Below are 55,994 nucleotides of genomic sequence, written 5' to 3'. Positions count from 1 at the left end.
AAGCAGGCCGGGGCCGAAGCCATCCTGGCGGTGAACGCGGTGGGTGGCATCCACGCGGCCATGGGGAGCGGCCATCTCTGTGTGCCGCACCAGATCGTGGATTACACCTGGGGCCGCGAGCACACCTATTTCGCCGGTGACATCGAGCAGGTCACTCACATCGACTTCAGCCATCCCTATGACGAGGCGCTGCGGGTCAAGCTGATCGCCGCCCTGCAGGGGCTGGGCTATGCGTACAGCAGTCATGGCGTCTATGCCGCGACCCAGGGGCCGCGTCTGGAAACCGTGGCGGAAGTCGCCAAGCTGGAACGCGACGGTTGCGACATCATCGGCATGACCGGTATGCCCGAGGCCGCGCTGGCCCGCGAGCTGGATCTGCCTTACGCCTGTCTGTCGCTGGTGGTGAACCCGGCGGCAGGCAAGTCCAGCGGCATCATCACCATGGCTGAGATCGAGCAGGCGCTCCACGAAGGTATCGGCAAGGTGCGCGAGGTGCTGGGGCGCGTGTTGGTGAGCTGAATACGCTTCGAGTGGTCAGCCTCCCGCACCTGAGGAACGATTCCCGTAGGCGCAACTGCCTTTGACTGAAGCTCAGTACCGGCGATTTCCCTCTCCCTAACCCGTCCCTGCAGGGAGAGGGGCAGGCTTAAACCGCAGTTTGAGCCGGCTCGGATGGCTCTCTCTCCCTTCGGAGCGGGGGGGACGCGGTCAGGGCAGGGCAGAGCGCACGCCCGGAGCGATATTCGGGACGCTGTCCGCGCCTTTCAATCCAGCGGCGTGCCGTACGGATCGCGGATGTCCGTTCCTAAAAGATCAAGAGCTCGTTATCCCGCCTCTACGGTTTCGGCAGCGGCGCGAAGAGTGCGTCGATATCACTTTCCTGCAGTTGCAGGCCGCTGTCCTTGCCTTCTTCCAGTACACCGGCGGCCAGCGCGGCCTTGCGTGCCTGCAGTTGCTGAATTTTCTCTTCCAGGGTGCCGTGGGCGATCAGCTTGTAGACGAACACAGGCTTGTCCTGGCCGATGCGGTACGCGCGGTCGGTGGCCTGCTGTTCGACGGCTGGATTCCACCAGGGATCGTAGTGGATAACCGTGTCCGCGGCGGTGAGGTTCAGGCCGGTGCCGCCAGCCTTCAGGCTGATCAGGAACAGCGGTACGCGCCCTTGCTGGAAGTCTTCCACAGGCTGGCGTCGGTTGCGGGTTTCGCCAGTGAGCAGGGCATAGGGAATGTTGCGCGCCTGCAGCTCGGCCTGGATCAGATCCAGCATCGAGGTGAATTGAGAGAACAGGAGCACGCGTCGGCCTTCTGCCAGCAGTTCATCGAGCATCTCGAGCAAGGCGTTCAGCTTGCCTGATCCGGTTGGCAGGCTTTCCTGCAGGAGGCGCGGATCGCAACAGACCTGGCGCAGTTTGAGCAGCGCTTCGAGTACGACGATGTGGGCGCTGGCCAGTCCCTTGCGGTGGATTTCCTCGCGGACCTTGGTGTCCATCGCCAGGCGCACCGTCTCGTAGAGGTCGCGCTGGGTGTCGCTGAGCTCCACCCAGTGGGTGATTTCGCTCTTGGGTGGCAGCTCGCTGGCGACCTGGTCTTTGCGGCGGCGCAGGAGGAAGGGTTTGATCCGTGCGTTCAGGTGGGCCAGGCGGCGCTCGTTTCCGGCCTTTTCGATCGGGTGGCGGTACAGGCGGGCAAAGCTGCGCTCATCACCCAGCCAGCCGGGCAGAACGAGGTTGAACAAGGACCACAGCTCGCCCAGGTGATTTTCCAGCGGTGTGCCCGTCAGGCACAGGCGTTGCCGGGCGTCGAGGCGGCTGGCGGCCCTGGCAGCCTTGCTGCGGGCGTTCTTGAGGTATTGCGCTTCGTCGAACACCACCAGGTGCAGCGGCTGCCGGGCCAGTGTCTCGATATCCCGCGCCAGCAGGGTGTAGGTGGTCAGAAGCAGGTCGTACTGTTCGAGATTGGCGAGCGCCTTGTGCCGACCGCTGCCGTGGAGGGTGAGCAGCCGCAGTTGCGGGGCGAAGCGCGCCGCCTCGTCCTGCCAATTGGCTACCAGGCTGGTGGGCATCACGGCCAGGGCTGGGGCATCCAGGCGCCCGGCGTGCTTTTCCGTGAGGATGTGGGCCAGTACCTGCAGCGTCTTGCCCAGCCCCATGTCATCGCCGAGGATGCCGCCAAGCTCCAGTTCGCGCAGTGACTGCATCCAGCCGAGGCCTTGCGCTTGATAGGGGCGCAACTGCGCCTGCAGCCCCTTGGGCGCGGCGCAAGGCAATTGGTGATGGTCGCGCAGGCGCCGGGCGAAGTTCAGCAGGCGTTCGCCGCCTTGCCAGTGCAGTGGCTGTTCGTCGAGCTGGGCCAACAGGCTGGCGTCGGCGAAGGAAATCCGCAGCCGGGCCTGGTCATGCTGCAGGTTGCTCAGCAGCAAGCCCTCCAGCAATTGGAGCACGGTGCGCACCCTCGCCAGCGGCAGGCTTACGGTCAATGGCTTGCCATCTGCCTGGCGCTTAGCCTCGAGGCGGACGGGCAGCTCCCCGTCGCCACTTGTCTGGTACAGAGCGGGCGGCGGTGTCCGGATCAGCTCCAGAAGCGGTTGCAGCAGGCTGACCTGTTGCCCATCGACCACTATCCCCAGTTCCAGGTCGAACCACGAGTGGCCGGGCTGCTCATCGATCTGGGCATACCAGTCTTCGACGTCGCTGAAGTCGAAGGGGAAGTCTTCGTCGATCTCGACCAGCCAACCCTGGGCGCGAAGCTGCGGTATCTGCCGGACAATGGCGGCCCATTGCGCGTCGTCGGCTGGCCGATAGCATTCGCAGCGGTCTGCCAGCGTGCCGGGCGTGGCGAGTTTGTCGAGTTTCTTCAGGCCCAGCTTCTGCAGCGTCTTGCGCAGCACCTGCTCCGCCTTGGGTTGCCGCTCGATGGCGACGAAGGTGCCGTCTTCCAGATAGCGAATTGGCTGGCCGCTGCGCACAGGGCCATGGGCCTGCTGCTTGCCATAAGTGAAGACCAGGCAGGCCTGGTGCTGGTCTTTGTCGCCGTAGATCCTGTTGCGCACGGTGTTCAGGCGCAGGTGCGGCACGGGCTGGATCTCCAGTTGGCGCTCCTGACCGGCGACGGGTAGCGGTGCCTGGGGCGCCAGGGCTTTCAGTTGCAGGCTGAAGAGCGTGGCCTCCTGCGGAGGGATCGCCGGGGCGCTCGCCAGGTAACAGGCCAGGGCCTCGGGCAGTCCGTGGTTCAGGGGACCGGCGCGCAAGCGTTGTCGATCAACGTACCAGGGCGGGGTCAGCTGGGTCAGCAGCTGCGGCTTGGGGTCTGCATCGGTCTGCCAGCCAACGACGAAGTGCCCGTCGTCACGGGTGTGCCAGGCGAGCCGGGCGGGCAGTTCCGCACCAGGTTGCAGCTGGCTGGAAGGGTTTTCGAGCTCCAGGAACAACTGCCCGCTGCGCAGGATCAACTCCAGCAGGTCGCTGCCATCCTGGCCCAGCAGCGTCACCTCATTGTGTTGCGGCTGTACGCCGGCCACGCCGAGCGCGCGAAGCAGGATGCGCTGGTCCGGCTCGGCGACACCTCGGCCCAGCGCGAGGGCAATGGAGGCGATGCGCGGATACCCCAGCAGATGGCCGCCTTCATCGCGCTGCGCGGTATGAATGAATATCCGGCCACCCTTGGTCAGCCGGTAATACAGCGGGCCACTGTAGGGTCGCCGGGTTTCCGGCGGTGCCTTGAGCGCTGCGGGCGCCTGTTTCAGCCAGGTCTGCAGCGCCGGCGACAAGCTGCTTGCGGGTGATCGGACGGGCAACGCGTCGGGCTTGGTTGGGATGTCCGCCGTGGCCGCCTGTCGGTCCAGCAGGTGCAGTAATACGGCGACGCAATGCTTGCAGTCGAAGCCGACCGGGCAATCGCACTGGCAGTCGAGGGTGTCGCCACTTCTGGAAAAGCTGATCCGCTGGCGATAGCGTTTGCTGTCAGACCCACGGCACAGCCCTTCGAGCGAACGTTCGGTCAGGCGTAGAACGCTTGCCCGGTCTTCCCGGGCATAGGTCTCGCCGCGTACCAGGGTGATTGCCGGGAACAGGCGACGCCAGGGAATACGCTGCAGATGCTCGGCGAACGGGACCATGGCGAGCGTTTATCAGAGAGCGTTCTACTGTGCGGGCTGCGCCGGCGGCGGGGCGTCGAAACCACCGTCTGCCGGGGCGGCCGGGGCTGGCTGCTGCGACGCATCCGGGCCGGTGGGCGCTTCGTCTTCCATGCCGGGCGGCGGCGCGGAAGCAGGCTTGGCGTTGAGCGGAGTCACCTTGATCAGCATGCCCAGGCTCGGATGGTCGAGGTAGGTGAGCACGCTGTTCTTCAGGCTGGCCTCCTGGACCATGTGCTGGCTGGCGGCAAGCAGGCCATCCTGGCCGAACTGGTTGATCCAGAAGTCGGTCTGGGTGTTCACGAAGCGTTGCTGGCTGAGGGTGACGGTGCCTTCCACCGGGAAGTGGCCGTCACGCTTGTCGCCTTCACTCAGGGAAACCCGCACCGGGTTGGCATCGATTTCCTGACGCCAGGCCTTGTGCATCAGGACCTGGAAGCCTTCGTTCTGCTTGAGCTTGGCCACCTGGGCGTCCATGGCAGTGGGGCGCGAACTGTCGGGCCCGGGCGGTTGTGCGCCCTTGGCCCAGTCGTCCGGGGCGGGGCGGCTGGCGAACACGGGGTCGCCGGACTGCTGGAAGAGAATCAGCTCCACCTGGTAGGGCTCGGCGAAGGCGGCGGGCGACAGAAGCGCCAGCGACAGCAGCAAGGGTTGGAACAGGCGCATGCACAGGGTCCTTAGTGAGTCTGTGGCGTGAGGCGCTCAAGGAGAGCCTCCAGCGTGTTGAACCGTTCTTCCGGGCGCTCCATGGGCACCTGGAACTTGAAGAGGGTGGCCCCTTCGAATTTGTACCGATTGGGTTGGCTCTGGATCATCTTGATCAGCACCAGCGGGTCGACGCAGGTATCGGCGGCGAATTCTACCCGGCCTCCCTGCGGGCCGGCATCTACCTTCACGATCCCGAGCTTTTCTGCCTGCAGTTTCAGCAAAGTCAGACGAATCAGGTTCTTCGCCGGGTCAGGCAGCAGGCCGAAGCGGTCGATCATTTCCACCTGCAGCTCGCGCAGGCCGTCTTCGTCGGCGGCATTGGCGATGCGCTTGTAGAGAATCAGGCGGGCGTGGACGTCCGGCAGGTAATCCTCGGGGATCAGTGCCGGCACGCGCAGATTGATGTCCGGACCCCCGCCCAGCGGCTGTTCCAGATTCGGCTGCTCGCCCTTGCGGATGGCCTTCACCGCGCGTTCGAGCATTTCCATGTAGAGGGTGAAGCCCACCGCCTGGATCTGCCCGCTCTGGCCGTCGCCGAGCAGTTCGCCGGCACCGCGGATTTCCAGGTCATGGGTCGCCAGCACGAAGCCGGCGCCCAGGTCCTGGGCGTTGGCGATGGCTTCCAAACGCTTCTCGGCGTCCGGGGTCATCTGCTTGCGCGGCGGAGTGAGCAGGTAGGCGTAGGCCTGGTGGTGGCTGCGGCCGACGCGGCCGCGCAGCTGGTGCAGCTGGGCCAGGCCGAACTTGTCGGCGCGCTCGATGAGGATGGTGTTGGCGCTGGGCACGTCGATGCCGGTCTCGATGATGGTCGAGGCCACCAGCACGTTGAAGCGCTTGTGGTAGAAGTCGCTCATCACCCGTTCCAGGTCGCGCTCGTTCATCTGCCCGTGGCCAATGCCGATGCGCGCCTCGGGAACCAGTTCCGCCAGGTCGCGGGCGCACTTCTCGATGGTCTTCACTTCGTTGTGCAGGAAGTACACCTGGCCGCCGCGCAGCAGTTCGCGCAGCAGGGCTTCCTTGATCACCGACTTCTGCTCTTCCATGACGAAGGTGCGCACGGAGAGACGACGCGCCGGCGGCGTGGCGATGATCGACAGGTCGCGCATGCCGGCCACCGCCATGTTGAGCGTGCGCGGGATAGGCGTGGCGGTGAGGGTGAGGATGTCCACCTCGCTGCGCAGCGCCTTGAGCTGCTCCTTCTGGCGCACGCCGAAGCGGTGTTCCTCGTCGATGATGACCAGGCCCAGGTTCTTGAACCTGACGTCGTCCTGCAGCAGCTTGTGGGTGCCGATGACGATGTCGACCTTGCCTTCGGCCAGCTGCGCCACGGCGCCTTCGACTTCCTTGGCGGACTTGAAACGGCTCATCACCTCGACGCTCACCGGCCAGTCGGCGAAGCGGTCGCGGAAGCTGTTGTAGTGCTGCTGGGCGAGAAGGGTGGTCGGCACCAGCACGGCGACCTGCTTGCCGCTGTGCACCGCGACGAAGGCGGCGCGCATGGCGACTTCGGTCTTGCCGAAGCCCACGTCGCCGCAGACCAGGCGGTCCATCGGCTTTTCCGAGAGCATGTCGGCTACCACCGCTTCGATGGCAGTCTGCTGGTCCGGGGTTTCCTCGAAAGGGAAGCCGGCGGAGAAGGTGGCGTAGTCGACCTGCGGGTCTTTGAACGCGTAGCCCTTGCGCGCGGCGCGGCGGGCGTAGATATCGAGCAGCTCGGCGGCGACGTCGCGGACCTGTTCGGCGGCCTTGCGCTTGGCTTTCTGCCAGGTCTCCGAACCCAACTTGTGCAGCGGTGCGAGGGCGTCGTCGCTGCCGGTATAGCGGGCGATCAGGTGCAGGTTGGCCACCGGCACGTAGAGCTTGGCTTCGTCGGCGTATTCCAGGGCGAGGAATTCGGCGTTCTGGCCGTCGATTTCCAGGGTGATCAGGCCCATGTAGCGGCCGACACCGTGGTCGATGTGGACTACCGGCGCGCCTTCGCGCAGCTCGGTGAGGTTCTTGATGACGTTCTCGCCGCCATCGCGGGTCTTCTCGCGGCGCCGGCGCTGCATGACACGCTGGCCGAACAGCGGGCTTTCGGCCACCAGGGCGATGCCCGGCTGGCCCTTGTCGCCGTTCAGCAGCAGGCCTTCGTCCATCGGTGCGATGGTGATCGCCAGGCGGTCCCTGTGGTCCAGGAAACCCGGCCAGCCCTCGACTTCCACCGGGCGCAGCTTCAGCCGCGCCAGCAGCTCAAGCAGTACCTCGCGGCGGCCGGCGGACTCGGCGGTGAAGAGGATGCGGCCGTCGAACTGCTCGATGAACTGGCGCAGGCGCGCCAGCGGTTCGCTGGCCTTGGCCTCGATGGCCAGTTCCGGCAGCGCTTCGGCGGGGAAGCGTTCGCGGCCGACACCGGACTCGATCGGCTCGGGACTGACCACCACGCGCGGCCAGTTCTTCAGGCGGGCGAAGCAGTCTTCCACCGGCAGGAAGACTTCGGCCGGCGGCAGCAGCGGGCGTTCCGGGTCGTAGCGGCGATCTTCGTAGCGGTTGCGCACGTCCGTCCAGAACTGCTCGGCGGCGGTCTCGATGCCCGGCAGGGAGAACACCTGGGTGTCCTGCGGCAGGTAGTCGAACAGCGTCGAAGTCTCGCCCTCTTCGAAGAACAGGGGGATGTAGTACTCGATACCGGCGGGTGTCAGGCCACTGGCGAGGTCCTGATAGATCGGGCAACGGCGGTAGTCGACATCGAAACGCTCGCGGAAGCGACCACGGAAACCCGTCACCGCTTCCTTGCGCAGCGGGAACTCGCGCGCCGGCAGCAGGCGGATGCTCTCCACCTTGTCGATGGAACGCTGGGTTTCCGGATCAAACGTACGAAGGGTCTCGATTTCGTCGTCGAACAGGTCGATGCGGTAGGGCAGTTCGCTGCCCATAGGGAACAGGTCGATCAGCGCGCCGCGCACGGCGAATTCGCCGTGTTCGTAGACGGTGTCCACGCAGCGGTAGCCGGCGGCCTCGAAGCGGCTGCGCATCTGCTCGACGTCGAGTTTCTGGCCGACGTCCAGTACCAGGCTGCTGCCGAGCAGGAACTTGGCCGGCGCCAGCCGGTGCAGGGCGGTGGTGATCGGCACCACCAGCACGCCGCGGCGCAGTTCGGGCAGTTGATACAGGGTGGCGACGCGCTGGGAGATGATGTCCTGGTGCGGCGAGAACACGTCGTAGGGCAGGGTTTCCCAGTCGGGCAGCTGCAGCACCGGCAGGTCCGGCGCGAAGAAGCGCAGCTCCTGTTCCAGGCGCTCGGCGCTCTGGCTGTCGGCGGTCAGCAACAGCGTGAAACGCTTCGCCGGCCCAGCCGCTTCGGCGATGGCCAGGCTCAGGGCGGCTCCAGGGAGGTTGCCCCAGGATTGCTTGCCGGCCGCGGTCGGCAAGGTAGGAATACGTAATACGGACACGGGCAGTCGTGGCTCCGGTCGAGGAATTTGACCCATCGGATTGTAACTATCCCGATTGACGGATGTCAGTCATACGACCGCTGCGGATTGCCGGCGATTGTTCGCGCCGTCATAATGTAGCCCCTTTTTTCTTCTCCTACATGTGGAAGGTATTGCCCGTGACCCAGAAGCCCGACCAGTGTCTCGGTGAGTGGATCGATCGTGAAGCCCTCGCGGAAGCCATGATTCCGCTGATCGGTCAGCTGTACCGTAACAACAACGTGGTGACCTCGATCTACGGCCGTGGCCTGATCAACCGTTCGGTGATCGCGATCCTCAAAGCGCACCGCTTCGCCCGTCACCGCCTGGCCGAAGAAGGCGGGCTGTCGGTTCACGACACTTTCCCGATCCTCAAGGCGATGAGCGAACTCAAGCTGGGCGCTGCCTCGGTAGACCTGGGCAAGATGGTTGCCAAGTTCAAGACCGAAGGTAATGGCCGCAGCATCGAGCAGTTCACCAAGGACGAGCTGGCCGACGTGGTCGGCAAGCAGAACGGCGGCGCCCGCGAAGGCACCGACGTCGTCCTGTACGGCTTCGGTCGCATCGGCCGCCTGCTGGCGCGCATCCTCATCGAGAAGACCGGTGGTGGCGACGGCCTGCGCCTGCGCGCCATCGTCGTCCGCAAGGGCGCCGACAACGATCTGGTCAAGCGCGCCAGCCTGCTGCGCCGCGACTCCGTGCACGGTCCGTTCGATGGCACCATCACCATCGATGAAGAGCACAACACCATCACTGCCAACGGCAACCTGATCCAGGTGATCTACTCCAACGACCCGGCGTCGATCGACTACACCCAGTACGGCATCAAGAAAGCCCTGCTGGTCGACAACACTGGCAAGTGGCGTGACGCCGAAGGCCTGGGCCAGCACCTGAAGTGCCCGGGTATCGATCGCGTGATCCTGACCGCTCCGGGCAAGGGTGCGCTGAAGAACGTCGTGCATGGCATCAACCATGGCGACATCACCGCTGACGACAAGATCGTTTCCGCCGCTTCCTGCACCACCAACGCCATCGTGCCGGTGCTGAAGGCGGTCAACGACCAGTACGGCATCGTCAACGGCCACGTCGAAACCGTTCACTCGTTCACCAACGACCAGAACCTGATCGACAACTTCCACAAGGGCAGCCGTCGTGGCCGCGCCGCGCCGCTGAACATGGTGATCACCGAGACTGGCGCCGCTACCGCTGCCGCCAAGGCTCTGCCGGTTCTGAAAGGCAAGCTGACCGGCAACGCCATCCGCGTTCCGACGCCGAACGTCTCCATGGCCATCCTGAACCTGAACCTGGAAAAGGCCACCAACCGCGAAGAGATCAACGAGTACCTGCGCCAGATGGCCATGCACTCGGACCTGCAGAAGCAGATCGACTTCGTGTCGTCCCAGGAAGTGGTTTCCACCGACTTCGTCGGCTCCCGCCATGCGGGCGTCGTCGATGCCGAGGCGACCATCGCCAACGATAACCGCGTCGTCCTGTACGTGTGGTACGACAACGAGTTCGGCTACAGCTGCCAGGTCGTCCGCGTGATGGAAGACATGGCTGGCGTGAACCCGCCGGCTTTCCCGCGCTGATTCAGGCGGATCAGGAAAACGGGAGCTCTCGGGCTCCCGTTTTTCGTTAGTGGCACCCCCATAAAACATCAATAAAATCTGCCAATTCCCGAACCTGGAAAGACTTCAAATGGATGGACAACATCTGCATGAAGGCGAGCTGAAGCGCGGCCTGAAGAACCGCCATATCCAGCTGATCGCCCTCGGCGGCGCCATCGGTACCGGCCTGTTCCTGGGCTCTGCCGGCGTCCTGCAATCCGCCGGCCCGTCGATGATCCTCGGCTATGCCATCGGCGGCTTCATCGCCTTCCTGATCATGCGCCAGCTGGGCGAGATGATCGTCGAGGAGCCCGTCGCCGGCTCCTTCAGCCATTTCGCGCACAAGTACTGGGGCGGTTTCGCCGGCTTCATGTCCGGCTGGAACTACTGGGTGCTGTACATCCTGGTGGGCATGTCGGAGCTGACCGCGGTCGGCAAGTACATCCAGTTCTGGTGGCCGGATTTCCCGACCTGGGCGACGGCAGCGGTGTTCTTCGTCCTGATCAACGCCATCAACCTGTTCAACGTGAAGGCTTTCGGCGAGACCGAGTTCTGGTTCGCGATCATCAAGGTCGTTGCCATCATCGGCATGATCCTGCTTGGCGTCTGGCTGCTGGTCAGCGGTGCCGGCGGTCCGCAGGCCTCGGTGAGCAACCTGTGGACCCATGGCGGCTTCTTCCCCAATGGCTGGAAGGGGCTGATCATGGTCCTGGCGATCATCATGTTCTCCTTCGGCGGCCTGGAACTGGTCGGTATCACCGCCGCCGAAGCCGCCGAGCCGAAGAAGGTGATCCCCAAGGCGATCAACCAGGTCATCTACCGGATCCTGATCTTCTACATCGGCGCCCTGGCCGTTCTGCTCTCGCTGTACCCCTGGGATGCCCTGCTGCAGAGCATCAACAGCGCCGGCGATCCCTACAGCGGCAGCCCGTTCGTGAAGGTCTTCTCGTTGCTGGGCAGCGAGTATGCGGCGCACATCCTGAACTTCGTGGTGCTCACCGCCGCGCTGTCGGTCTACAACAGCTGCGTGTACTGCAACAGCCGCATGCTCTTCGGTCTGGCCGAACAGGGCGATGCGCCGCGTGCCTTCGCCAAGGTCGATGACCGTGGCGTGCCGCTGCTGGCCATCGGTGTCTCGGCCTTCATTACCCTGGCCTGCGTGGTGGTCAACTACGTGATCCCGCACCAGGCGCTGGAGCTGCTGATGTCGCTGGTGGTCGCCGCGCTGGTGATCAACTGGGCGATGATCAGCCTGGCCCATATGAAGTTCCGCAAGGCCATGTCGGCCAAAGGTGTGCAGCCGTTCTTCCGCGCGCTGTGGTACCCCTACGGCAATTGGCTGTGCCTGGCCTTCGTGGTCTTCATCCTCGGCATCATGCTGCAGATTCCGGGCATCGACGTGTCGGTGTATGCAATCCCGGTGTGGATCGTGCTGATGGGCGTGTGCTACCTGTTCAAGCGCAAGTCCCCGGCCAAGACCAACGCCTGAGCCGGTTGAAAAACGGGAGCCTCGGCTCCCGTTTTCTTTTGGTAATGCACCTTTGCCAGAGCGGAAACAGTGGCGCCGGGTGCTTGCGGTAGAATGCCCGGCGCCGCGTACAGGGCGGCTGATGGAGAGACCCGTGACCCGTGCAAGCCTGTTGATCGTGCTGGTTCTGGCAGCCCTGAGCGGCTGCGGGCAATCCGTCGAGCGCTTCGGCGGGCCGACCATGGGCAGCAGCTATACGGTGCAGTTCGTGCCGGCCGGCAAGTCGCCGGACGCTGCGAAGCTCAAGGCCGAGGTCGACACGATTCTGGCAAGCCTGGACGAGCAGTTCTCCACCTATCGCGCCGACTCCGTGGTGTCCCGCTTCAACGCCTTGCCAGCCGGCGCCTGCTTGGGCTTGCCGGCGGACATGCTGACGCTCTGGCGCTACGGCGAACAGCTCTCGCAACAGAGCGGCGGCGCCTTCGACCTTACCGTCGAGCCGCTGATGAACCTCTGGGGCTTTGGTCCGCAATCACGCAGTGAGAGGGTGCCCGAGGCCGCCGCGCTGGAGCGCGAGCGCGCCCGCGTCGGTCATCAGCATCTGCGTCTGAACGGTGATCAGTTGTGCAAGGAGGTCGACGCGCAGCTGGATTTCGACAGCGTCGTCGCCGGCTACGCAGTGGACCGGGTCAGTGCGCGGCTGGCCGAGCTGGGCCTGACCGATTACCTGGTGGAGATCACCGGGGAGCTGAAAGCCGTGGGCCACAAACCTGACGGCAAGCCGTGGCGCATCGCGCTGGAGGTGCCCAGCAGCGAGCGCGAGCGGCAGGTGGAGCGTTCGGTGGCGCTGGACGGCATCGGCCTGTCCACCTCCGGCGACTACCGTAACTATTTCGAGGAAGGTGGGCAGCGCTATTCGCACACCTTCGACCCGCGCACCGGAACGCCCGTCCGGCATGCGCTGGCTTCAGTGACCGTGGCCGATGCGCAGGCCCTGCATGCAGATGGTCTGTCGACCCTGCTGATGGTGCTGGGGCCGGAGGAGGGCTATACCTTTGCCGAGCGCAATGGGCTGGCGGCGTTCTTTATCGTGCGCCAAGGCGAGGGTTTCGTGACCCGCGCGACGACGCGCTTCGAAGCGCTGTTTCCGTCGCCTGAATGAAAGCTTCGGCGGGCATGATGGCACTCGCAACGGTGGCAACGGCATGTAGTGGCGGCAAAATTCGCCTACCTGCCGACCAAGCGCTAATGTGCAGCCTTTTGCCGCAGGGCTAAGCTGCGCCAATGATTTCGATCCGCCTCGGTGCATGTGGTGCCGGGGTTCTGCCGGGAGCGCCAAGCGAGCGCCCCGGCCTGTTCTGAAGGAGTACGCATGGCTGTCTACAACTACGACGTGGTGATTCTCGGCACGGGCCCGGCAGGCGAGGGGGCAGCGATGAACGCCTCCAAGTACGGGCGCAAGCTGGCGGTGGTGGACAGCCGTCGCGTGGTCGGCGGCAACTGCACGCACCTGGGTACCATCCCGTCCAAGGCGCTGCGTCACTCGGTGAAGCAGATCATCGAGTTCAACACCAACCCGATGTTCCGCCAGATCGGCGAGCCGCGTTGGTTCTCCTTCCCGGACGTGCTGAAAAGCGCCGAGCGGGTGATCTCCAAGCAGGTCTCCTCGCGCACCGGCTACTACGCGCGCAACCGCATCGACATGTTCAACGGCACCGCCAGTTTCGTCGATGAGCGCACCGTTGAAGTCGTCACCCCCAGCGGCGCCGTGGAGCGCCTGGTGGCCGACCAGTTCGTCATCGCCACCGGCTCGCGCCCCTATCGCCCCTCGGACATCAACTTCAACCACCCGCGAGTCTACGACAGCGACACCATCCTCTCCCTGAGCCACACCCCGCGCCGCCTGATCATCTACGGAGCCGGCGTGATCGGCTGCGAGTACGCCTCGATCTTCAGTGGCCTGGGCGTGCTGGTGGACCTGATCGACACCCGCGACCAGCTGCTGAGCTTCCTCGACGACGAAATCTCCGATGCGTTGAGCTACCACCTGCGCAACAACAACGTGCTGATCCGTCACAACGAGGAGTACGAGCGCGTGGAAGGCCTGGACAACGGGGTGATCCTGCACCTGAAATCGGGCAAGAAGATCAAGGCCGACGCCCTGCTGTGGTGCAATGGCCGCACCGGCAACACCGACCGCCTGGGCCTGGAGAACATCGGCATCAAGGTCAACAGCCGTGGCCAGATCGAGACGGATGAGAACTACCGGACCTCGGTGTCGAACATCTACGCCGCGGGTGACGTGATCGGCTGGCCGAGCCTGGCCAGCGCCGCCTACGACCAGGGCCGTTCGGCCGCCGGCAACATTGTCGAGCATGATGGCTGGCGCTTCGTGAACGACGTGCCGACCGGCATCTACACCATTCCGGAGATCAGCTCCATCGGCAAGAACGAGCAGGAACTGACCGTGGCGAAGATTCCCTACGAAGTGGGCAAGGCCTTCTTCAAGGGCATGGCCCGCGCGCAGATCTCCAACGAGCCGGTGGGCATGCTGAAGATCCTGTTCCACCGCGATACCCTGGAAATCCTCGGGGTGCACTGCTTCGGCGACCAGGCCTCGGAGATCGTCCACATCGGTCAGGCGATCATGAACCAGCCGGGCGAGCTGAACACCCTGAAGTACTTCGTCAACACCACCTTCAACTATCCGACCATGGCCGAAGCCTACCGCGTAGCGGCGTTCGACGGCCTGAACCGGATTTTTTGAAATACCCCGACCGGCGGCCTGAGCCGGTCGGGGGGAACCTGCTCAGCGATTCCCGATCGTGGCAGTGGCCAAACCGGGAAAGTCTGTGATCAGGCTATCCACGCCAAAATCGGCGAGCCGGCGCATCAGCGCCGGCTCGTTGACCGTCCACACAGACACATGCAGCCCCTGCTTCTGCGCTTTCAGCAAGCGTTCCGGGGTGCACAACATCCAGTTCAGCGCCAGCAGGTCACAGCCGTAATGCGCGGCGACCTTCAATGGGTCGAGCCAGGCGTATTCCGCCACCAGCCCGCGCGACAGTTCCGGCGCCAGCTCCTCCAGTGCGCGCAGCACGGTGCGCGAACTCGAGGTCACGGTGATCCGGTCGCGCAGGCCGAAACGGCCCACCAATTGGTGGATCGCTTGCACCGTGCGGCTGGCACGGTCCTTCGATGCGCTTTTCACCTCCAACTGCCAGTGCTCGAACTCGCAGCGCTCGAACAGCTCCGCCAGGCGCGGGATGGGGCAGGGGCGCACCCAGCCCGGACCGCCGTCGCGGGCGTCCATGCTCACCAGGTCGTCCGCCAGTTGCTCGGAGACCTTGCCGCGCCGGCCGGTGGTGCGCTTGAGCGTCGGGTCGTGAATCACCATCAGCTCGCCATCGCGGGACAGGTGCAGGTCCAGTTCACAGCGTTTCACGCCATGTTCCAGGCAGCGCAGGAAGCTGTTCAGGGTGTTTTCCGGTGCTTCGCCTTTGGCGCCGCGATGGCCATAGATCAGAGTCACTGGGGCTCCTTGGGAGTCGGTGAGAGGTCTTTGAGGTATTGCGAGCGGTGCTGGCGGACGGCATCGACCAGCACCCCGCTTTCGAAATAGACGCTGAATTCGCGGTAGTCCCAGCGCGAGATAGGCGGTTTGCCCACCGCCGGGTGCTCTTCGTCCGGCAGGCCAAAGCGCTCCAGCACGGCCTTCTGGCTCTCGCCTCGGGCCGGCAGCACGATGTGCGGGTCGCCCTGGGCGCCCACGGGTATCTCGATGGTATCCGCCAGCAGTGGCAGCGGGGTGACAAGGCTCAACAGGAGCAGCAGATGGCGCATGGATTTCCCTGGGGTCATTCTTCGCGGGCCTTGGCCTGCCGGCGTTCCAATGCCTGGCGCTGGAGGATGTGGCGGGCCAGCAACTGGCGGGGGGCATCGCCGAGCATCTCGAATTCGGTGCCGATCTCGTAGTCGCCCTCGGTCTGCTGCTGGCAGTGGGTGACCTTGGCACGCAGCAGCAGGCCCAGGCCGTGGGGCAGCAGGACGATCTTCAGCGCCAGGTCCTGGCCGACAGGCAGTGGCTGCGCATCGCGGAAATCGATGCCGCCTTCGGACAGCGTCACCTTGCGCGCCGGGCCGATCTCGCTGAGCAGGCTCTGGGTCAGGGCCTGGGCGATCAGGTCGATGCGCTTGTTCATTACCTTCAGGTAGCTGGCCAGCGGGCGGTCGCGCTCATTGATATGGCGCAGCAGGTGTTGCGACTCGAAGTCGGTCAGGTGCAGGTCGCTGAGCAGATTGAACAGCGCGGAATCATCCTGAAGCACTTCTTGCGACTGGATTTCGTCCTCGCGCAGCGGGCGAAATTCCAATGCGAGCGTGTCTTCAATACGATAGTATTCGCGGCGGTCATCCGCGTCTGGAGTGGACATGGCGAACCCACGGCGGCAGTGATGGTCTGAGTGTAAAGCCGCCTGCCGAGCCTCGCCACACGGAAGTCGCACGCCAGATGGAACTGACGCCCGACGCACTCTTCACCTTCTCATTCGGCCCCACATGTTCAGACCCCTTTCCGTCTACATCGGAACGCGCTACACACGCGCCAAACGCCGCAGCCACTTCGTTTCCTTCATCTCGCTCACCTCCATGATCGGCCTCGCGCTGGGCGTGGTGGTGATGATCGTGGTGCTCTCGGTGATGAACGGCTTCGACCACGAGATGCGCACCCGCGTGCTGGGCATGGTGCCCCACGCCACGGTCGAGTCCTACCAGCCCATCTCCGACTGGCAGGGCATCGCCGGGCAGATCAAGACCCAGCACCCCAACGTGCTGGAGGTCGCACCCTTCATCCAGATGCAGGGCCTTCTCAGCGCCGGCGGCACGGTGCAGAAGGTGCTGATCAACGCCGTGGACCCGAACGAGGAGAGCAAGGTCTCGATCATCGACCAGTTCTTCCAGGAGGGCTCGCTCTCGAGCCTCAAGCCTGGCGAGTTCGGCATCCTGATCGGCGACAAGGCGGCGAAGAACCTCGGCGTGAAGCTGGGCGACAAGGTCACCTTCATCGCCCCGGAAGTCTCGGTCACCCCGGCCGGCATGTTCCCGCGCATGAAACGCTTTACCGTGGTCGGTACCTTCCACGTCGGCGCCGGTGAGCTGGACGGCTACGTCGCCATGGTCCACATCGACGACGCCGCGCGCATGCGCCGTCTCAAGGAAGGCCAGGTCGAAGGGCTGCGCCTGAAGCTCGACGATCTGTTCCAGGCGCCGCGTACCGCCTGGGAAATCGCCCGCACCCTGAAGGGCAACGACTATTTTGCCCGCGACTGGACCCGCAGCCACGGCAACCTGTACCAGGCGATCCGCATGGAAAAATCCATGATCGGCCTGTTGCTGCTGCTGATTGTTGCGGTCGCCGCGTTCAACATCATTTCCACCCTGGTCATGGTCGTCACCGACAAGAAGGCCGACATCGCCATCCTGCGCACCCTGGGCGCCACACCGGGGCAGATCATGGCGACTTTCATGGTGCAGGGCACGGTGATCGGCGTGATCGGCACCTTCATCGGCGGCGTGCTGGGCATCCTCGCGGCGCTCAATGTCAGCTCCGCCATCGCCCTGCTGGAGCGCCTGCTGGGCCACAAATTCCTCAACGCGGACGTCTATTTCATCGATTACCTGCCTTCGCAGCTGATGAGCGAGGACGTGATCCTGGTGTGCAGCGCCGCGCTGATCCTGAGTTTCTTCGCCACCCTGTATCCGGCCTGGCGTGCGGCCCGCACCCAGCCCGCGGAGGCCCTGCGTTATGAGTAAGCCGACACCCAACGACCAGGCCGTCCTGAGCTGCCGCGACCTCGGCAAGCGCTACGAGGAAGGCCCGCAATCGGTCGAGGTGCTCTCCGGCGTGCAGCTGGAGCTGCTGCCCGGCGAGCGCGTCGCCATCGTCGGTAGCTCCGGCTCGGGCAAGAGCACCCTGCTGAACATGCTCGGCGGCCTCGACACCCCCAGCACCGGCAGCGTCTGGCTGGCCGGTGAGCAGCTGTCGGCGCTGAACGAGAAGCAGCGCGGCCTGCTGCGCAACCGCGCGCTGGGCTTCGTCTACCAGTTCCACCACCTGCTGCCCGAGTTCACCGCCCTGGAGAACGTCTGCATGCCGCTGCTGATCGGCAAGACGCCGATCCCCGAGGCGCGTCAGCGCGCCACTGCGCTGCTGGAGCGCGTGGGGCTGGGCCATCGCCTGAGCCACAAGCCGTCCGAGCTGTCCGGTGGTGAGCGCCAGCGCGTGGCCATTGCCCGCGCCCTGGTCAACACGCCGAAGCTGGTACTGCTCGACGAGCCCACCGGCAACCTCGACCAGCACACTGCCCACGGTATCCAGGAGCTGATGCTGGAACTGTCGCAGTCCCTGCGTACCGCCTTCCTGGTGGTGACCCACGACACCCACCTGGCCCAGCAGATGGACCGTGTGCTGCGCCTGGAGGAGGGCCGGCTGGTCGCCGCCTGAGGGATAACGGAATGTTCAGACCCCTGTCCGTCTTCATCGGCACCCGCTACACCCGTGCCAAGCGACGCAACCATTACATCTCGTTCATCTCCCTGACCTCGATGATCGGCCTTGCCCTGGGCGTGCTGGCGATGATCGTGGTGCTCTCGGTAATGAATGGCTTCCAGAAGGAAATGCGCTCGCGCATCCTCGGCATGGTCCCCCATGCCGTGCTGCAGAAAACCAGCGGCCCGCTGGACGACTGGCAGCGCGTCGCCGGGGTAGCGAAGCAGAACCCGAAGATCGTCGGCGCGGTGCCCTACACCGAAGTCGATGGCATGCTCTCCTACAAGGGCATGATGCAGCCCATCGAGGTCGATGGCGTCGATCCGGCGCTGGAAACCCAGGTGTCGATCATCGGCCAGCACATGGTTCGCGGCAGCCTCGATGACCTCAAGGCCACCGAGTTCGGCGTGGTCATCGGTGAGATCACCGCGCGGCGTTTCCACGTCAACGTCGGTGACAGCCTGCTGCTGATCGTTCCCGAGCCGAGCACCGCGCCTGGCGGCATTACCCCGCGCATGCAACGCCTGAACGTGGTCGGCGTCTTTAAGGTCGGCGCCGAACTGGACAGCACGCTGGCCCTGATCCATGTCGACGACGCGGCGAGCCTGATGCGCTGGCAGCCTGGCCAGGTGCAGAGCGTGCGCATCGCCCTGAAGGACCTGTTCCAGGCGCCGGACGTCGGTGCCGCCATCGCCAGGCAACTCGGCGAAGGCTACCGCTCGGTGGACTGGACCCATACCCAGGGCAGCCTGTTCAGTGCGATGAAGATGGAAAAGACCATGATCGGCCTGCTGTTGCTGCTGATCGTCGCGGTCGCCGCCTTCAACATCATCGCCACCCTGATCATGGTCGTGGCCGACAAGCGCGCGGACATCGCCATCCTGCGTACCCTGGGCGCCACGCCGAAGCAGATCATGGCGATCTTCATGGTGCAGGGTACGGTGATCGGTCTGATCGGCACCGTCATCGGCTGCGTGCTGGGCGTGCTGGCGGCATACAACGTCACCGCCATCGTTTCGACCCTGGAGCGCGTCGCCGGCACCCACGTGTTCAACTCGGACATCTACTTCATCAACTACCTGCCGTCCGATCCGCAGATCAGCGATATCGTGCTGATCTGCGTCGCGGCGCTGTCGATGAGTTTCCTCGCCACGCTTTACCCGGCCTGGCGCGCGGCCTCGACCCAGCCGGCGGAATCGCTGCGTTACGAGTGATTCACCGGGCCATGAAAAAGCCGCCCCGAGGGGCGGCTTTTTCGTTTCAGAGACCTTGCTGCAGGTTGCGTAGCGCCCGGCGACGCCGCCAGCTGCGGCCGATCCACCAGCGCCAGTAACCCTCGGTGAGCAGGTAACCCAGGATGCCCACCAGGATCCCGCAGATCACCGAGCCCAGCAGGAACGGCTGCCAGAGCAACGACAACTCGCCGCTGATCCATTCCCAGGTCAGGTGGTCGGGAAGCGCGCGCGCCGGAATGCCCATGACCCAGGCGCCCATCTTGTAGGTGCAGTAGAACACCGGCGGCATGGTGATCGGGTTGGTCAGCCAGACCAGCCCCACTGAGATCGGCAGGTTGGCCCGCACCCACACCGCCAGCGAGGCGGCCAGCAGCATCTGCAGCGGGATCGGGATGAAGGCGGCGAACAGCCCCATGCCCATGGCGCGGGACACGGAGCGGCGATTCAGGTGCCAGAGGTTGGGCGACTGGATCAGCGGTCCGAGAAAGCGCAGGCCCTTGTGGTTCCTGATGCTCTCCGGATCCGGCATGTAGCGCTTGAAGATTCGGCGCGGCATGGAGGAAATCTCTGGCAGACGGACGACGCACCATTATGCCTAGCTAGGTGACAGTCATTCGTTGCCAACTATGTCCGTGTGTAACTGCCGACGCTCAAACGGATCGGCGGTTGGACCGGAGGCCAGGAGTCGCTCCGTTGCCTCGTACAGGGATGTTCGCGCTGGCCCTGGGTTTGCTGGCGCTGCGCTGGATGCCGGCGCTTCCACCTGGCTGGTTTTTGCTGGTTCTCGCGTTGTCCGCGTTGCCTCTGTTACTGACTCGCGGCTACTTCATCGGCCTGTTTCTGCTCGGTTTCGCCTGGGCCTGCCTGTCGGCGCAGTGGGCGCTGGATGACCGCCTGGCGCCGGAGCTGGACGGCCGCACGCTATGGCTGGAGGGCAGGGTGGAGGGCCTGCCGGATCGCTCCGGACCCTCGGTGCGCTTCCTGCTCGCCGACGTCTCCAGCCCCCGTGCGAAGGTCCCTGCCACGCTGCGCCTGTCCTGGTTTGGTGGGCCGCCGGTGGAAGGCGGCGAACGCTGGCGATTGGCGGTGAAACTCAAGCGTCCCCACGGCATGGCCAATGGCGCAGGGTTCGATTACGAGGCCTGGCTCACCGCCCAGCGTATCGGTGCCACCGGCAGCATAAAGGACGGTCAGCGTCTGGAGGTCGCGAGTGGCCCCGGCGCCTGGCGCGAGGCTTGGCGACAGCGATTGCTGGCGGTCGACGCCCACGGCCGCTCAGGTGCACTGGCCGCGCTGGTGCTGGGTGATGCCTCCGGGCTGACCACGGCGGACTGGCAGGTCCTGCAGGACACCGGCACCCTGCACCTGATGGTGATCTCCGGCTCGCACATCTCGCTGCTGGCCGGCCTGCTCTATGCGTTGGTCGCCGGGCTGGCCCGTTTCGGCTGCTGGCCGGTGCGCCTGCCGTGGCTGCCCTGTGCCTGTCTGCTGGCCGCCGCCGGCGCCTGGGCGTACAGCCTGATGGCGGGGTTCGACGTGCCGCTGCAGCGCGCCTGCGTCATGGTGTCCATTGTCCTGTTATGGCGCCTGCGCTATCGCCATCGAGGCCTGTGGGCGCCCTTGCTCGGTGCCTTGCTGGCGGTGCTGGTGGTCGAACCGCTGGTGGTGCTGTTGCCGGGCTTCTGGCTGTCCTATGCGGCGGTGGCGTTGTTGATCTTCGGGTTCTCGGGGCGGCTGGGGCGCTGGAACGGCTGGCGGACCTGGCTGCGCGCGCAATGGCTGATGGCAGTCGGGTTGCTGCCGGCATCCATCGCCCTGGGGTTGCCGCTGAGCGTTTCCGGCGTGGTCGCCAACCTGATCGCGGTGCCCTGGGTGGAATTGATCGTGGTGCCGTTGGCCCTGCTGGGGAGCCTGGCGCTTGGGCTTCCCTGGCTGGGCGAGGCGCTGCTCTGGGTATCGGGCGGTCTGCTGGAGCTGCTGTTCCGCCTGCTGGGCTGGATGGCTGAGCTGGCGCCGGCCTGGCAGCCGGTAGCGGCGCCGACCTGGACGGTAGCATTGGCGATGCTGGGGGCGCTCCTGTTGCTTGCTCCGGCTGGCGTGCCCTTACGGTCGTTGGGGCTGGCGATGTTCCTGCCGGTGTTCTGCCCGACGGTCCTGCTGCCCGCGCCCGGCATGGCTGAGATCCGCGTACTGGACGTGGGGCAGGGGCTTTCGGTGCTGATCCGCACTCGCAGCCAGGTCTGGCTCTACGACACCGGGGCGCGCAATGGCGATTTCGACATCGGCGAGCGCGTCGTCGTGCCGACGCTGCGCAGCCTGGGGATTGGTCGCCTGGACATGCTGATGCTCAGCCATGCGGACAACGACCATGCCGGCGGCGCCATGGCGGTGAAGCGCTCGCTGCGGCCAGTGCAAGTCATCAGTGGCGAGCCGGAGCGACTGGCGCCCGAATTGCAAGCACAGCCCTGCCGGATCGAAGAGTGGCAGATTGATGGCGTTCGCCTTGCCAGCTGGGCATGGGCAAGTGCCAGGGAAAGCAACGACCGCTCCTGCGCGCTGGAAATCGAAGCCAACGGCGAGCGAATCCTGCTCACCGGCGACCTGCCGCAGCCCGCCGAGCTGGCCTGGCTGGCGGCACATCCGGACGAGCACATCGACTGGTTGCTGGCCGGGCACCATGGCAGCCGCAGCTCCTCCGGTCCGGCTTTCCTGCGGGCGATCGGGCCGTCGACGGCCATCATCTCCCGCGGCGCCAACAACCCTTATGGCCATCCGCACCCGTCGGTCGTCGAGCGCTTCCGCGCGCTGGGCATCCGGATTCAGGATACGGCGGAGCAGGGCGCGCTGAGCCTGACGCTCGGTGCCCATGGCGAGGTCCGGGGAGTGCGGGAAGGTGCACATTTCTGGCAGGAAAATTGACCCTCGGGCGGTCGGCTCGCCACGGCCCCTGTGCTAGAGTGGCGCCACTTTTTTTCAGGGGATTCACCACTGTGTGGGAACTGGTCAAAGCTGGCGGCTGGATGATGCTGCCGATCTTGCTGAGCTCCGTCGCTGCCATGGCGATCGTCGCCGAACGTCTCTGGACCCTGCGCTTGAGCCGCGTGGCGCCGCCGCAGCTGCTCGGTCAGGTATGGAAGCAGATCAAGGACAAGAAGATGAACAGCCAGGCCCTGAAGGACCTGCGCGCGTCTTCCCCGCTGGGTGAAATCCTCGCCGCCGGCCTGGCCAACTCCAAGCATGGTCGCGAGATCATGAAGGAGTGCATCGAGGAGGCCGCCTCCCGCGTCATCCACGAGCTGGAGCGCTACCTCAACGCCCTGGGCACCATCGCCGCCATGGCGCCGCTGCTCGGCCTGCTGGGGACCGTGTTCGGCATGATTCAGATCTTCAGCGCCTTCATGGGCGACGGCATGGCCAACGCGCCGATGCTCGCCGGCGGTATCTCCAAGGCCCTGATCACCACTGCGGCCGGCCTGATCGTGGCGATCCCGGCGGTGTTCTTCCACCGTTACCTGCTGCGCCGCGTCGATGAACTGGTCATCGCCATGGAACAGGAGGCCATCAAGCTGGTGGAAGTGACCCAGGGCGATCGCGAAGTCGACTTCGTCGAGGAAGGCAAAGCGTGAAATTCCGCCGCAGAGCGGGCGGAGCGGCCCGCGAGGACGTCTTCATCAACCTGGCGTCGCTGATCGACGTGATCTTCGTACTGCTGTTGTTCTTCGTGGTCGCCACCTCGTTCACCAAGCCCTCGCAGCTCAAGGTCGAGCTGCCCGAGGCGGTCAGCGGCACGCCGCCGGAAGCCACCGAGATCAAGCAGCTGGAAATCTCCATCAGCGTCGAGGGGCACTACGCGCTCAACGGCCAGAGTCTGGCGCGCGACGACCTGGAGAACCTGATGAATGCCATGCAGCGTGAGTCCGCTGGCGACAACAGCCTGCCGGTCGTGATCACTGCCGATGGCAAGGTGGACTACCAGTCCGTAGTCACCGCGATGGATGCTGCCGGCAAGCTGGGCTTCACCCATCTGCGCATCACCACCATCGAGTCCCGGGCGGACAAGAAGACCCCCTGATGGCGTTCTCCGACCGCCTGCTCGACGCCTGGTACAAGGGCCACCCGGCCCTTGCCCTGCTCAGGCCGCTTGAGCTGCTCTACCGGCGCGTTGCCCGGGGCCGCCGACAGGGCTTCCTCTCCGGCGCCAGGCCGGCCTACCGCGCTGCGGTACCGATCATCGTGGTGGGCAACATCACCGTGGGCGGCACCGGCAAGACGCCGATGATCCTCTGGCTGATCGAACACTGCCGCGCCCGTGGGCTGAAGGTCGGCGTGGTCAGTCGCGGTTATGGCGCCAAGCCGCCACAGACTCCCTGGCGCGTGCGCGCCGAACAGTCGGCGGCGCAAGCGGGTGATGAGCCGCTGATGATCGTGCGCCGCAGCGGCGTGCCACTGATGATCGACCCGGACCGCTCCAGCGCCGTGCGCGCTTTGCTGGCCGAGGAGCCGCTGGACCTGATCCTCTGCGACGATGGCCTGCAACACTACCGCTTGGCCCGCGACCTTGAGCTGGTGCTGATCGACGCGGCCCGTGGCTTGGGCAACCGCCGCTGCCTGCCTGCCGGGCCGCTGCGCGAACCGGCCGAGCGGCTGGCCGAAGTCGACGCCGTGCTGCACAACGGTGCGCCATCCGATCCGCCCGGCGCCTTCTCTTTCGTCCTGCGACCTTCTGTCCTGGTCAACCTGGCCAGCGGCGAGCGTCGGGGTATCGGGCACTTCCCCGCCGGTCAGTCGCTGCACGCGCTGGCCGGGATCGGCAACCCGCAGCGTTTCTTCGCAACGCTCGAGGCGCTAAACTGGCGGCCGATTCCGCATCCCTTCCCCGACCATGCGGCCTATACCGCCGAGCAGCTGCGCTTCACGCCGGAACTGCCGCTGGTCATGACCGAGAAGGACGCGGTGAAATGCCGGTCCTTCGCCGCGCCCGACTGGTGGTACCTCGCCGTCGAAGCGCAGCCGTCACCGGCCTTCGTCGCCTGGTTCGACGCCCAGCTCGAGCGCCTGCTCGCCCGCTGATCCGCCGTCGTCCCGCTCAATATTCCAAGCTCAAGGAACGCACCATGGACCCGAAACTCCTCGACATCCTCGCCTGTCCGCTGTGCAAGGGCCCGCTCAAGCTCACCGACGACAAGTCCGAGCTGATCTGCAAGGCCGACGGCTTGGCCTACCCGGTGCGCGACGGCATTCCGGTGATGCTGGAAGGCGAGGCGCGTACCCTGAACGTCGACGAGCGTCTGGATAAGTAACGTCATGACCCAGGCCTACACCGTCGTCATTCCCGCCCGCTACGCCTCCACCCGCCTGCCCGGCAAGCCGCTGCAGGACATCGCCGGCAAGCCGATGATCCAGCACGTCTGGGCGCAGGCCGGCAAAAGCTCGGCTACCCAGGTCGTGGTTGCCACCGATGACCAGCGTATCTTCGATGCCTGCCAGGGCTTTGGCGCCCAGGTGGTGCTGACCCGCGCCGACCACAACTCCGGCACCGACCGCCTGGCGGAAGTGGCTGACGCGCTGGGCCTGGCCGACGATGCCATCGTGGTCAACGTGCAGGGCGACGAGCCGCTCGTGCCGCCGTCGATCATCGATCAGGTCGCTGCCAACCTCGCGGCGCACCCTGAGGCGGGCATTGCCACCCTGTGCGAGGAAATCCACGACCCGGCCGCACTGTTCAACCCGAACATCGTCAAGGCGGTCAGCGACAAGAATGGCCTGGCGCTGACCTTCAGCCGCGCCACGCTGCCCTGGGCGCGCGACGCCTTTGCCGCGGACCGCGAAAGCCTGCCGGCCAACGTGCCGTACCGCCGCCACATCGGCATCTACGCCTACCGTGCGCGCTTCCTGCGCGATTTCGTGGCCTGGGGCCCGTGCTGGTTGGAAGACACCGAGTGCCTGGAGCAGCTGCGGGCGCTCTGGCACGGCGTGCGTATTCACGTGGCTGATGCCCTGGAAGCTCCGCAGGCCGGCGTCGACACCCCGGAAGACCTGGAGCGCGTGCGGCGCATCCTGGGGGCTTGATGAAGGTCCTGTTCGTCTGCCTGGGCAATATCTGCCGCTCGCCCACTGCCGAAGGCGTGCTCCGCCACAAGGTTCGCGCAGCGGGCCTTGAAGATCGCATCGAGATCGACTCGGCCGGCACCGGCGACTGGCACGTCGGCAAGGCGCCGGACGCACGCACTCGCGCCGCCGCGTTGCGCCGTGGCTATGATCTGTCGAGCCTGCGGGCACGTCAGGTCAGCCTCGCCGACTTCTCCCGCTATGACCTGATCCTGGCCATGGACAACGCCAACCTGCGCGATCTCAAGCATCTGCGCGGCAGCGGCGGAAAGGCGGAGCTGGACCTGTTCCTGCGTCGCTATGAGCTGGAGATCGATGAAGTCCCCGACCCGTACTACGGCGGTGAGGATGGTTTCGAGAGGGTGCTGGACCTGGTGGAAAGGGCCTGCGATGGCCTGCTGACGGAAGTGAGGGGGCGCCTGTGACGCTGCAACTGCAAGAACGCATTTCCCTCAAGCCCTACAACACCTTCGGTGTCGAGGTCACGGCGCGCTGGTTTGCCCAGGCTCATGACGATGCCGAAGTGCGCGCCGGTATAGCCGCCGCTGCGGAAAAAGGTCTGCCGCTGATGGTGATTGGCGGCGGCAGCAACCTCCTGCTGACCCGTGACGTCGAGGCACTGGTCTTGCGCATGGCTTCCCGTGGCGTGCGTGTCGTCAGTGATGATGGCGAGCGCGTGGTGGTCGAGGCTCAGGCCGGTGAGGTGTGGGACGACTTTGTGCGCTGGACCCTGGCGCAGGGCGTGGGCGGCCTGGAAAACCTGAGCCTGATCCCCGGCACTGTGGGTGCCGCGCCCATGCAGAACATCGGTGCTTACGGCGTCGAGATCAAGGATGTGTTCGCCGGTCTGACCGCGCTGGATCGCCAGACTGGCGAGCTGCATGAGTTCGGTCTGGAAGACTGCGCGTTTGCCTACCGCGACAGTCGCTTCAAGCGCGAACCGGGTCGCTGGTTGATCCTGCGGGTGCGCTTTGCTCTGAGTCGCGCGGCGAAACTGCACCTGGACTACGGCCCGGTGCGCCAGCGCCTGGCGGAGGAGGGCGTGACTGCGCCGACGCCGGCCGATGTCTCGCGAGTGATCTGCGCCATCCGCCGCGAGAAGCTTCCGGACCCGGCGGTGCTTGGCAATGCCGGTAGTTTCTTCAAGAACCCGGTGGTTTCGGTGGGCCGGGCCGACGTGCTGCGCCAGCACTACAGCGACCTGGTAGCCTATCCGCAGGGCGATGGGCAGATGAAGCTGGCCGCCGGCTGGCTGATCGACAAGGCCGGCTGGAAGGGCTTCCGCGAGGGCGCAGCGGGTGTGCATGCGCAGCAGGCGTTGGTGCTGGTGAACTACGGCGGCGCCACCGGGGCTCAGCTGCATGCCCTGGCCGAGCGCATCCGTGACGATATTCAACAGCGCTTCGGCGTGGAGTTGGAGATGGAACCGAATCTCTACTGAGTTCGCTTCCAATAGAAAGGGGGTGCCAAGGCATCCCTTTTTTTGTGCCCGCTTCTCGGAGCAGGCGAAGGCTCTTTTGTAGGGGCGAGTTTGCTCGCGAACCGCATGGCAGCGGAGCATGATCTGTTCGCGAGCAAGCCTGCTTCTACAGGTCAGGTGTCGTGGCAAGGGCAAGCGGCAGACAATAAAAAAGGGGATGCAGATGCATCCCCTTTTTCAGATCAGGAAGCTATCAGCTGTGGTGTTTTTCCACCACGGAGCCTTCTTCCTCGGACTTCACGGCTTCGACGCCTTCAGTCTGTTCGGCTGCCGGTTGCTCGGCGGCTTCAGCAGCTTCGTTCACAGCTTCGGCCTCGACGGCTTCGACAGTGACTTCAGCAGTCGGCTCGACCACGATTTCGGCTTCCACGGCAGCGGCTTCTTCAACCACGGCTTCGACGGCCGGAGCCTGCTCCACCTGCGGAGCGGCAGCGGCAGCAGCGGCTGCCTCGCGGGCAGCGCGCTCCTGGCGACGACGCTCGCGCGGGTCGTTGGAGGCGCGGCCGGTGGCGTTGGCCGGAACGGCCGGAGCTTCTTCGCTTGCCGCCGGAGTGGTAGTCGGAGCTTCCTCGGCAACCACCGGGGCTTCAGCCTTGGGCTCTTCGAGCCGCTGGGCGACGGTATCGATCACGGTTTCAGCGGCTGGAGCCGACGCCTCTTCCGCAACCACCGGCTCGGTGGCAGTCACTTCAGCGGTCTCGTTGGCGGTCTCCACCGGCTCTGCAGCCTGTTCGGCAGGCTTGGCCAGGAACTCGATGGTCTGTTCCAGGGCGCTTTCGGTGCGCACGGCTTCAACCACGCCGGATTCCAGCGGCTGGACCTCGGCAGCGGCCTGCGCAGCGGGATGCTCCTGCTCGGCGGCAGCTTCAGCAACGGCGACAGCGGTAGCCGCGGCAGCGACCATGGCGGCAGGCGACGGAGTGTCGGAGGCGGCCTGTTCGGCAGTGCCTTCAGCGCTCACTTCGCCTTCAACGCCATCCACACCGGCTTCGCGCTGGCGCTCGCGGCGGTTGCTGCGGCGACGCTGGCCACGGGAGCGGCGACGCGGACGGTCGTCGTCCGAACCTTCGTCATCCTGTTGATCCAGCAGCTCTTCGTTCGGCAGCTCTTCGGCTTCCAGGGTGGCGGCATCGCGAGCCTGACGGTCTTCGCGCGGTTGGCGCTCTTCACGGGGCTGGCGCTCGCCGCGCTCACCGCGGGGCTGACGCTCTTCGCGCGGCTGGCGTTCTTCGCGGGGTTGACGCTCGGCGCGCTCGCCACGCTCTTCGCGGGGCTGGCGCTCCTCGCGTGGCTGGCGTTCGGCGCGTTCTTCGCGCGGCTGACGCTCTTCACGCGGTTGGCGTTCGGCGCGCTCTTCGCGGGGTTGACGTTCTTCGCGCGGTTGACGCTCCGCGCGCTCTTCACGCGGCTGGCGTTCCTCGCGGGGCTGGCGTTCGGCGCGCTCTTCGCGGGGCTGACGCTCTTCGCGGGCAGGACGCTCAGTGCGCTCACCGCGCTCGTCGCGGCGACCACGTTCTTTACGCTCGTCATCACGGCGACCGCCATCGCGACCGTCACGGCGACGGTTCTGCTGACGGCCGTTGCGGCGCTCGCCCTGGCTTTCGCTACGCTCGGTGGCCGGCTTCTCGGCGGCGACCGGGGTCGGCTCCGGCTTGCTGCCGGCGAACAGGCTGACCAGCGACTTCACCAGACCCTGGAACAGGCTCGGCTCGGGCATAGGCTTGGCGGCCTCGACAACCGGCGCGGCCGCTTGCTGCGGAGCAGGGCTCTGCGGGGAAACGGTCTTCACCGCGGCTTCCTGGCGAACCAGGGTGCGGGTGGCGCTGACCGGCTGGACTTCCTCGTGTTCCTCCGGGGCCATTTCGTAGCTGGCGTGGCCGGACAGCAGTTCGGGGTTGTCGTCGCGCAGGCGCTGAACTTCGAAGTGCGGAGTTTCCAGGTGGTCGTCCGGCAGGATGAAGATGCGCGCGCGGGTGCGCAGCTCGATCTTGGTGATGGCGTTGCGCTTCTCGTTGAGCAGGAAGGCGGCAACCTGGAACGGCACGCGCGCACGAACTTCGGCGGTGCGGTCCTTGAGCGCTTCTTCCTCGATCAGGCGCAGGATGGCCAACGACAGGGATTCGACATCACGGATGATGCCCTGGCCGTTGCAGCGCGGGCAGACGATGCCGCTGGTCTCGCCCAGGGACGGACGCAGGCGCTGACGGGACATTTCCAGCAGGCCGAAGCGCGAGATGCGGCCAACCTGTACGCGGGCGCGGTCGGCTTCCAGGGCTTCGCGGACGCGTTCCTCCACGGCGCGCTGGTTCTTCGCCGGGGTCATGTCGATGAAGTCGATGACGATCAGGCCGCCGATGTCACGCAGGCGCAGCTGGCGGGCGATTTCCTCGGCCGCTTCCAGGTTGGTCTGCAGGGCGGTTTCTTCGATGTCGCCGCCTTTGGTGGCGCGCGCCGAGTTGATGTCGATGGACACCAGGGCCTCGGTCGGATCGATGACGATGGAGCCGCCCGACGGCAGCTTCACTTCGCGCTGGAAGGCGGTTTCGATCTGGCTCTCGATCTGGAAGCGGTTGAACAGCGGAACGCTGTCCTGGTACAGCTTCACCTTGCTCGCGTACTGCGGCATGACCTGCTCGATGAAGTTCAGCGCTTCTTCCTGGGCGTCGATGCTGTCGATCAGCACTTCGCCGATGTCCTGGCGCAGGTAGTCGCGGATGGCGCGGATGATGACGTTGCTTTCCTGGTAGATCAGGAACGGACCGCTGCGCTCGCCGGAGGCTTCCTTGATGGCGCCCCACAGTTGCAGCAGGTAGTCCAGGTCCCATTGCAGCTCTTCGGAGCTGCGGCCCAGGCCCGCGGTGCGGACGATCAGGCCCATGTCGCCGGGAACGGTCAGGCCGTTCAGGGCTTCACGCAGTTCGTTGCGCTCCTCGCCCTCGATGCGGCGGGAGATGCCGCCGGCGCGCGGGTTGTTGGGCATGAGCACCAGGTAGCGGCCGGCGAGGCTGATGAAGGTGGTGAGGGCGGCGCCCTTGTTGCCACGTTCTTCTTTTTCGACCTGGACGATGACTTCCTGGCCTTCGCTCAGGACGTCCTTGATGTTGATGCGGCCTTCGGGGTTCTTCTTGAAGTATTCGCGGGAGATTTCTTTGAGGGGGAGGAAGCCGTGGCGCTCGGCGCCGAAGTCGACGAAGGCGGCTTCAAGGCTCGGCTCGATGCGGGTGATGCGGCCTTTATAGATGTTGGCCTTCTTTTGTTCACGCGCGCCGGACTCGATGTCCAGGTCGAACAGGCGTTGGCCGTCTACCAGCGCTACACGCAACTCTTCGGGTTGAGTTGCGTTGATCAGCATTCTTTTCATGTAGTACCAATGGTTTCCGGGGCCACCGGAAACGGCGATCGGCACACACGACTCTCATGGTCGGTGCTAAGGCACGTACTCAGGAATGGCGGACCATTCCAGTGTCTAGCGGCGGCAGGATAAATCTGCTGTGCCGCGACTACGTTTCCTGCTTGTTGAGTAAGAACAAGCACTCATCAGGAGGAGGAATTAGCTGTCAGATGCGGACGATATGTTCCGTCTACGTTCAAGGCATGCGTTCAAGGCATGAACGCAACGCAATCCGACAGTTGTGCATCTCCGCCCTGCACATTTCCCTTAAGAGCCGGGTGCCACTCGCTGAATCCGGGAGCGGGGTTGGCTTTTATCACGGCGACCTTGGCTGCCGTGGTCATGTCTGAAGGCCTGGGTTTCGAGGCGCTGTCGGCGCGAGAATCGCTCGGGCCGTTGCAACGCTTCCGGGGACTGCCTCGTGTCCGTTCAATGTGTTTGCAGGCGGTTGGGGATGGCGATTGCGCGAACATCCGCAGACCTGGCCACTTTTGGCGGCCTCCCGAATATAGCAGCAATGATTAAGTGCTTCAATTGAATGAAAAATTGTTATTATATCCGGATGACGAATCCCGCCCCTCCGACTTCCGGCGTTCAGCTGCTTGAAGTCGCGCCGGAGTATGCCGGCCAACGAATCGACAATTTCCTCCGCACCCAGCTCAAGGGCGTGCCCAAGACCCTGATCTACCGCATCCTTCGCAAGGGTGAGGTACGGGTGAACAAAGGGCGCATCAAGCCCGAGTACAAGCTGCAGGCCGGCGACGTGATACGCGTGCCGCCGCTGCGTCTGGCCGAGCGCGATGAGCCGGTGCCGCTGGCCCAGGGCCTGCTGGAGCGCCTGGAATCCGCCATCGTCTACGAAGACAAGGCGCTGATCGTGGTGAACAAGCCCACGGGTATCGCCGTGCACGGCGGCAGCGGGCTGAACTACGGCGTCATCGAGGCTTTCCGTCAGCTGCGTCCGGAGTGCAAGGATATGGAGCTGGTGCATCGCCTGGATCGTGATACCTCCGGTCTGCTGATGATTGCCAAGAAGCGCAGCATGCTGCGCCACCTGCACGACGCCTTGCGCGGCGAGCGCGTGGTGGACAAGCGTTACCACGCCCTGGTGCGCGGCAACTGGCCGGCGGCGAAGAAGCAGATCGCCGTGCCGCTGCTGAAGAACAACCTGCGCTCCGGTGAGCGCGTGGTTGAAGTGAATCCCGAAGGCAAGGAGGCGCTGACCGAATTCAAGGTGCTGCGCCGCTTCGGTGACTTCGCCACCCTGGTTGAGGCGCGACCGATCACCGGTCGTACCCACCAGATCCGTGTGCACGCCAAGCACGCCGGCCACTCCATTGCCGGTGACCCCAAGTACGGCGACGAAGAGTTCTCCCGCGAAATCCGCGAGCTGGGCGGCAAGCGCCTGTTCCTGCATTCGGCCTACCTGCGCGTGCCGCTGCCGGATGGTGGTGTGCTGGAACTGGAGGCGCCGGTGGACGAAGTCTGGCTGCGCACCGTGGAGCGCCTGGATGCGTGAGTATTCCCTGCTGATCTTCGATTGGGATGGCACGCTGGTGGACTCCATCGGTCGTATCGTCGAGGCGATGCGGGTGGCGGCAGTGGGTTCCGGTCTTCCGGAGCGCAGCGATGCGGCCATCAAGGGCATCATTGGCCTGGGGCTGCCCGAGGCTATCCAGACGCTTTACCCGGAGGTGGAGGAGGGCGAGCCGCTGGAGCGCTTCCGTCTTGATTACGGTAATCACTACCTGAGCCTGGAGGTGCAGCCTTCGCCGCTGTTCCCGGGCGTGGCCGAGGCCATGGCTGAGTTCCGCGGGGCGGGCTATCAATTGGCGGTCGCTACCGGCAAGAATCGCCGCGGGCTGGATCGCGTGCTTGCGGGGCAGGGCTGGACTGACTTCTTCGATATCACCCGCGCCGCCGATGAGTCGGCGAGCAAGCCGGATCCGCGCATGCTGCACGAGATTCTCGAGCATTGCCGAGTCGATGCCCGCGATGCGTTGATGGTGGGCGATTCGCCCTTCGATCTGGAAATGGCGCGCCGCGCCGGCATGGATTCGGTGGCGGTGGGCTATGGTGCTCAGTCGCTGGAGCTGCTTCGGGAGTATGGTCCTGCACTGGAAGTGAATCATTTCAACGAATTGCGCGCCTGGCTCGCCGGGCGCTCGGTCAAACCGCTGCTCGAGGTAGGCAACTGATGTCGGATGAATGGAAGGCGGACGATAGCAAGGCTGCGCAAACCTCGGCAGGTGACGACAAGAGCTGGAAGCTGCTGGAGAAGGCCGTGCTGGCCGGCGTCCAGGAGCAGCGTCGGTCGCGTCGCTGGGGTATCTTCTTCAAATTGCTGACATTTGTTTATCTGTTCGGCGCGTTGGCGTTGTTCAGTCCTTTCGGCGGCTTGTCCAAGTCCGCGTCGCGCAGTGCCAGCCATACGGCGCTGATCGAGGTGAAAGGCATGATCGCGGACAACGAGGCGGCCAGTGCCGACAACATCGTTGGCGCGCTGCGTTCCGCGTTCGAGGATGCCGGCACCAAGGGTATTATCCTGCGTATCAACAGTCCTGGCGGCAGCCCGGTGCAGTCCGGTTATGTCTACGATGAAATCAAGCGCCTGCGTGGCGAACATCCGAATATCAAGGTCTACGCGGTCATCAGTGATCTGGGGGCGTCCGGTGCCTATTACATCGCCAGTGCTGCCGACGAGATCTACGCGGACAAGGCAAGTCTGGTGGGCTCCATCGGCGTGACGGCAGCGACTTTCGGCTTCGTCGGTACCATGGAGAAGCTGGGTGTGGACCGCCGCATCTATACCTCGGGCGAGCACAAGGCCTTCCTCGATCCGTTCCAGCCGCAGAAGGCGGACGAAACCGCTTTCTGGCAGCAGGTGCTGGATACCACGCACAAGCAGTTCATCGATGTGGTGAAAAAAGGGCGCGGTGATCGCCTGAAGGACAAGGATCATCCCGAGCTGTTCTCCGGCCTGATCTGGTCGGGCGAGCAGGCCCTGCAGTTGGGGTTGATCGATGGTCTGGGTAGTACCAGTTACGTGGCGCGCGAGATCATCAAGGAGAAGGAGGTGGTGGACTACACCGTCCAGGAAACTGCCTTCGACCGTTTCACCAAGAAGCTTGGCGCCAGCGTTGCCGAGCGCCTGGCGCTGTGGATGGGTTTCCAGGGGCCGGCTCTGCGTTGAGGTCTTTCCTTATATAAGGAAGAAAAAGGCCCGGCGATTGTCGGGCCTTTTCGTTTCGAGCGCTCGCTATCAGGGGATCTGCACCCGTTCGGCAAGGAGCATGTCGACGAGGCGAATCAGTGGCAGGCCGATCAGGCTGGTGGCGTCTTCGCCTTCGGTGGCGCGGAACAGGCTGACCCCCAGGCCTTCGGCCTTGAAGCTGCCGGCGCAGTCGAAGGGTTGTTCGGCCTCCAGGTAACGGCGAATGCGTGCTTCGTCGAGCGTGCGGAAGTGCACGGTAAAAGGCACGCAATCGATTTGGGCTTCACCGCTCTGGCTATTGAGCAGGCAGAGGCCGGTGAGGAAGCTGACGCTCTTGCCGCTGGCATCCTTCAGTTGTTCGGTCGCGCGCTCGATGTCGCCGGGTTTGCCGAGAATCCGGCTGCCATTCACAGCGGCCTGGTCCGAGCCGATGATCAGGTGGGCGGGGTATTGCTGGGTCAGCGCGCGGGCTTTGCTTTGCGCCAGTCGGCGCACCAGTTGGTCGGCGCTCTCGCTGGGCAAGGGGGATTCGTCGATGTCGGGGCTGGCGCATTCGAACGGCAGGCGCAGGCGCTGCAGCAATTCACGACGGTAGGGCGAGCTGGAAGCAAGGATCAGGGGTAGCATGGAGAATTCCTTCGGAGCATCACCGCGATTCTAGCGAAAAGGGCTGTCCATACAGCGGTTTATGGCTAATTTCCTTTGACAGCTTCGGGTGCATCCCTATAATGGCGCGCTTATGTTGAATGGACCGATACCACCTCACGTTGATCCGCGCAAATTGGTAGAGCGCGCCGCCACCCTCGAGGGTGTGCTGCCGATCGCCAAGATGGCACGTCTCAGCGAGCAACTGACCAGCAGTGAAGGCGATGTTCACGCGAAGTTTTCCTTCTTCCGTGATCAGCAGAAACTGGCGGTCATGCACGTCGAGCTCAATGGCGAGGTGAGCATGGTATGCCAGCGCTGTCTCGAGCCGGCCAAATTCCATGTGGGTGGTGAGTACGATTACGTCATCATCCCGGAAGGCAAGTCGATCGATGATCTGCCCAGTGGCTACGATGCGTTGGAAGTGGGGGATGACCCCATCGACCTGACCTCGCTGGCTGAGGACGAGTTGCTGCTCGCCTTGCCCATCGTGCCGGTCCATGACCCTGAGGATTGCCAGCAGCCGGTGGGATACGCTACAGCGCCCGAACCGAGCGAGAACGTCGAAGAGCGGCCCAATCCGTTCAGCGTACTGGCGCAGTTGAAGCGTGACCCAAACGTTTAGGAGTTAATCAATCATGGCTGTTCAGCAGAACAAAAAATCCCGTTCCGCTCGTGACATGCGTCGTTCGCACGATGCCCTGGACGCGAACGCTCTGTCCGTGGAAAAGAGCACCGGTGAAGTTCACCTGCGCCACCACGTTTCCCCGGACGGTTTCTATCGCGGCCGCAAGGTCGTAGACAAAGGCTCTGACGAGTAATCTTTGTCCGCACCAATCATCGCGATTGATGCAATGGGTGGGGACTACGGTCCCCACTGCATTGTTCCGGCCTGCATTTCCTTTCTGGCCGAATATGCTTCCCTCCAGCTGGTCCTCGTCGGCCAGGCTCCTCTGATAGAAGAACACCTGCGCGGCCTTTCTCCGGTCGAGCGCCAGCGTCTTCATGTCCACCACGCCAGTGAAATCGTCACGATGGACGAGCGTCCGTCTCAGGCGTTGCGTGGCAAGCCCGATTCCTCCATGCGTGTTGCCCTCGAGCTGGTTCGGGACGGCAAGGCCCATGCCTGCGTCAGTGCTGGCAATACCGGTGCGCTGCTGGCGCTCTCTCGTTACCTGCTCAAGACCTTGCCCGGCATCGACCGTCCGGCGATGGTGACGGCCGTGCCGACGCAGACTGGCCATTGCCACCTGCTTGACCTGGGTGCCAATGTCGACTGCAGTGCCGAGCACCTCTACCAGTTCGCCGTCATGGGGGCTGTCGCGGCGGAAACGCTGGGCAAGAGCAATCCCCGGGTCGCGCTGCTCAACGTCGGCACCGAGGATATCAAGGGCAACCAGCAGGTGAAGCTGGCTGCCAGTCTCCTGCAGCAGGCGCGTGGCGTGAATTACATTGGCTATATCGAAGGCGACGGCCTGTATCGTGGGCTGGCGGATGTGGTGGTGTGCGACGGTTTCGTCGGCAACATCCTGCTCAAGTCCAGCGAGGGGTTGGCAGCCATGGTCGCGGCGCGCCTGGAGGAGTTGTTCAACTCCAGTCTGCCGGCCAAGGCGGTTGGGCTGATGGCGATGCCGTTCCTGCGCCGGCTGCGCGGCGATCTGACGCCATCGCAGCACAACGGCGCAAGTTTCCTGGGCTTGCAGGGCATCGTGGTGAAGAGTCACGGCAGCGCGAAAGAGGAGGGCATCCAGAGCGCCCTGCGCCGCGCGCTGCTGGAAGTTCGCGAGAATCTGCCCCAGCGGCTGCATGGCCGCCTGGAACATCTGCTCTAATGTGTGACCGCGGTCGTCAGACCGTCATCCAACTGTCAGTTCAATGCGCCAGGCTTTCGCCGGCGTTATCCATTTGACGACACAGACAAAAGGGACCTGTTGCAATGTCCGCATCCCTCGCCTTCGTATTCCCCGGTCAAGGTTCGCAGTCGCTCGGCATGCTCGCCGAGCTGGGTGCCCAGCACGCCACCGTGCGCGAGACCTTTGCCGAAGCTTCCGCCGCCCTGGGTTATGACCTGTGGGCCCTGGTCCAGGAAGGTCCGGAAGAGCGCCTGAACCAGACCGACAAGACCCAGCCCGCCATCCTCACTGCCTCCATCGCCCTGTGGCGCCTGTGGCAGGCGGAAGGTGGCGTGCAGCCGGCCTATGTGGCCGGCCATAGCCTGGGCGAATACTCCGCGCTGGTCGCCGCTGGCAGCCTGGCCTTCGCCGATGCGGTGAAGCTGGTCGAGCGTCGCGGCCAACTGATGCAGGAAGCTGTTCCTGCCGGCACTGGCGGCATGGCCGCCATCCTCGGCCTGGAAGATGCCGATGTGCTCGCCGCCTGCGCCGAAGCGGCCCAGGGTGAAGTGGTCAGTGCCGTGAACTTCAATGCGCCCGGCCAGGTGGTGATTGCTGGTGCCGCCAAGGCTGTCGAGCGCGCCATCGAAGGCTGCAAGGCTCGGGGGGCCAAGCGCGCCGTGGCCCTGCCGGTCAGCGTGCCGTCGCACTGCGAACTGATGCGTCCGGCTGCTGAGCGCTTCGCCGAGGCTGTCGAGGCCGTGCAGTGGCAAATGCCGCAGATTGCCCTGGTGCAGAACGTCACCGCCCAGGTGCCGGCTGACCTGGCTGCGCTCAAGCGCGACCTGCTGGCGCAGCTGTACAGCCCGGTCCGCTGGGTCGAGAGCGTGCAGCTGCTGGCCGAGAAGGGCGTCACCGACCTGGTCGAGTGCGGCCCGGGCAAGGTACTGGCTGGTTTGAACAAGCGTTGCGCCAAGGGCGTGACCACCCACAACCTGGACTCCGCGGACGCCTTCGGTGCAGCCCGCGCGGCTCTGGCTTGAACAGGAGATAAAGCATGAGTCTGCAAGGTAAGGTTGCCCTGGTTACCGGCGCGAGCCGCGGTATTGGCCAGGCCATCGCACTGGAACTGGGCCGCATGGGCGCCACCGTGGTCGGCACTGCCACCAGCGAATCCGGCGCACAGAAGATTTCCGAGTACCTCAAGGAAAATGGCATCCAGGGCTCGGGCATGGTCCTGGATGTGTCCAACGACGAGTCCGTGACCGCTGTTGTCGAAGCCATTCAGAAAGAATCCGGCGCCCCGGCCATCGTCGTCAATAACGCCGGTATCACCCGCGATAACCTGCTGATGCGCATGAAAGACGACGAGTGGTTCGATGTGGTCAACACCAACCTCAACAGTCTCTACCGTCTGTCGAAAGCCGTCCTGCGCGGCATGACCAAGGCTCGCTGGGGTCGCATTATCAATATCGGCTCCGTCGTCGGTGCCATGGGCAACGCGGGGCAGACCAACTACGCCGCCGCCAAGGCCGGCCTGGAAGGCTTCACCCGCGCGCTGGCGCGCGAAGTCGGTTCCCGTGCTATCACTGTCAACGCGGTTGCTCCTGGCTTCATCGACACCGACATGACTCGCGAACTGCCGGAGGCTCAGCGTGAAGCGCTGCTCGGGCAGATTCCGCTGGGTCGACTGGGACAAGCCGAAGAGATCGCCAAAGTGGTAGCATTCCTCGCTTCCGAGGGCGCAGCTTATGTAACGGGTGCCACGGTACCGGTGAATGGCGGAATGTACATGAGCTGATGTGACGAGTTCCTTCGTGGCGATGTCATATGCGCTGTCTAAATTTCTCCAAGCGTTCGCGCTGGAATAGACAGAGCAACTGGGTCGCCGGGAAGGGGCATCAGCGTTCAGCTTGAAATGCAGAAAACCCTTTCTATACACTTACCCGCAGCCCAGCTGTACGGATTGTCCATAGGAGTGAAAACAAGGTATGAGCACCATCGAAGAACGCGTCAAGAAGATCGTTGCTGAGCAACTCGGCGTTAAGGAAGAAGAAGTCACCAACAGCGCTTCCTTCGTTGAAGACCTGGGCGCCGACTCCCTTGACACCGTTGAGCTGGTGATGGCTCTGGAAGAGGAATTCGAGACCGAAATCCCCGACGAGCAAGCCGAGAAGATCACCACCGTTCAGGAAGCCATCGACTACATCGTTGCCCACCAGGCATAAGACGTAGTCGTCGGCTCCCCGACGAAAGAAGCCGCACGGCCTGCAAAGGCGTGCGGCTTTTCTTTAACGCCGGCATCTGCCGGCGTTATTGCCGTGAAATACATGAGAGGAAGTCGCAGTGTCGCGTAGACGCGTAGTCATCACTGGCATGGGAATGTTGTCGCCCCTGGGTGTGGATGTGCCGAGCAGTTGGGAAGGCATTCTCGCCGGGCGCAGCGGTATCGCCCCGATCGAACACATGGACCTGTCCGCCTTTGCCACCCGTTTCGGCGGCTCGGTGAAAGGGTTCGACGTCGAGCAATACATGTCCGCCAAGGAAGCTCGCAAACTCGACCTGTTCATCCAGTACGGCCTCGCCGCCAGCTATCAGGCGGTGCGCGATTCCGGCCTGGAAGTCACCGACGCCAACCGGGAGCGCATCGGCGTTGCCATCGGTTCGGGCATCGGCGGCCTGACCAACATCGAAAACACCTGTCGTTCGCTGTTCGAGCAGGGCCCGCGGCGTATCTCGCCGTTCTTCGTGCCTGGCTCGGTCATCAACATGGTTTCCGGGTTCCTGTCGATCAACCTCGGTCTGCAGGGCCCCAACTACGCCATTACCACTGCCTGCACCACCGGCACCCACAATATCGGCATGGCCGCACGCAATATCGCCTACGGCGATGCTGACGTGATGGTCGCCGGCGGGTCCGAAATGGCGGCCTGTGGTCTCGGCCTGGGCGGCTTCGGCGCGGCTCGCGCACTGTCCACCCGTAACGACGAGCCGACCAGGGCCAGCCGCCCGTGGGACCAGGACCGTGACGGCTTCGTGCTCTCCGACGGCGCCGGCTCCCTGGTTCTGGAAGAGCTGGAGCACGCCAAGGCACGTGGCGCGCGCATCTACGCCGAAGTCGTCGGCTTCGGCATGAGCGGCGACGCCTTCCACATGACGGCTCCGCCGGAAGACGGCGCCGGCGCTGCACGCTGCATGAAAGCTGCGCTGCGCGATGCCGGGCTCAACCCCGAGCAGGTCGACTACATCAATGCCCACGGCACCTCGACGCCGGCAGGCGACATCGCGGAAATCGCCGCGGTGAAGTCGATCTTCGGCGATCACGCCTACCAGCTGTCGATGAGCTCCACCAAGTCCATGACTGGTCATCTGCTGGGTGCTGCCGGCGCGATCGAGGCGATCTTCTGCGTGCTCGCGCTGCGTGATCAGGTCGCTCCGCCGACCATCAACCTGGACAACCCCAGCGAAGGCTGCGATCTCGACCTGGTCGCGCATCAGGCCAAGGAACGTCCGATCGAGGTCGCCTTGTCCAACTCATTCGGCTTCGGTGGTACCAACGGTTCCCTGGTGTTCCGCCGGTTCCACGACTGATGCTGAGCTGGATCGACGGCCAGAGCGCCGAGGCCCTGTCTGTGCGTGATCGCGGGCTGGCCTACGGTGACGGGCTGTTCGAGACCATCTGCGTGTCCGCAGGCCGCCCGCGCCTGCTGGCACGCCATCGGGCGAGGCTGGAGGAGGGCGTTCGGCGCCTGTCCCTGCCCGTCTCGCTCGATCTCGTCGAAGATGAACTCCTGCGTTTTTCCGCCCTGCTCGGCGATGGTGTCGCCAAGCTGATGCTGACCCGTGGCGAAGGTGCGCGCGGGTATGCCCCACAGGCCGATGCCCAGGTGCGTCGCCTGTTGCTGGGTTCTCCCGCGCCGGCCTACCCGGCGAAGAACGCCGAAGAGGGCGTCATGCTCTTCCCCTGCGCCACTCGCCTGGCTGAACAGCCGTTGCTCGCCGGCCTCAAGCACCTCAACCGCCTGGAGCAGGTCCTGGCCCGTGCCGAGTGGAGCGACCCGGCCTTCGCCGAAGGATTGATGCGCGATGTTTCCGGGCGGATCGTCGAAGGCGTGTTCAGCAACCTGTTCCTGGTGAAGCAGGGCGAGCTGATCACCGCTGAGCTCAGCCGTTGTGGCGTCGCCGGCGTGATGCGCGCGGAAATCCTCGAGCGCGCCCGCGGCCTGGGGCTGCCGGTCATCGTCCGCGACATCGAGTACGGCGAACTGGCGCAGGCCGATGAGGTCTTTCTCTGCAACAGCCTCTACGGTCTCTGGCCGGTGCGCGGCGTGGCCGAGTTCGCTTGGCCGGTCGGGCCGCTGACCCGTAAACTGCAGGGCCAACTCCGCGAACTTCTGGATTCCTGATACGTGATGCGCAAATTGCTGGTGCTGCTGGAAGGCGGCCTGCTGCTGGCCGGGCTCGTGCTGGGCCTGGCGGCCTGGGAGCAGCAGCGTGCGCTGCAGCAGCCCCTCCAGCTCACCGAAGAGCGTCTGCTCGATGCTCCCAGCGGCGCCACCCCCGGCCGCCTGTTGACCCGTCTGGAAGACGAAAACATCCTGCACGGTGGTTTCTGGCTGCGCCTGTACTGGCGTTTCAACCTGGCCGGCGAGGCGCTGCACAGCGGCGAATACCGCCTGACGCCGGGCATGGCCGCCGCCCAGTTGCTCGACTTGTGGCGAGAGGGCGATGTGGTGCAGTACGGCCTGACGCTGGTCGAGGGCTGGAACTTCCACCAGGTGCGCGAACTGCTTGCCCGCCAGCCCAAGTTGGAGCAGACCCTGAACGGCCTCAGCGATGCCGAGGTCATGGCGAAGCTGGGCAAGCCCGGCGTCTTCCCCGAAGGCCGCTTCTTCCCTGATACCTACCGCTTCGTCCGTGGCACCAAGGATGTCGACATCCTCAAGCACGCCTACCAGCGCATGGACAGCATCCTGGCCGAGGAGTGGGACAAGCGCAGCGATGACCTGCCCTACAAGGATTCCTACCAGGCGCTGATCATGGCCTCGCTGGTGGAGAAGGAAACCGGCGTGCCCCAGGAGCGCGGCCAGATCGCCGGCGTCTTCGTGCGCCGCCTGCAGAAGAACATGCTGCTGCAGACCGATCCGACCGTCATCTACGGCATGGGCGAGCGCTACGCCGGCAAGATCACCCGAGCCGACTTGCGCACCCCGACCCCCTACAACACCTACGTGGTCGCCGGCCTGCCGCCGACGCCCATTGCGCTGCCCGGCCGCGAGGCCATCCATGCCGCGCTCAACCCGGTGGCGGGACAGAGTCTGTACTTCGTCGCCCGCGGCGACGGCAGCCATACCTTCTCCGACAACCTCGACGACCACAACAAGGCCGTTCAGGAGTTCCAGATCAAGCGCCGTGCCGACTACCGTTCCAGCCCGGCGCCCGTTCCGCTGCCGGCGCCGATGCCGGACGCCGACGCTCCCGCCGCAGACACCCCTGCGGCGCAGTAGCCCGACAACACAAGGAGTGAGCCGAGTGACCGGCCTGTTCATCACCCTGGAAGGCCCCGAAGGCGCGGGCAAGAGCACCAATCGCGAGTACCTGGCCGAGCGTCTGCGCGAGCGCGGCATCGAGGTCCAGCTCACCCGCGAGCCCGGCGGCACGCCGCTGGCCGAACGCATCCGCGAACTGCTGCTGGATCCCAGCGATGAAAAGATGGCGGTGGATACCGAGCTGCTGCTGGTCTTCGCGGCCCGCGCGCAGCACATCGCCGAGGTTATCCGCCCGGCTCTCGAGCGAGGCGCCGTCGTTCTCTGTGATCGCTTCACCGACGCCACCTACGCCTACCAGGGCGGTGGCCGCGGCCTGCCGGTGGAGCGCATTGCACAACTGGAGAGTTTCGTCCAGGGCGGCCTGCGTCCCGACCTCACCCTGGTCTTCGACCTGCCGGTGGAAATCGGCTTGTCCCGCGCCGCTGCGCGTGGCCGCCTGGATCGCTTCGAGCAGGAAGGCCGCACCTTCTTCGACGCGGTACGTAATACCTATCTGGATCGCGCCCGAGCGGAGCCTGCGCGCTATCGCATCCTTGATGCCGCGCAGTCGCTGGCCGAAGTGCAGCGTGATCTGGATGCGCTGCTGCCGAGCCTGCTGGAGCGCCTCAATGGCTGATATCTATCCTTGGCAGCAGGGCCTCTGGCAGCAGCTCAGCAGCCGCCCGCGCCACGCCCACGCCTATTTGCTGCACGGCCCGGCTGGCATCGGCAAGCGCGTGCTGGCTGACAATCTCGTGCATTTCCTGCTCTGCCAACATCCAGAAGGCGGCAAGGCGTGCGGGCAGTGCAAGGCCTGCCTGCTGCTCGCGGCCGGTACCCACCCGGACTTCTTCCTGCTGGAGCCTGAAGAGCCGGAAAAACCCATCCGCGTCGACCAGGTCCGCGAACTGGTGGGCTTCGTGGTCCAGACCGCACAGTTGGGCGGGCGCAAGGTGGTGCTGCTCGAGCCGGCCGAGGCCATGAACCTCAACGCCGCCAATGCTCTGCTGAAGAGTCTGGAAGAGCCTTCTGGCGACACCGTGCTGCTGCTGATCAGCCATCAGCCCAGCCGCCTGCTGCCGACCATCAAGAGCCGCTGCGTGCAGCAGGCCTGCCCGCAGCCCACTGCTGAGCAGGCCCGTGACTGGCTGGCCAATGCGCTGCCGGGCGAATCTGCTGAGGCGCTGGACGAGTTGCTGGTACTGGCCGGCGGCTCGCCGCTCACGACGCTGCGCTTGCAGGGCCAGAACGTGCGCGAGCAGCGCGCGCAGGTGGTAGAGGGCGTGAAGAAGCTGCTCAAGCAGCAGGTTGCCCCAGGTCAGCTGGCAGAAAGCTGGAATGCGGTACCTTTGCCACTGTTGTTCGACTGGTTCTGCGACTGGTCGCTGCTGATCCTGCGCTACCAGTTGGCCCGCGACGAAGAAGGGTTGGGGTTGGCCGACATGCGCAAGGTCGTGCAGTACCTCGCCGAGAAGTCGACACAGCCCAAGGTGCTGGCGATGCAGGACTGGCTGCTGCTGCAACGGCAGAAGGTTCTCAATAAAGCCAACCTTAACCGTGCCTTGCTTCTCGAAGCCTTGCTCGTACAGTGGGCAAGTCTCCCCGGGCCGGGCTAGAATCCGGCCATCGGAAAAATCTGCCAGGACAGCTGAATGAGCTTGCCACCAAATCTGGGTCCGCGTAACGGAATCCTGTCTTTGACCATCAAGGACAAATCCGTGCTGTATGCCGCCTACATGCCGTTCATCCGCAACGGCGGGCTGTTCATTCCGACCAACAAGACCTACAAGTTGGGCGACGAAGTCTTCATGCTGCTCAACCTGATGGACGAACCGGAGAAGATCCCGGTCGCCGGCAAGGTGGTCTGGATCACGCCGAAAGGCGCCCAGGGCAACCGTGCCGCCGGCATCGGCGTGCAGTTCAACGATGGCGACAACACCGCGCGCAACAAGATCGAGACCTACCTCGCCGGCGCGCTGAAGTCGGACCGCCCGACCCATACCATGTAGAATTCGTAGCCTATACAAGCTGCACGCACGAAGCGCCCGATGGGGCGCTTCGTCATTTTTCGGAGAGTGTTTTCATGCTGGTCGATTCCCACTGCCATCTCGATCGTCTCGATCTCGCCGCCCACGACGGCTCGCTGGATGCCGCGCTGGACGCCGCACGGGCGCGTGGCGTCAGCCAGTTCCTGTGCATCGGCGTGAGTGCGGACAACGCCAGGGCGGTGAAGGACCTGGCTGATCGCTATGCCGATGTGCATTGCTCCGTGGGCGTCCACCCGCTGGACCTGGAGCCTGGTGCCGCGCCGGCGCTGGATTGGTTGCTGGGCGAGCTGAATCACCCGCGTGTGGTGGCGATCGGTGAGACCGGCCTGGACTATCACTACGAGCCCGAGGCCGCCGAGCTGCAACAGGAGGCTTTCCGCCTGCACCTGGAGGCCGCCAAGCTCACCGGCAAGCCGGTCATCGTGCATACGCGCGAAGCCCGCGCCGACACCCTGGCGCTGCTGCGCGAGGCGGCGCTGCCGCAGGCCGGCGTGCTGCACTGCTTCACCGAAGACTGGGAGATGGCCAAGGCGGCGCTGGATATCGGCTTCTACATTTCGCTGTCGGGCATCGTCACCTTCCGTAATGCCGAGCAGCTGCGCGAAGTCGCCCGCCAGGTGCCGGTGGATCGCCTGCTGGTGGAAACCGATTCGCCCTACCTGGCACCGGTTCCCCACCGCGGCAAGCCGAACCTGCCCGAATATGTACGCGAAGTGGCCGAGTACCTGGCCGTGCTGCGCGGAGTGAGCTTCGAGAGCCTGGCCGAGCAGACTACTGCCAACTTCCGCCGGCTGTTCCCGCTCGCCAGCTGATCGACTGGATGAGGAACGCCGTTACATTTCCTGCGCGCAAAAAAAACCCGGGTTCTGGGGGATGAATCCGGGTCAAGACCATTAGGAGTGTAACAATAAGGCACGCGATCCTCGGTGCCTTCACCGGCGGGGCACTTGGGGGGAGATGCCGCGCACCGGTATCTACAAGTATTGGCCAAGATGCGGCGGCTGCCACAGGGTGCCCGGTGTTTTTTAAACGGATTTGGAATACATCACACCGGGCTGAGCAGCTTTCTCGGTCGCGCCTGCGTTACTGCCCCGCCAGAGCCACGATCAGCTTCAGGGTTTCGTCGATCAACGCCTCGCTGGTGTAGAAGTGCGGCGAGAAGCGGATGCCGGCGCCACGCTGGATGCACACCACCTGTTCGGCGCGCAGGCGCTCCAGCAGTCGCGTATTGTCCCAGCCGGCCAGGCTGAAGGTCAGGATGCCGGCGCGGCGGGTCGGGTCCAGCGGGCTGTGCAGTGAGGCACCGTCGATACGGCCCAGGCCGTCCTGCAACTGCTGGACGCGCGCCTGCACCAGTTCGCCTACCGTCCCCATGCCGACTTCCTCCAGCAGGCTCAGGCTGGCTTCCAGCGCCACGGCGCCCAGCATATTCGGGCTGCCGCACTCGAAACGCCGCGCGCTGCGGGCCGGCTGCCAGTCAGCGAGGTCATAGTTGCCGGCGTTTTCCAGCATGTGCCAGCCGTACTCCTGCAATGCCAGCTGGTCGCGCTCGGCGGCGCGGCAATAGAACACACCCAGGCCCTCCGGGCCGAGCAGCCATTTGTGGCCGTCGGCCATGGCGAAGGCGCAGTCATAGGCCTGGACGTCGAAGGGCAGGGCGCCCAGTTGCTGGATGGCATCGATGCAATACAGCACGCCGCGCTGGCGGCAGCCGGCGCCGAGGCGCTCCAGGTCCATGCGCAGGCCGCTGGCGTATTGCACGGCGCTGATCGACAGCAGGCGGGTGCGCGAGGTGCAGGCGGCCAGCAGGTTGCCCTCCGGGTCATCGCCGTCCAGGCTCACCTGGATGACTTCCACGCCGCGCGGCTTCAGCGCTTCCCAGACGATGCGGTTGGAGGGGAATTCCTGGTCGCTGATCACCACCTGGTCGCCGGCGCGCCAGTCCAGGCCGAAAGCGACGAACGACAGCGCCTCCGAGGTGTTCTTCACCAGCGCGATGTCGCCGGTGCTCTGGGCGTTCACCAGGCGCATCAAGCGCTCGCGCAGACGCTTCTCGATGGTCAGCCACCGCGGGTAGTCGCGCGCGCCCTGCAGGATGTTCTCCTGGGCGAAGGCCGCCACGGCGTCTGCGGCGCGCTTCGGCCAGGGGGCGACCGCCGCGTGGTTCAGGTAGCGCAGGCCGGGATGGTGCGGAAACTCGGAAGAAAAGCTAATCATGTCGGATGATCCGTGCAATTTGGCGCTGAATAGGCATAATACGCGGCTTCGAATTTTGACTATTTTTGACCGAACAGTCTTTTTATGCAGAAAGAGCCGCGCAAGGTTCGCGAATTTCGCCGTCGCGAACAGGAAATCCTCGACACCGCCCTCAAGCTGTTCCTCGAACAGGGCGAAGACAGTGTCACGGTCGAAATGATCGCCGATGCCGTGGGTATCGGCAAAGGCACCATTTACAAGCACTTCAAGTCCAAGGCGGAAATCTACCTGCGCCTGATGCTGGACTACGAGCGCGATCTGGCCGACCTGTTCCACTCCGAAGACGTCGCCCGCGACAAGGAGCGCCTGTCGCGCGCCTACTTCGAGTTCCGCATGCGTGATCCGCAGCGCTACCGTCTTTTCGACCGCCTGGAAGAAAAGGTGGTGAAGACCAGCCAGGTCCCGGAGATGGTCGAGGAGCTGCACAAGATCCGCGAATCCAACTTCGAGCGCCTGAGCCAGCTGATCAAGGAACGCATTGCGGCGGGCAAGCTGGAAGACGTTCCGGCCTACTTCCACTACTGCGCAGCCTGGGCCCTGGTGCATGGCGCCGTGGCGCTGTACCACTCGCCGTTCTGGCGCGACGTGCTGGAAGATCAGGAGGGGTTCTTCCAGTTCCTCATGGACATCGGCGTGCGCATGGGCAACAAGCGCAAGCGTGACGGAGATGCGCCGGCCGCCTGAGTCGATATTCGCGCTGTCCATCGTCGCGCATGCGACAGGGTGGCGGGCGAGGGCGGGGATATACTCAATGGAAGATCCCCGCTGGAGCCAAGCATGATCGTCGACCGCCAGGGCAGGCGCTTCCGCAATTTGCGGGTCAGCCTGACCGCCGCATGCAACTACGCCTGCACTTACTGCGTGCCGGACGGCAAGCGTCTGGTCGCTGCACAGGATGAGTTGCCCGCCGAATCGCTGGTGCGTGGCGTCGCCTACCTGATCGAGGCCGCCGGCATCGAGCGCCTGCGGGTCACCGGCGGTGAGCCGCTGGTCAGTCCGAAGCTGGATACCTTCCTCCACGGCGTAAGCCGCCTCGGTTTGCAGGACATTTCCCTCACCACCAACGGCCAACTGTTGTCGAAGAAGCTGCCGCTGCTGCTGGACTGCGGTATCCGCCGCCTCAATGTCTCACTTGATACCCTGGATGCCGACGCCTTCCGGCGTATCGCCCGCGGTGGCGACCTGGCCACTGTGCTCAATGGGCTCGACGAGGCCCGCGCGGCCGGGTTGAAGATCAAGCTGAACATGGTGCCCCTGCGTGGGCAGAACCTCGACCAGGTGGTGCCGTTGCTGGACTACTGCCTGGGGCATGGCTTCGAACTGCGCTTCATCGAGCTGATGCGCATGGGGCACCTGGCCCACGATCCCAATGGCTTCCACCAGCAGTTCGTCAGTTTGCAGGAGCTGCTGGAACTGATCGGGGCTCGTCACTCCTACATCCAGGCCGATGCGCCGGTGGACGCTACCGCCATTCGCTACGAAGTGCCGGGGCAGGGGTATTTCGGTGTCATCGCCAACGAAAGCGTGCCGTTCTGCCGGACCTGTTCGCGCCTGCGCCTGTCGTCCACCGGCTGGCTGCATGGCTGCCTGTCGTCGAGCAACCGCCACTACGTCGGCGACCTGCTGGACAAGCCCCGCCACCAGGCCCTCCCGGCCTTGCAGCGGTTGCTGGTGCGGGCCCTGGCGGACAAGCAGGAAGTTGCCTTCTCCGGCGGCGTCACCATCATGAAGATCATCGGCGGCTGAGATCGCCCCCAGACCTGATTACCCCATGCCCAACGAATTCCCAATTTCGTACATCGAGCCGGTGTTCCGGCCGCCCAGCGAGGCGCACTCGCTGATTCTTCCGGTCACCAACGGTTGTTCGTGGAACCAGTGCGGCTTCTGCGAGATGTACACCCAGCCGCAAAAGAAATTCCGCGCCCGTGACGAGGCCGAAGTGCTGGAGGAGATTCGCCGTTGCGGCGAGCGCCTGATCGTCCAGCGGGTGTTCCTCGCCGACGGTGATGCACTGGTGCTGCCGACGCGGCGCCTGCTCAACATCCTGCGCGCGATCGGTGAGCACATGCCTGAGGTGGATCGCGTCTCCAGCTACTGCCTGCCGCGCAACCTGCGCAAGAAGTCCGTGGATGAGCTGAAGGAGCTGGCCGATGCCGGCCTGCGCATGGCCTACGTGGGTGCCGAGTCCGGTGACGATGAGGTATTGGCGCGGGTGAACAAGGGCGAGACCTACGCCTCCACGCTGGATGCCTTGCAGAAGCTGGGCGAGGCGGGAATCAGGCGCTCGGTGATGATCCTCAACGGCCTGGGTGGCAGCACGCTGAGCGCCCAGCATGCCGACAATTCGGCGCGCCTGATGAACGAGGCGCAACCGGAGTTCCTCTCCACCCTGGTGGTGAGCTTCCCCACCGGCGAGGAGCGCTATCGGACTGGCTTCCCGGACTTCCAGCCGCTGACCCAGGCGGAACTGTTCGTCGAGGTCGAGCGCCTGCTGAGTGCGCTGGAGCTGCGCGACACGGTGTTCCGCAGCGATCATGCGTCCAACTACCTGGTGCTCAAGGGTACGCTGGGGGCGGACAAGGCCAAATTGCTCGCCCAGGTTCGCCAGGCCATCGAGCAACCGCAGCGCGCGCACTTGCGTCAGGAATGGCAGCGCGGCCTGTGATGGCGCGGAAGCTGCATTGCCTGTCCGAATGCCGGTTTTTCGTCGCCGGCTCCGGAGACTTTGCATGCGTCAACTGATACTGATCCTTGCTTTCGCCTCCCTGGGCGGCTGCATGAACCCAAGTGACCTGGCCGAGGGCACCGACTACTACCTGCGCGATGCGGGTTTCCTCGATCACAGCCAGATACGTCGCACGGCGAACTGGCGCCTGCAACAGGACTCGTTCATCTATATCGCCCAGGGGCCTTTCGTGCCGCCGGGCCACCCGTACGCGCGGCCCAACGTGGTGGCCGAGGAGGCGTTCGAGGGCTTCGTCCAGTACTTCCCGCTGGTGCGTCGGGCCAAGAGCCCGCTGGGGCTGGAGGGCGCCATGCAGGAGGCGCGCGCGGCAGGCGCCAATTATCTGCTGTATACGCGCTTCGCCCGCGGGGAGGACAATGTCGGGACCTACGAACAGTATGAAGACACCGATAACGCCGTGGGCCGTGACCGCAGCGTGATCCAGGTGATGCTGATCGAGACCGACAACCGCTACCTGGTGGACAGTGCGACCATCCGCAGCCGCGGCGGTTTTCTGACATTCTATGACGCCAGCCCCGAGGACCTGATCGGCCGGCCGCTGGAAGACTATGCCCGCAGCCTGCTGGGGGTGAAGACGCGAGAGGAGTACCAATGACTGATCCACAGACTCAATCGGACCGGGCCGGCAACCTGCTGGCGCAGATTCCCGCCAGCAAGGACAAGGGGCTGCCGCCGGTGCATCTGTGGAACCCCGATTGCTGCGGCGATATCGACATGCGCATCGCCCGCGACGGCACCTGGTATTACCTGGGCACGCCGATTGGCCGCAAGCCGATGGTGCGGCTGTTTTCCACCATCATCCGCCGCGATGGCGACGACTATTTCCTGGTCACTCCGGTGGAGAAGTGCGGGATCACCGTGGATGACGCACCTTTCGTCGCGGTCACCCTGGTGGTCGAAGGGGAGGGTGAGGAGCAGGTACTGCGCTTCACCACCAATGTCGAGGACGAAGTGGTGGCCGATGCCGCGCACCCGATCCGTGTCGACCTTGACCCGCAGACACAGGAGCCGTCGCCCTACGTGCTGGTGCGGGTAAACCTGGAAGCGCTGATCCACCGCAATGTGTTCTACCAGCTGGTTGAGCTGGCGGTGCCCCGCGAGATCGACGGTGTCGATTGGCTGGGAGTCTGGAGTTCGGGGGAGTTCTTTCCTATTGCGCCGCAGCCGTGACCCGTTGGTCGCAAAGCGGCCAGTAGTCCTCGGGTGTCACCGCTACAAGTACTTAGCTTGCAAAGAAAAAGGCTCCCGAGGAAGCCTTTTCCGTTACCGCCAACGCAATTACATGTTGGGGTAGTTCGGACCGCCGGTGCCCTCGGGGGCCACCCAGGTGATGTTCTGGGCCGGGTCCTTGATGTCGCAGGTCTTGCAGTGCACGCAGTTCTGCGCGTTGATCTGGAAGCGCTTGCTGCCGTCGTCGTTGCTCACCACTTCGTACACGCCGGCCGGGCAGTAGCGCTGCGCAGGCTCGTCGTAGAGCGGCAGGTTCTTGCCAATTGGGATGCTCGGGTCGGTCAGCTTCAGGTGGATCGGCTGGTCTTCCTCATGGTTGGTGTTGGACAGGAACACCGAGGAGAGTTTGTCGAAGCTGAGTTTGCCGTCCGGCTTCGGATAGTCGATCTTCGGCGCTTCGCTGGCCTTCTTCAGGGTCGCGTAGTCCGGCGTCGTGTCGTGCAGGGTGAACGGCAGCTTGCCGCCGAAGATGTTCTGGTCGATGAAGTTGAACGCACCGCCACCGATGGCGCCGAACTTGTGCATCGCCGCACCGAAGTTACGGCTGCGGAACAGTTCGTCATACAGCCAGCTGCCCTTGAAAGCCTCGACGTAGTTGTTCAGCACGTCGCCGCCTTCGCGGCCGGCGAACAGGGCTTCGGCCACGGAGTCGGCGGCCAGCATGCCGGACTTCATGGCGGTGTGGCTGCCCTTGATCTTGGCGAAGTTCAGGGTGCCCAGGTCGCAACCGATCAGAGCGCCGCCGGGGAAGACCATCTTCGGCAGCGAGTTCAGGCCGCCCTTGCAGATGGCGCGAGCGCCGTAGGCCACGCGCTTGCCGCCTTCCAGGTACTGCTTGATCACCGGATGGTGCTTGTAGCGCTGGAATTCGTCGAACGGCGACAGGTGTGGGTTGGTGTAGGACAGGTCGATGATCAGGCCCACGACGACTTGGTTGTTCTCCAGGTGATAGAGGAAGGAGCCGCCCGGGTTGTCATCGTTCAGCGGCCAGCCAGCGGTGTGCACCACCAGGCCCTGCTCGTGCTTGGACGGGTCGATGTCCCAGATTTCCTTGATGCCGATGCCGTAGTGCTGGGCGTCGGCTTCGCTGTCGAGCTTGTACTTCTTGATCAGCTGCTTGCCGATGTGGCCACGGCAGCCTTCGGCGAACAGAGTGTACTTGGCGCGCAGTTCCATGCCAGGGGTGTAGTAACCCTCTTTCGGATTGCCTTCGCGGTCGACGCCCAGGTCACCGGTGACAATGCCGCGCACCACGCCATTCTCGTCGATCAGCGCTTCCTGGGCGGCGAAGCCCGGGTAGATCTCGACGCCCAGGCCTTCGGCCTGCTGGGCCAGCCAGCGGCACAGGTTGCCCAGGGAGATGATGTAGTTGCCTTCGTTGTGCATGGTCTTGGGCACGAAGAAGTTCGGCACCTTGGCCGCCGCTTCCGGGCTCTTCAGCACATAGATGTCGTCGCGCTTGACGGGTGTGTTGAGCGGCGCTTCGAGTTCCTTCCAGTTGGGGAACAGCTCGTTCAGCGCGCGGGGCTCGAACACGGCGCCCGAGAGGATGTGGGCGCCCACTTCGGAACCCTTCTCGACCACACAGACGCTGATTTCCTGACCCGCGTCGGCGGCCTTCTGTTTCAGTCGGCATGCGGCGGACAGACCGGCAGGGCCGGCGCCGACGATGACGACGTCGAATTCCATAAATTCGCGTTCCACTATCGATCTCTCCTGAATCAAGGCTCTGGGTATTTTGTAGGTATTGGGATGGGCGTGCCCCCACCCAGTAAGAGCGGGGCGCATTATAGCTAGACCTGTTGCTATATCTAAACCCTTTATCGAGCGCAATACAAACGTTTGTTTGAATCGCGCGTAACCCTGATAGAATCGGGGTCCGCGGCTTATGGAAGGGTATTTTCGTGTATTGACCCGCCCGGTCGATGCGGTCAAGATACCTGCGGTTTTGCGGTCGCGTTGCGCTGGATGTAGTCGCAGATGGCGTGCACTACCGGCCAGGCCTGTCTGGCGACATTCCTATTCACCGGAGAAAAACGAGGAATCCATGAAGGTTCTTGTAGCTGTCAAACGAGTGGTTGACTATAACGTCAAGGTCCGCGTCAAGGCGGACAACTCCGGCGTCGATCTCGCCAACGTCAAGATGTCCATGAACCCCTTCTGCGAAATCGCCGTGGAAGAGGCCGTCCGCCTGAAAGAGAAGGGCGTCGTCACCGAGATCGTCGCGGTCTCCGTCGGCCCGACCGCTGCCCAGGAGCAACTGCGTACCGCGCTGGCTCTGGGTGCCGATCGCGCCATCCTCGTTGAAACCAACGAAGAACTGAGCTCCCTGGCCATCGCCAAGTCGCTGAAAGCCCTGGTCGACAAAGAGCAGCCGCAGCTGGTCATCCTCGGCAAGCAGGCCATCGACAGCGACAACAACCAGACCGGCCAGATGCTGGCTGCGCTGACCGGCTATGCCCAGGGCACCTTCGCCTCCAAGGTCGAAGTCGCTGGCGACAAGGTCAACGTCACCCGTGAAATCGATGGCGGCCTGCAGACCGTTGCCCTGAACCTGCCGGCCATCGTGACCACCGACCTGCGCCTGAACGAGCCGCGCTATGCGTCGCTGCCCAACATCATGAAGGCGAAGAAGAAACCGCTGGACGTGGTGACCCCGGACGCCCTGGGCGTTTCCACCTCTTCCACCGTGAAGACCGTGAAAGTCGAAGCTCCGGCTGCCCGTAGCGCCGGCATCAAGGTCAAGTCCGTTGCCGAACTGGTCGAGAAACTGAAGAACGAGGCGAAAGTAATCTGATGGCTATCCTGGTAATCGCTGAGCACAACAACGGCGCACTGGGCGCTGCCACTCTGAACACTGTCGCTGCCGCGCAGAAGATCGGTGGTGACATCGCTGTCCTGGTCGCTGGCCAGAACGTCGGTGGCGTGGCCGAAGCCGCTGCCAAGATCGCCGGTGTTTCCAAGGTGCTGGTCGCCGACAACGCCGCCTACGCCCACCAGCTGCCGGAGAACGTTGCTCCGCTGATCGCTGAGCTTGGCAAGGGCTACAGCCATGTGCTGGCCGCCGCCACCACCAATGGCAAGAACTTCCTGCCGCGCGTAGCCGCCCTGCTGGACGTCGACCAGATCTCCGAGATCATCGAAGTGGTCAGCGCCGACACCTTCAAGCGCCCGATCTACGCCGGTAACGCCATCGCTACCGTGCAGTCCTCGGCCGCGGTCAAGGTCATCACCGTGCGTGGCACCGGCTTCGACGCCGTCGCTGCCGAAGGCGGCTCCGCTGCCGTTGAAGCCGTTTCCGGCCCGGCCGATGCCGGCAAGTCCGCCTTCGTCGGTGAAGAACTGGCCAAGTCCGACCGTCCGGAACTGACCGCTGCCAAGATCGTCGTTTCCGGCGGCCGTGGCATGGGCAATGGCGACAACTTCAAGATCCTCTACTCCCTGGCTGACAAGCTGGGCGCTGCCGTCGGTGCTTCCCGCGCTGCCGTTGACGCCGGCTTCGTGCCGAACGACATGCAGGTCGGCCAGACCGGCAAGATCGTCGCTCCGCAGCTGTACGTGGCCGTCGGCATCTCCGGCGCCATCCAGCACCTGGCGGGCATGAAGGACTCGAAAGTGATCGTTGCGATCAACAAGGACGAAGAGGCGCCGATCTTCCAGGTTGCCGACTACGGCCTGGTCGCCGATCTGTTCGAAGCCGTACCGGAGCTGGAAAAGGCCGTCTGAGCCCGATCCGCTTGCTGAAGGAACCCGCCCCCGTGGCGGGTTCTTTCATTTCAGGTCCCTGATTTTTCTCGGGAATGGCCGTTCTGCTGCGCCGATGACCCATTGGTCACGAATCTTTGCCGAGAAGTCCACCGGCGAAGGTGTCTCATCTACAATGCGCGACGTCTCCAGTTCCTGAATGTGTTCAATCGACACCTGGCTACCGAGGTTTTCATGATCATCAAACCGCGCGTGCGTGGCTTCATCTGCGTCACTACCCACCCGACCGGCTGTGAAGCCAACGTCAAGGAACAGATCGAGTACGTCGAGGCGCACGGCCCCATCGCCAACGGTCCGAAGAAGGTCCTGGTCATCGGTTCCTCCACCGGCTACGGCCTGGCAGCGCGCATCAGCGCCGCCTTCGGTGCCGGCGCCGACACCCTGGGCGTGTTCTTCGAGCGCCCGGGCAGCGAAACCAAGGCGGGCACCGCCGGTTGGTACAACTCGGCTGCCTTCGAGAAGTTCGCCAAGGCCAAGGGCCTGTATGCGCGTAGCATCAACGGCGACGCCTTCTCCGATGAAGTGAAGAAAGTCACCATCGACACCATCAGGCAGGACCTGGGCAAGGTCGACCTGGTCGTCTACAGCCTGGCTGCTCCGCGCCGTACCCATCCGAAGACCGGCGAGGTCTTCAATTCCGTGCTCAAGCCGGTGGGCAAGGCCGTCAACTTCCGTGGTCTGGACACCGACAAGGAAGTGATCAAGGAAAGCGTGATGGAGCCGGCGACGCCTGAGGAAATCGCCAACACCGTAGCGGTGATGGGCGGTGAAGACTGGCAGATGTGGATCGACGCCCTGCAGGAGGCCGGTGTGCTGGCCGATGGCGCGAAGACCACCGCCTTCACCTACCTGGGCGAAGAGATCACCCACGACCTGTACTGGAACGGTTCCATCGGCGCCGCCAAGAAGGATCTGGACCAGAAGGTCCTGGGCATTCGCGAGAAGCTGGCCGCTACCGGTGGCGACGCTCGTGTTTCCGTGCTGAAGGCCGTGGTCACCCAGGCCAGCTCGGCCATCCCGATGATGCCGCTGTACCTGTCGCTGCTGTTCAAGGTGATGAAGGAGAAGGGCACCCACGAAGGCTGCATCGAGCAGGTCGACGGCCTGTTCCGTGACAGCCTGTACGGCGCCGAGCCGCACCTGGACGCCGATGGCCGTCTGCGCGCGGACTACAAGGAGCTGCAGCCGGACGTGCAGGACACCGTGAAGGACCTGTGGAACAAGGTGACCAATGAGAACCTGTACCAGCTGACCGACTTCACCGGCTACAAGTCCGAGTTCCTGCGCCTCTTCGGTTTCGAGATCGCTGGCGTGGACTATGAGCAAGACGTCAATCCGGACGTGCAGATTCCGAATCTGATCCAGCTCTGAGTTCGATACCGAGCAGAAACAGAAACGGCGCCCCAGGGCGCCGTTTCTGTTTTCCAGTCGGGTTCAGTTCGATGCGGTAACGGGCGCGTGATTTTGCTGGAGGAAGTCCAGGTAAAGGCGGGCGGTTTCCTCCGGGCGCTCGATCATCGGCACGTGGCCGCAATCGCGCAGGATCGCCACGCTGGGTTTCTTCAGCAGCGGCTTCATCACGTCGATGCTGGAAACGTCCAGCACGCGGTCGCGGTCGCCCCACAGCAGCAGAGTCGGCGCGGTGATTCTCGGCAGCTCCGGTTCCAGCGGGATGTAGCGTTCACGCAGCTGCTGGAAGATCATGCCGTTGAACTCGCTGCGCTCCAGCGAGCGCTCGGCGAGGTAATCACGCAGCCGCGATGGCAGCGGCGGAGGCTGCACGAAGACGAAGTCGAGCAGGGTCGGGAAGTCATCCACCGAACGCAGCACCAGCGGGTTGTCGCCGCCCTTGAGCAGGCGCTCGAACAGCTCGCTCTGGTGCGGCGCCGTGATGCCGGCATTGTCGAACAGGCCGACCGAAAGCACTTCCTGCGGATGCCGCGCGGCCAGCAGCGCAGCAATGTGCCCGCCCATGGAGTTGCCGACCACGTGGAAGCGGCCGATGCCCAGTTCGCGCATGAAATCGGCCAGGCGCTCGGCCTGGGTGCCAACGTCGTAGCTGATGTTCGCAGGCTTGCTGCTGTCACCGAAGCCCGGCAGGTCGATGGCGATGATGTGATAGTCCTGGGTCAGGAAGCGAGCGAAGCGCGGCCAGTTGCTCTTGTCGGCGCCAAAGCCGTGGATCAGCAGGATGGTCTGGGCTTTGTCCGGGCCGCCCTCGTAGTAGGTGATTTCCAGGTCGTCGACCTGCAGGCTGTGGGCCGACAGCCGGGCGCGGGCGCTTTCGACGTACTGGGCGGTCGCCAGCAGGGTGGAGGGGAAGGCGTAGAGCACGCCAGCGGCGACAGCTATCAGGAACAGAAGGGCCAGAAGGGCTTTCTTCATGAGAAGTCCTTATTACCAAATCGGGTCGGTGTGCTTTACGCTAGCATTTTGCGGCTCTAAGCATGGCCGTTCTTTCTTCTGGCGAGCGAGACTACCGATGCCCGATTGCTCCGCGCTGATCCGTGCGACGCTGTTGCTGGTGACTTTCTCCATGCCCCTGGCCGGCCTTGCCGCCGGCAAATGCGAGCGCCTGGTGGCCACCGGCAATCCGGAATAC

Annotated in this window: 52 protein-coding genes and 1 pseudogene (2 of these 53 running past the window's edge); 41 read left to right on the top strand and 12 right to left on the bottom strand. The window is 64.4% G+C overall.

Annotated elements, in window-relative coordinates:
- Positions 1-519, top strand: partial view of an S-methyl-5'-thioinosine phosphorylase gene (locus MJ122_RS00520; protein ID WP_088416910.1) — the 3' portion only. The gene continues 219 nt to the left of window position 1, outside the view; the window shows 519 of its 738 coding nt (coding positions 220-738); its start codon lies off the left edge, out of view; the stop codon is at positions 517-519.
- 316 nt (positions 520-835) lie between these two features.
- Here MJ122_RS00520 and MJ122_RS00515 read toward each other — a convergent pair whose 3' ends face one another.
- The 3 genes from MJ122_RS00515 to mfd are packed head-to-tail and all read right to left on the bottom strand — an operon-like array spanning position 836 to position 8,274.
- Positions 836-4,114, bottom strand: coding sequence for a DEAD/DEAH box helicase (locus MJ122_RS00515; RefSeq protein ID WP_239741742.1), 3,279 nt, complete (start codon positions 4,112-4,114; stop codon positions 836-838).
- A 24-nt stretch (positions 4,115-4,138) separates the two neighbouring features.
- The gene (locus tag MJ122_RS00510; RefSeq protein ID WP_239741741.1) at positions 4,139-4,798 is read right to left on the bottom strand and encodes a CsiV family protein; all 660 of its coding nucleotides are present in this window, start codon (positions 4,796-4,798) and stop codon (positions 4,139-4,141) included.
- A gap of 11 nt (positions 4,799-4,809) precedes the next feature.
- On the bottom strand, positions 4,810-8,274 hold the full coding sequence (gene mfd, locus MJ122_RS00505) for a transcription-repair coupling factor (RefSeq protein WP_239741739.1): 3,465 nt from the start codon (positions 8,272-8,274) through the stop codon (positions 4,810-4,812).
- A gap of 140 nt (positions 8,275-8,414) precedes the next feature.
- Between mfd and MJ122_RS00500 the strand changes: the two genes are divergently transcribed.
- The 4 genes and pseudogenes from MJ122_RS00500 (at position 8,415) to sthA (ending at position 14,134) form a co-directional block, all read left to right on the top strand.
- On the top strand, positions 8,415-9,881 hold the full coding sequence (locus MJ122_RS00500; RefSeq protein WP_088416914.1) for a glyceraldehyde-3-phosphate dehydrogenase: 1,467 nt from the start codon (positions 8,415-8,417) through the stop codon (positions 9,879-9,881).
- 109 nt (positions 9,882-9,990) lie between these two features.
- Positions 9,991-11,349, top strand: a pseudogene (locus MJ122_RS00495) (amino acid permease); the annotation flags it as partial.
- A 160-nt stretch (positions 11,350-11,509) separates the two neighbouring features.
- Positions 11,510-12,529: an FAD:protein FMN transferase gene (locus tag MJ122_RS00490; RefSeq protein WP_239741737.1), complete on the top strand. Its 1,020-nt coding sequence runs from the start codon at positions 11,510-11,512 to the stop codon at positions 12,527-12,529.
- 210 nt (positions 12,530-12,739) lie between these two features.
- Complete coding sequence (gene sthA, locus MJ122_RS00485) at positions 12,740-14,134, top strand: Si-specific NAD(P)(+) transhydrogenase (RefSeq protein WP_045211662.1); 1,395 nt, start codon at positions 12,740-12,742, stop codon at positions 14,132-14,134.
- Between the two features lie 42 nt (positions 14,135-14,176).
- On the opposite strand, the gene MJ122_RS00480 is transcribed toward sthA, so the two are convergent.
- From MJ122_RS00480 to MJ122_RS00470, 3 genes are read right to left on the bottom strand one after another with little or no spacing between them, the layout of a single operon-like run.
- Positions 14,177-14,899 carry a glycerophosphodiester phosphodiesterase gene (locus MJ122_RS00480; protein WP_017519270.1) on the bottom strand — a complete coding sequence of 241 codons (723 nt, stop codon included), beginning with the start codon at positions 14,897-14,899 and terminating at the stop codon, positions 14,177-14,179.
- Positions 14,896-15,210, bottom strand: a complete 315-nt coding sequence (locus MJ122_RS00475; protein ID WP_239741734.1) for a phosphodiesterase — start codon at positions 15,208-15,210, stop codon at positions 14,896-14,898. The genes MJ122_RS00480 and MJ122_RS00475 overlap by 4 nt, the downstream gene beginning before the upstream one ends.
- Positions 15,211-15,224: 14 nt before the next feature.
- Positions 15,225-15,800 (bottom strand): PilZ domain-containing protein, encoded by a 576-nt coding sequence (locus MJ122_RS00470; protein ID WP_088416918.1) that lies wholly within the window; start codon positions 15,798-15,800, stop codon positions 15,225-15,227.
- A 124-nt stretch (positions 15,801-15,924) separates the two neighbouring features.
- Here MJ122_RS00470 and MJ122_RS00465 point away from each other — a divergent pair, with 124 nt between their 5' ends.
- From MJ122_RS00465 to MJ122_RS00455, 3 genes are read left to right on the top strand one after another with little or no spacing between them, the layout of a single operon-like run.
- A complete protein-coding gene (locus MJ122_RS00465) occupies positions 15,925-17,178 on the top strand; it encodes a lipoprotein-releasing ABC transporter permease subunit (protein WP_017519267.1) in 1,254 nt (417 codons plus the stop codon).
- Positions 17,171-17,869: a lipoprotein-releasing ABC transporter ATP-binding protein LolD gene (gene lolD / locus MJ122_RS00460; protein ID WP_017519266.1), complete on the top strand. Its 699-nt coding sequence runs from the start codon at positions 17,171-17,173 to the stop codon at positions 17,867-17,869. Before MJ122_RS00465 ends, lolD begins: the two co-directional genes overlap by 8 nt.
- An 11-nt stretch (positions 17,870-17,880) precedes the next feature.
- Positions 17,881-19,128 carry a lipoprotein-releasing ABC transporter permease subunit gene (locus MJ122_RS00455; RefSeq protein ID WP_239741732.1) on the top strand — a complete coding sequence of 416 codons (1,248 nt, stop codon included), beginning with the start codon at positions 17,881-17,883 and terminating at the stop codon, positions 19,126-19,128.
- A 46-nt stretch (positions 19,129-19,174) separates the two neighbouring features.
- Here MJ122_RS00455 and MJ122_RS00450 read toward each other — a convergent pair whose 3' ends face one another.
- Positions 19,175-19,705 (bottom strand): DUF2062 domain-containing protein, encoded by a 531-nt coding sequence (locus tag MJ122_RS00450; protein ID WP_088416920.1) that lies wholly within the window; start codon positions 19,703-19,705, stop codon positions 19,175-19,177.
- 152 nt (positions 19,706-19,857) lie between these two features.
- On the opposite strand from MJ122_RS00450, the gene MJ122_RS00445 reads away from it, so the two are divergent.
- From MJ122_RS00445 to murB, 8 genes are all read left to right on the top strand, one after another.
- A complete protein-coding gene (locus MJ122_RS00445) occupies positions 19,858-22,068 on the top strand; it encodes a DNA internalization-related competence protein ComEC/Rec2 (RefSeq protein WP_239742776.1) in 2,211 nt (736 codons plus the stop codon).
- Between the two features lie 71 nt (positions 22,069-22,139).
- On the top strand, positions 22,140-22,775 hold the full coding sequence (locus MJ122_RS00440; protein WP_017519262.1) for a MotA/TolQ/ExbB proton channel family protein: 636 nt from the start codon (positions 22,140-22,142) through the stop codon (positions 22,773-22,775).
- Positions 22,772-23,221 carry a biopolymer transporter ExbD gene (locus MJ122_RS00435; RefSeq protein WP_017519261.1) on the top strand — a complete coding sequence of 150 codons (450 nt, stop codon included), beginning with the start codon at positions 22,772-22,774 and terminating at the stop codon, positions 23,219-23,221. The genes MJ122_RS00440 and MJ122_RS00435 overlap by 4 nt, the downstream gene beginning before the upstream one ends.
- The gene (lpxK, locus tag MJ122_RS00430) at positions 23,221-24,219 is read left to right on the top strand and encodes a tetraacyldisaccharide 4'-kinase (RefSeq protein ID WP_239741731.1); all 999 of its coding nucleotides are present in this window, start codon (positions 23,221-23,223) and stop codon (positions 24,217-24,219) included. Before MJ122_RS00435 ends, lpxK begins: the two co-directional genes overlap by 1 nt.
- 44 nt (positions 24,220-24,263) lie before the next feature.
- Complete coding sequence (locus MJ122_RS00425; protein ID WP_009621404.1) at positions 24,264-24,449, top strand: Trm112 family protein; 186 nt, start codon at positions 24,264-24,266, stop codon at positions 24,447-24,449.
- A gap of 4 nt (positions 24,450-24,453) precedes the next feature.
- Positions 24,454-25,218, top strand: coding sequence for a 3-deoxy-manno-octulosonate cytidylyltransferase (gene kdsB / locus MJ122_RS00420; protein ID WP_239741728.1), 765 nt, complete (start codon positions 24,454-24,456; stop codon positions 25,216-25,218).
- Positions 25,218-25,682, top strand: a complete 465-nt coding sequence (locus MJ122_RS00415; RefSeq protein ID WP_239741726.1) for a low molecular weight protein-tyrosine-phosphatase — start codon at positions 25,218-25,220, stop codon at positions 25,680-25,682. Before kdsB ends, MJ122_RS00415 begins: the two co-directional genes overlap by 1 nt.
- The gene (gene murB / locus MJ122_RS00410) at positions 25,679-26,698 is read left to right on the top strand and encodes a UDP-N-acetylmuramate dehydrogenase (protein WP_239741724.1); all 1,020 of its coding nucleotides are present in this window, start codon (positions 25,679-25,681) and stop codon (positions 26,696-26,698) included. Before MJ122_RS00415 ends, murB begins: the two co-directional genes overlap by 4 nt.
- Before the next feature lie 232 nt (positions 26,699-26,930).
- On the opposite strand, the gene rne is transcribed toward murB, so the two are convergent.
- A complete protein-coding gene (rne, locus tag MJ122_RS00405) occupies positions 26,931-30,098 on the bottom strand; it encodes a ribonuclease E (RefSeq protein WP_239741722.1) in 3,168 nt (1,055 codons plus the stop codon).
- 592 nt (positions 30,099-30,690) lie between these two features.
- On the opposite strand from rne, the gene rluC reads away from it, so the two are divergent.
- The 3 genes from rluC to sppA are packed head-to-tail and all read left to right on the top strand — an operon-like array spanning position 30,691 to position 33,321.
- Entirely contained in the window at positions 30,691-31,647 is a 957-nt protein-coding gene (gene rluC / locus MJ122_RS00400; RefSeq protein WP_239741720.1) for a 23S rRNA pseudouridine(955/2504/2580) synthase RluC, read from the top strand.
- On the top strand, positions 31,640-32,326 hold the full coding sequence (locus MJ122_RS00395) for an HAD-IIIA family hydrolase (protein WP_088416927.1): 687 nt from the start codon (positions 31,640-31,642) through the stop codon (positions 32,324-32,326). The genes rluC and MJ122_RS00395 overlap by 8 nt, the downstream gene beginning before the upstream one ends.
- The gene (gene sppA / locus MJ122_RS00390) at positions 32,326-33,321 is read left to right on the top strand and encodes a signal peptide peptidase SppA (protein WP_239741719.1); all 996 of its coding nucleotides are present in this window, start codon (positions 32,326-32,328) and stop codon (positions 33,319-33,321) included. Before MJ122_RS00395 ends, sppA begins: the two co-directional genes overlap by 1 nt.
- A gap of 69 nt (positions 33,322-33,390) precedes the next feature.
- On the opposite strand, the gene MJ122_RS00385 is transcribed toward sppA, so the two are convergent.
- Positions 33,391-33,969 (bottom strand): nucleoside triphosphate pyrophosphatase, encoded by a 579-nt coding sequence (locus tag MJ122_RS00385; protein WP_239741717.1) that lies wholly within the window; start codon positions 33,967-33,969, stop codon positions 33,391-33,393.
- A gap of 112 nt (positions 33,970-34,081) precedes the next feature.
- On the opposite strand from MJ122_RS00385, the gene MJ122_RS00380 reads away from it, so the two are divergent.
- The 13 genes from MJ122_RS00380 (at position 34,082) to MJ122_RS00320 (ending at position 44,207) form a co-directional block, all read left to right on the top strand.
- Positions 34,082-34,612: a YceD family protein gene (locus tag MJ122_RS00380; protein WP_088416930.1), complete on the top strand. Its 531-nt coding sequence runs from the start codon at positions 34,082-34,084 to the stop codon at positions 34,610-34,612.
- A gap of 13 nt (positions 34,613-34,625) precedes the next feature.
- Complete coding sequence (gene rpmF, locus MJ122_RS00375) at positions 34,626-34,808, top strand: 50S ribosomal protein L32 (protein WP_009621425.1); 183 nt, start codon at positions 34,626-34,628, stop codon at positions 34,806-34,808.
- 3 nt (positions 34,809-34,811) lie between these two features.
- A complete protein-coding gene (gene plsX, locus MJ122_RS00370) occupies positions 34,812-35,819 on the top strand; it encodes a phosphate acyltransferase PlsX (RefSeq protein ID WP_275590542.1) in 1,008 nt (335 codons plus the stop codon).
- Positions 35,820-35,923: 104 nt separating this feature from the next.
- Complete coding sequence (fabD, locus tag MJ122_RS00365) at positions 35,924-36,862, top strand: ACP S-malonyltransferase (protein WP_017517631.1); 939 nt, start codon at positions 35,924-35,926, stop codon at positions 36,860-36,862.
- Between the two features lie 14 nt (positions 36,863-36,876).
- Positions 36,877-37,620, top strand: coding sequence for a 3-oxoacyl-ACP reductase FabG (gene fabG / locus MJ122_RS00360; RefSeq protein WP_037014455.1), 744 nt, complete (start codon positions 36,877-36,879; stop codon positions 37,618-37,620).
- Between the two features lie 190 nt (positions 37,621-37,810).
- A complete protein-coding gene (acpP, locus tag MJ122_RS00355; protein ID WP_015477931.1) occupies positions 37,811-38,047 on the top strand; it encodes an acyl carrier protein in 237 nt (78 codons plus the stop codon).
- A 118-nt stretch (positions 38,048-38,165) separates the two neighbouring features.
- Positions 38,166-39,410: a beta-ketoacyl-ACP synthase II gene (fabF, locus tag MJ122_RS00350; protein ID WP_239741715.1), complete on the top strand. Its 1,245-nt coding sequence runs from the start codon at positions 38,166-38,168 to the stop codon at positions 39,408-39,410.
- Positions 39,410-40,225: an aminodeoxychorismate lyase gene (pabC, locus tag MJ122_RS00345; protein WP_239741713.1), complete on the top strand. Its 816-nt coding sequence runs from the start codon at positions 39,410-39,412 to the stop codon at positions 40,223-40,225. The genes fabF and pabC overlap by 1 nt, the downstream gene beginning before the upstream one ends.
- Before the next feature lie 6 nt (positions 40,226-40,231).
- Positions 40,232-41,326: an endolytic transglycosylase MltG gene (mltG, locus tag MJ122_RS00340; RefSeq protein WP_239742772.1), complete on the top strand. Its 1,095-nt coding sequence runs from the start codon at positions 40,232-40,234 to the stop codon at positions 41,324-41,326.
- A 25-nt stretch (positions 41,327-41,351) separates the two neighbouring features.
- The gene (gene tmk / locus MJ122_RS00335) at positions 41,352-41,984 is read left to right on the top strand and encodes a dTMP kinase (RefSeq protein WP_239741711.1); all 633 of its coding nucleotides are present in this window, start codon (positions 41,352-41,354) and stop codon (positions 41,982-41,984) included.
- Positions 41,977-42,963 carry a DNA polymerase III subunit delta' gene (locus MJ122_RS00330; RefSeq protein WP_239741709.1) on the top strand — a complete coding sequence of 329 codons (987 nt, stop codon included), beginning with the start codon at positions 41,977-41,979 and terminating at the stop codon, positions 42,961-42,963. Before tmk ends, MJ122_RS00330 begins: the two co-directional genes overlap by 8 nt.
- A gap of 36 nt (positions 42,964-42,999) precedes the next feature.
- Positions 43,000-43,356 (top strand): PilZ domain-containing protein, encoded by a 357-nt coding sequence (locus MJ122_RS00325; protein WP_009621447.1) that lies wholly within the window; start codon positions 43,000-43,002, stop codon positions 43,354-43,356.
- A 74-nt stretch (positions 43,357-43,430) separates the two neighbouring features.
- A complete protein-coding gene (locus MJ122_RS00320) occupies positions 43,431-44,207 on the top strand; it encodes a TatD family hydrolase (RefSeq protein ID WP_088416935.1) in 777 nt (258 codons plus the stop codon).
- A 271-nt stretch (positions 44,208-44,478) separates the two neighbouring features.
- Here MJ122_RS00320 and MJ122_RS00315 read toward each other — a convergent pair whose 3' ends face one another.
- Entirely contained in the window at positions 44,479-45,612 is a 1,134-nt protein-coding gene (locus MJ122_RS00315; protein ID WP_239741706.1) for an aminotransferase class V-fold PLP-dependent enzyme, read from the bottom strand.
- A gap of 84 nt (positions 45,613-45,696) precedes the next feature.
- On the opposite strand from MJ122_RS00315, the gene MJ122_RS00310 reads away from it, so the two are divergent.
- From MJ122_RS00310 to MJ122_RS00290, 5 genes are all read left to right on the top strand, one after another.
- Complete coding sequence (locus MJ122_RS00310) at positions 45,697-46,335, top strand: TetR/AcrR family transcriptional regulator (RefSeq protein ID WP_088416937.1); 639 nt, start codon at positions 45,697-45,699, stop codon at positions 46,333-46,335.
- Positions 46,336-46,428: 93 nt separating this feature from the next.
- On the top strand, positions 46,429-47,397 hold the full coding sequence (locus MJ122_RS00305; protein ID WP_239741704.1) for a radical SAM protein: 969 nt from the start codon (positions 46,429-46,431) through the stop codon (positions 47,395-47,397).
- 25 nt (positions 47,398-47,422) lie between these two features.
- Positions 47,423-48,316, top strand: coding sequence for a radical SAM protein (locus tag MJ122_RS00300; protein WP_088416939.1), 894 nt, complete (start codon positions 47,423-47,425; stop codon positions 48,314-48,316).
- Between the two features lie 64 nt (positions 48,317-48,380).
- Entirely contained in the window at positions 48,381-48,992 is a 612-nt protein-coding gene (locus MJ122_RS00295; RefSeq protein WP_088416940.1) for a DUF4823 domain-containing protein, read from the top strand.
- Entirely contained in the window at positions 48,989-49,567 is a 579-nt protein-coding gene (locus MJ122_RS00290) for a DUF1285 domain-containing protein (RefSeq protein ID WP_088416941.1), read from the top strand. Before MJ122_RS00295 ends, MJ122_RS00290 begins: the two co-directional genes overlap by 4 nt.
- Before the next feature lie 108 nt (positions 49,568-49,675).
- Here MJ122_RS00290 and MJ122_RS00285 read toward each other — a convergent pair whose 3' ends face one another.
- Complete coding sequence (locus MJ122_RS00285; protein WP_275590541.1) at positions 49,676-51,415, bottom strand: electron transfer flavoprotein-ubiquinone oxidoreductase; 1,740 nt, start codon at positions 51,413-51,415, stop codon at positions 49,676-49,678.
- Positions 51,416-51,674: 259 nt separating this feature from the next.
- Between MJ122_RS00285 and MJ122_RS00280 the strand changes: the two genes are divergently transcribed.
- The 3 genes from MJ122_RS00280 to fabV all read left to right on the top strand — a co-directional run bounded on the left by MJ122_RS00280 (position 51,675) and on the right by fabV (position 54,763).
- Complete coding sequence (locus MJ122_RS00280) at positions 51,675-52,424, top strand: electron transfer flavoprotein subunit beta/FixA family protein (protein WP_239741700.1); 750 nt, start codon at positions 51,675-51,677, stop codon at positions 52,422-52,424.
- Positions 52,424-53,353 carry an FAD-binding protein gene (locus MJ122_RS00275; protein WP_024764492.1) on the top strand — a complete coding sequence of 310 codons (930 nt, stop codon included), beginning with the start codon at positions 52,424-52,426 and terminating at the stop codon, positions 53,351-53,353. Before MJ122_RS00280 ends, MJ122_RS00275 begins: the two co-directional genes overlap by 1 nt.
- 213 nt (positions 53,354-53,566) lie before the next feature.
- Positions 53,567-54,763 carry an enoyl-ACP reductase FabV gene (gene fabV / locus MJ122_RS00270; RefSeq protein ID WP_239741698.1) on the top strand — a complete coding sequence of 399 codons (1,197 nt, stop codon included), beginning with the start codon at positions 53,567-53,569 and terminating at the stop codon, positions 54,761-54,763.
- Positions 54,764-54,826: 63 nt separating this feature from the next.
- On the opposite strand, the gene MJ122_RS00265 is transcribed toward fabV, so the two are convergent.
- Positions 54,827-55,777, bottom strand: coding sequence for an alpha/beta hydrolase (locus MJ122_RS00265; protein WP_239741696.1), 951 nt, complete (start codon positions 55,775-55,777; stop codon positions 54,827-54,829).
- Between the two features lie 97 nt (positions 55,778-55,874).
- Here MJ122_RS00265 and MJ122_RS00260 point away from each other — a divergent pair, with 97 nt between their 5' ends.
- Positions 55,875-55,994, top strand: the 5' portion of a protein-coding gene (locus MJ122_RS00260) for a transporter substrate-binding domain-containing protein (RefSeq protein ID WP_239741694.1). 708 nt of this gene lie beyond the right edge of the window; 120 of the gene's 828 nt are visible here — the first part of the coding sequence; its start codon is at positions 55,875-55,877; the stop codon falls past the right edge of the window.

It is taken from the genome of Pseudomonas sp. DP-17, assembly GCF_022380625.1.
GTDB lineage: Bacteria > Pseudomonadota > Gammaproteobacteria > Pseudomonadales > Pseudomonadaceae > Pseudomonas > Pseudomonas nitroreducens_A.
This window is presented reverse-complemented; position numbering and strand designations above follow the sequence as displayed.

What these genes read in the sequence shown, in the direction of transcription:
- MJ122_RS00515 (WP_239741742.1), bottom strand. Translation starts at nt 4,114, where the DNA reads ATGGTCCCGTTCGCCGAGCATCTGCAGCGTATTCCCTGGCGTCGCCTG.
- MJ122_RS00510 (WP_239741741.1), bottom strand. Translation starts at nt 4,798, where the DNA reads ATGCGCCTGTTCCAACCCTTGCTGCTGTCGCTGGCGCTTCTGTCGCCC.
- MJ122_RS00500 (WP_088416914.1), top strand. Translation starts at nt 8,415, where the DNA reads ATGTGGAAGGTATTGCCCGTGACCCAGAAGCCCGACCAGTGTCTCGGT.
- MJ122_RS00490 (WP_239741737.1), top strand. Translation starts at nt 11,510, where the DNA reads ATGGAGAGACCCGTGACCCGTGCAAGCCTGTTGATCGTGCTGGTTCTG.
- sthA (WP_045211662.1), top strand. Translation starts at nt 12,740, where the DNA reads ATGGCTGTCTACAACTACGACGTGGTGATTCTCGGCACGGGCCCGGCA.
- MJ122_RS00475 (WP_239741734.1), bottom strand. Translation starts at nt 15,210, where the DNA reads ATGCGCCATCTGCTGCTCCTGTTGAGCCTTGTCACCCCGCTGCCACTG.
- MJ122_RS00470 (WP_088416918.1), bottom strand. Translation starts at nt 15,800, where the DNA reads ATGTCCACTCCAGACGCGGATGACCGCCGCGAATACTATCGTATTGAA.
- MJ122_RS00465 (WP_017519267.1), top strand. Translation starts at nt 15,925, where the DNA reads ATGTTCAGACCCCTTTCCGTCTACATCGGAACGCGCTACACACGCGCC.
- lolD (WP_017519266.1), top strand. Translation starts at nt 17,171, where the DNA reads ATGAGTAAGCCGACACCCAACGACCAGGCCGTCCTGAGCTGCCGCGAC.
- MJ122_RS00455 (WP_239741732.1), top strand. Translation starts at nt 17,881, where the DNA reads ATGTTCAGACCCCTGTCCGTCTTCATCGGCACCCGCTACACCCGTGCC.
- MJ122_RS00450 (WP_088416920.1), bottom strand. Translation starts at nt 19,705, where the DNA reads ATGCCGCGCCGAATCTTCAAGCGCTACATGCCGGATCCGGAGAGCATC.
- MJ122_RS00445 (WP_239742776.1), top strand. Translation starts at nt 19,858, where the DNA reads ATGTTCGCGCTGGCCCTGGGTTTGCTGGCGCTGCGCTGGATGCCGGCG.
- lpxK (WP_239741731.1), top strand. Translation starts at nt 23,221, where the DNA reads ATGGCGTTCTCCGACCGCCTGCTCGACGCCTGGTACAAGGGCCACCCG.
- MJ122_RS00425 (WP_009621404.1), top strand. Translation starts at nt 24,264, where the DNA reads ATGGACCCGAAACTCCTCGACATCCTCGCCTGTCCGCTGTGCAAGGGC.
- kdsB (WP_239741728.1), top strand. Translation starts at nt 24,454, where the DNA reads ATGACCCAGGCCTACACCGTCGTCATTCCCGCCCGCTACGCCTCCACC.
- MJ122_RS00415 (WP_239741726.1), top strand. Translation starts at nt 25,218, where the DNA reads ATGAAGGTCCTGTTCGTCTGCCTGGGCAATATCTGCCGCTCGCCCACT.
- rne (WP_239741722.1), bottom strand. Translation starts at nt 30,098, where the DNA reads ATGAAAAGAATGCTGATCAACGCAACTCAACCCGAAGAGTTGCGTGTA.
- rluC (WP_239741720.1), top strand. Translation starts at nt 30,691, where the DNA reads ATGACGAATCCCGCCCCTCCGACTTCCGGCGTTCAGCTGCTTGAAGTC.
- MJ122_RS00395 (WP_088416927.1), top strand. Translation starts at nt 31,640, where the DNA reads ATGCGTGAGTATTCCCTGCTGATCTTCGATTGGGATGGCACGCTGGTG.
- sppA (WP_239741719.1), top strand. Translation starts at nt 32,326, where the DNA reads ATGTCGGATGAATGGAAGGCGGACGATAGCAAGGCTGCGCAAACCTCG.
- MJ122_RS00385 (WP_239741717.1), bottom strand. Translation starts at nt 33,969, where the DNA reads ATGCTACCCCTGATCCTTGCTTCCAGCTCGCCCTACCGTCGTGAATTG.
- MJ122_RS00380 (WP_088416930.1), top strand. Translation starts at nt 34,082, where the DNA reads ATGTTGAATGGACCGATACCACCTCACGTTGATCCGCGCAAATTGGTA.
- rpmF (WP_009621425.1), top strand. Translation starts at nt 34,626, where the DNA reads ATGGCTGTTCAGCAGAACAAAAAATCCCGTTCCGCTCGTGACATGCGT.
- fabD (WP_017517631.1), top strand. Translation starts at nt 35,924, where the DNA reads ATGTCCGCATCCCTCGCCTTCGTATTCCCCGGTCAAGGTTCGCAGTCG.
- fabG (WP_037014455.1), top strand. Translation starts at nt 36,877, where the DNA reads ATGAGTCTGCAAGGTAAGGTTGCCCTGGTTACCGGCGCGAGCCGCGGT.
- acpP (WP_015477931.1), top strand. Translation starts at nt 37,811, where the DNA reads ATGAGCACCATCGAAGAACGCGTCAAGAAGATCGTTGCTGAGCAACTC.
- pabC (WP_239741713.1), top strand. Translation starts at nt 39,410, where the DNA reads ATGCTGAGCTGGATCGACGGCCAGAGCGCCGAGGCCCTGTCTGTGCGT.
- mltG (WP_239742772.1), top strand. Translation starts at nt 40,232, where the DNA reads ATGCGCAAATTGCTGGTGCTGCTGGAAGGCGGCCTGCTGCTGGCCGGG.
- MJ122_RS00330 (WP_239741709.1), top strand. Translation starts at nt 41,977, where the DNA reads ATGGCTGATATCTATCCTTGGCAGCAGGGCCTCTGGCAGCAGCTCAGC.
- MJ122_RS00325 (WP_009621447.1), top strand. Translation starts at nt 43,000, where the DNA reads ATGAGCTTGCCACCAAATCTGGGTCCGCGTAACGGAATCCTGTCTTTG.
- MJ122_RS00320 (WP_088416935.1), top strand. Translation starts at nt 43,431, where the DNA reads ATGCTGGTCGATTCCCACTGCCATCTCGATCGTCTCGATCTCGCCGCC.
- MJ122_RS00315 (WP_239741706.1), bottom strand. Translation starts at nt 45,612, where the DNA reads ATGATTAGCTTTTCTTCCGAGTTTCCGCACCATCCCGGCCTGCGCTAC.
- MJ122_RS00310 (WP_088416937.1), top strand. Translation starts at nt 45,697, where the DNA reads ATGCAGAAAGAGCCGCGCAAGGTTCGCGAATTTCGCCGTCGCGAACAG.
- MJ122_RS00305 (WP_239741704.1), top strand. Translation starts at nt 46,429, where the DNA reads ATGATCGTCGACCGCCAGGGCAGGCGCTTCCGCAATTTGCGGGTCAGC.
- MJ122_RS00300 (WP_088416939.1), top strand. Translation starts at nt 47,423, where the DNA reads ATGCCCAACGAATTCCCAATTTCGTACATCGAGCCGGTGTTCCGGCCG.
- MJ122_RS00295 (WP_088416940.1), top strand. Translation starts at nt 48,381, where the DNA reads ATGCGTCAACTGATACTGATCCTTGCTTTCGCCTCCCTGGGCGGCTGC.
- MJ122_RS00290 (WP_088416941.1), top strand. Translation starts at nt 48,989, where the DNA reads ATGACTGATCCACAGACTCAATCGGACCGGGCCGGCAACCTGCTGGCG.
- MJ122_RS00285 (WP_275590541.1), bottom strand. Translation starts at nt 51,415, where the DNA reads ATGCGCCCCGCTCTTACTGGGTGGGGGCACGCCCATCCCAATACCTAC.
- MJ122_RS00280 (WP_239741700.1), top strand. Translation starts at nt 51,675, where the DNA reads ATGAAGGTTCTTGTAGCTGTCAAACGAGTGGTTGACTATAACGTCAAG.
- MJ122_RS00275 (WP_024764492.1), top strand. Translation starts at nt 52,424, where the DNA reads ATGGCTATCCTGGTAATCGCTGAGCACAACAACGGCGCACTGGGCGCT.
- fabV (WP_239741698.1), top strand. Translation starts at nt 53,567, where the DNA reads ATGATCATCAAACCGCGCGTGCGTGGCTTCATCTGCGTCACTACCCAC.
- MJ122_RS00265 (WP_239741696.1), bottom strand. Translation starts at nt 55,777, where the DNA reads ATGAAGAAAGCCCTTCTGGCCCTTCTGTTCCTGATAGCTGTCGCCGCT.